Below are 57,091 nucleotides of genomic sequence, written 5' to 3' on the forward strand. Positions count from 1 at the left end.
TGGTGAAGTCCAACAAGGGGATCGACATCGATCTCCTCAGCCTCCCGCTGGACGACCCCACGACCTTCGAACTGCTCCAGCGCGGCGACACCCTGGGCGTCTTCCAGTTCGACGGCGGCCCCATGCGCTCGCTGCTGCGGCTGATGAAGCCCGACAACTTCGAGGACATCTCCGCCGTCTCCGCGCTCTACCGTCCGGGCCCCATGGGCATGGACTCGCACACCAACTACGCGCTGCGCAAGAACAAGCTCCAGGAGATCACCCCGATCCACAAGGAGCTGGAGGAGCCCCTCGAAGAGGTCCTGGCGGTCACCTACGGCCTGATCGTCTACCAGGAGCAGGTGCAGAAGGCCGCCCAGATCATCGCCGGGTACTCGCTCGGCGAGGCCGACATCCTCCGCCGCGTCATGGGCAAGAAGAAGCCCGAGGAACTGGCGAAGAACTTCGTCCTCTTCCAGGAGGGAGCCCGCAAGAAGGGCTACAGCGACGAGGCCATCCAGGCCCTGTGGGACGTGCTGGTCCCCTTCGCCGGCTACGCCTTCAACAAGGCCCACTCCGCCGCGTACGGCCTGGTGTCGTACTGGACCGCCTACCTGAAGGCGAACCACCCGGCCGAGTACATGGCCGCGCTGCTGACCTCGGTGAAGGACGACAAGGACAAGTCGGCGGTCTACCTCAACGAGTGCCGCCGCATGGGCATCCGGGTCCTCCCGCCGAACGTGAACGAGTCGCAGTCGAACTTCGCCGCCCAGGGCGACGACGTGATCCTCTTCGGCCTCTCCGCCGTGCGCAACGTCGGCACCAACGTCGTCGAGTCGATCATCAAGTGCCGCAAGGCCAAGGGGAAGTACACCTCCTTCCCGGACTACCTCGACAAGGTCGAGGCGGTCGTCTGCAACAAGCGCACCACGGAGTCGCTGATCAAGGCGGGCGCCTTCGACACCATGGGCCACACCCGCAAGGGCCTGACGGCGCAGTACGAGCCGATGATCGACAACGTGGTCGCGGTCAAGCGCAAGGAGGCGGAGGGCCAGTTCGACCTCTTCGGCGGCATGGGCGAGGAGCAGAGCAGCGAGCCCGGCTTCGGCCTCGACGTCGTCTTCGGCGAGGAGGAGTGGGACAAGACCTACCTGCTCGCCCAGGAGCGGGAGATGCTCGGCCTCTACGTCTCCGACCACCCGCTCTTCGGCCTGGAGCACGTCCTGTCCGACAAGGCGGACGCGGGCATCGCCCAGCTCACCGGCGGCGAGCACGCGGACGGCGCGGTCGTCACCATCGGCGGCATCATCTCCGGCCTGCAGCGCAAGATGACCAAGCAGGGCAACGCCTGGGCCATCGCCACCGTCGAGGACCTCGCCGGCTCCATCGAGTGCATGTTCTTCCCGGCCACCTACCAGCTGGTGTCCACGCAACTCGTCGAGGACGCCGTGGTGTTCGTCAAGGGCCGCCTGGACAAGCGTGAGGACGTGCCCCGCCTGGTCGCGATGGAGCTGATGGTCCCCGACCTCTCCAACGCGGGCACCAACGCGCCGGTGATCCTCACCATCCCGGCCACCCGGGTCACCCCGCCCATGGTCAGCCGCCTCGGCGAGATCCTCAGCCACCACAAGGGCGACAGCGAGGTCCGCATCAAGCTCCAGGGCCCGCGCAAGACGACGGTGCTCCGCCTGGACCGGCACCGGGTGAAGCCGGACCCCGCGCTCTTCGGCGACCTCAAGGTCCTGCTCGGCCCGTCCTGCCTGGCCGGCTGACCCCGGCCGGCGGGGCGGCCGCCGTGCACAAGGGGCGTGCCTGCGCGCGGGCACGCCCCTCGTGGATGCTCAACGGACAGAGCGCCGGGCTCAGTTGTGGCCGAAGCGCTTCTGCCTGCCCTTGCGGGCCATATCAGTGGGAGTCAGCTGTGGGGCGTGGTGCTCGGGCTGGGACTCCATCACGGACCGCTCGGTCTCCTGGGGGCCGTTCGCGGCCACCGAGGCCTTCTGCCGGCTGCGGTCCTGCTTCCTGTTCTTGGCCATGGTGATCAGCCTCCTGTGGGGGATCTAGGGGCCAGGGCCGGGACCAGATTCACATAGGCCGACAATGAACGCATGTCGGATAATTACCGTATGTGACAGGGGTGGTCGGGACACCGGGCCCGGAAACGCCACGCCGAAGATCGAGTTCGGGCCGTTAACCCCGGCGCCGTCGGGCAGACTCGAAGCAAGCCCGAAGCAAACCTCCCGGAAAGAGGGTGGATCGCGTGGACCGCTGCATCGTCCTGGTGGACGCCGGGTATCTGCTGGGGGCCGCCGCCAGTCTCCTCGCCGGGGAGCCGTCGCGGTCCCGCATCAGCGTCGACCACACCGCCCTCGTCCAGGGACTGCGCGAGCAGGCCGAATCCGACACCGAGCGGCCCCTGCTGCGCATCTACTGGTTCGACGGCGCCCCCGACCGCGTGCCGCAGCCCGAGCACCGCAGGCTCCGGGTGATGCCCCGCGTCACCGTTCGGCTGGGCGCGCTGACCCGCAGCGACGGCCGCTGGGCGCAGAAGGGCGTGGACGCCGCCATGCACGCCGAACTGACCGAGCTGGCCCGCAACCGGGCCTGCTCCGACGTCGTCCTCGTCACCGGCGACGGGGATCTGCTGCCCGGCATGATGGCCGCCAAGGAGCACGGCGTCGCCGTCCACCTGTGGGCCGTCCAGGCCGCCGACGGCGACTACAACCAGTCCGAGGACCTGGTCGCCGAGGCCGACGAGCGGCGCGTGCTGGACCGCACCTGGATCACCAAGGCCGTACGGGCCAAGGAACTGACCGGCGTCTGCGCCCCGCCGCCCGCGCCCCGCCCCGAGATCGCCGCGATCCTCTCCGCGCCGCTGCCCGAGTCCGCGCTCGCCGCGGCGGAGCGCCCCGGCGAGCAGCGCCCGCACCCGGCCGCGGCCGCCGGGCGCAACGGCACCGAGGAACGGATGCCGAGCCCCAAGGGCGTCCCCACCCCCAAGGACCTCGCCGCCCTGCGCGCCCCCGGGAACCAGCCCGTCAACCACCCCACCACGGCGACCCTGCGCTGGTCGTCCGACCGGGGCTGGGTGGACCGCCCCGGGGTGGCCGCCGAGCCCGCCGAGGCCGCCTCCATGCCGACGCTGGCGCAGCTGACGACGGCCGAGCAGCGCTGGGCGGACCGCGAGGAGGACATCACGACCGTCGGCGGCGACCCCTTCGAGGTCGGGCAGGTCTTCGCGCGGCGGTGGGTGGAGCGGCTGGGCGACGGGACCCACCTGCAGAAGCTGTCGTCGATGTACCCGCGGGTCCCGCACCGCATCGACGGGGAGCTGCTGCGGTACGCCGCCCGGTTCGGGCTGCTGGCCCACAAGGACGACCAGATCGACGAGCACGACCGTTACGCCATCCGGGCCGGGTTCTGGCGGGAGATCGACGTGCGCACCGGGACGGAGCACGCCCCCGCGGGGGACGGCGTCCCGGCGGGTCGCCCCAAGGACGAGTAAAGGCCCCGGACCCCGTACCCTCGTCCTTTGTGAGTACGCGCGCGACACAGGCACTTCGGCACCGGGACGGCGTGGTGTGCGCGGTGCGCGGACTGACCAAGACCTATCCCGCGGTGCGCGGCCGGCGCGGCGTCCCCGCCGCGCCCGAGGTGCTGGCCTGCGACGGGATCGACCTCGACGTCCGGCGCGGGGAGATCTTCGGGCTGCTCGGGCCGAACGGCGCCGGCAAGTCCACCCTCGTACGGCAGCTCACCGGGCTGCTGCGGCCGGACCGCGGCGGCGTCGAGATCCTCGGCCACGACATCGTGGCGCACCCCGAACGGGCCGCCCGGATCCTCGCCTACCTCGGGCAGGAGTCCACCGCCCTGGACGAGCTGACCGTCTCGCTCGCCGCCGAGACCACCGGGCGGCTGCGCGGCCTGGACGCCCGGCGGGCGCGCGCCGAGCGGGACGCCGTCCTCGACGAGCTGGGCCTCGGCCCGATCGCCGGACGGCCCTTGAAGAAGCTCTCCGGCGGTCAGCGCCGGCTCGCCTGCTTCGCCGCCGCACTCGTCGGCGAGCGGCCGCTGCTCGTGCTCGACGAGCCCACCACCGGCATGGACCCGGTGGCCCGGCGCGCGGTGTGGTCCGCCGTGGACAGCAGGCGCGCCGAACACGGCACGACGGTCCTGCTGGTCACCCACAACGTCATCGAGGCCGAGACCGTCCTCGACCGGGTCGCCGTGCTCGACCGGGGCCGGGTCATCGCCTGCGACACCCCGGCCGGGCTGAAGGCGCGGGTCTCCGGCGAGGTCCGGGTCGAACTGGTCTGGCGGGACCGGGCACCTGTGGAGGTGGCCGAGGTGGCCGCGCTGCGCGAGCGGGCCGTGGAGGCGGGCCGGCGCTGGACGCTGCGGCTCGCGCCCGAGGAGGCCCGCGCGGCCGTCGCCACGGTCACCGGCGGCGCCGCCTTCGCCGCCCTGGACGACTTCACGCTCGCCACGCCCAGCCTGGAGGACGTCTACCTGGCGCTCGGCGGCGCGGCCCGGCAGGGACTGGTGAAGGCATGAGCGCGCGGGCCGGCACATCCGTAGGGGACTGCGCGGGCGCCGCGGACCACCCGGTCCGTCCGAACCGCGCGGACCGCATGGACATGGACTACACGGGCGCCGCGGGGAACCCGTCCGGAGCACGGAACGCGACCGGGGCCCGGACCGCGTTCGCCGCAGGGAAGAGGAGCAGTTCGACGTGAGTGTCGTACCCGCCGGTGTGCTGCCCGGCGCCACGGCCGTGCAGGACGGCGGCGCCGGTGAGGCGGCCGCCCTCGCTCCGCGCGCGCGGCTGTGGCCGTCCCTGGCGGCCGTGTACCGGGCGCAGCTGTCCCGGGCGCGGGTGGCGCGGATCCCGCTGCTGTTCGTGGCGACCTTCCAGTCCGTCGGCATCATGGTCATGATGCGCGGTGTGGTCGGCGGGGGCGGCGAGGCGCGGTCCGTCGTGGCCGGGGCGTCGATCGTGGTCGTCGCCTATGTCGCCCTGAACCTGCTGGCGCAGTACTTCGGGCATCTGCGGGCCAGCGGCGGCCTCGACCACTACGCCACGCTGCCGGTGCCGCCCGCCGCGGTGGTGCTGGGCGCGGCCGGGGCGTACGCGTCCTTCACGGTGCCCGGGACGGTGGTGACCGCCGTCTTCGGATGCGTGCTGTTCGGGCTGCCGCTCGGGAACCTGTGGGTGCTGCTCGCCGTGATCCCGCTCGCCGGCGCCGCGCTCTCCGGGCTCGGCGCGGCCTGCGGACTGCTCGCCCCGCGACCGGAACTGGCGACGCTGCTGGGCCAGTTGGGCATGTCGGCGGCGCTGCTGCTGGGGGTGCTGCCGCCCGACCGGATGCCGGAGGCGATCCGCCTCGCCCGCGACCTGCTGCCGTCGACGTACGGCGTCGAGGCCTACGCCCGTACCTTCTCGGCCCATCCCGACTGGGCGTTCGTGGCCGGTGACATGGCCGTGTGCGCCGCGGTCGGGGTGCTCTCCCTGGCCGTCGCCACCTGGGCGTACCGGCGGGCGGCCGTCCGGTGACGCGGCCGTCGGACCCAACTGGCACGATGACAGGGTGACCGCTCCGTTGACTCCTCCTCCGCCGCCGCATCAGCGGCCCTCCCAGTCCGCCGAGGCCGCACAGGCCCCGCAGGCCCCGCAGGCCCCGCACGGGCAGGCCTGGCAGGTGCCGCCTGCCGGGGCCGGGGCGACCGCGTACGAACAGGACGGACCCGGTATGAAGACCGAAGTCCGGGAGGCCGCCGTGGTCACCGTGGGCGTGGCGCTCGGCGGGTTGCTGCTGGGGCTGCTGTGGTGGTGGCTGGCGCCGCAGGTGCCGCTGGTGGGCGACGTCGTGGACAACAGCTGGGTGGTCTACTTCAAGGACACCGAGGGGGAGCAGGCGATCGGCGTGGACGGCACGTTCACGCTGCTGGCGCTCGCCTTCGGCCTGGTGAGCGCGCTGGCCGTCTTCCTGGTGCGCCGGCGCGGGGGCGTGCCGCTGGTGGTCGCGCTGTGCGTCGGCGGTCTGCTCGGATCACTGCTGGCCTGGCGGTTCGGGATCTGGCTCGGGCCCGGCAAGGACGTCATCGCCCACGCGAAGGCGGCCGGCAAGGGGGTCACCTTCCCGGCGCCGCTGAAACTGAACGCCAAGGGCGCGCTCCTCGCCTGGCCGCTGGCCGCGCTGGTCGTGCACCTGGGCCTGACTGCCCTGTTCGGCCCCCGCGACCCCGACCCCTACGGCGACGGCGGTCCCTACGGCCACGGAGCCCACGGTGACGGCCCCTACGGACACGGTGCCCACGGGGCCGGTGCCCACGGGGACTCGCCGACGGCGTAGCCGCCCCGCCCGCCCCCCGGCCGGGCCCGCGCGGGAAACCCGCTCAGGCCCGCTCAGGCGCGCAAAGGGAACCCGCTCGGGCCCGCGCAGGAGTCGGCTCGGGCTCGTGCGGGAAACCCGCTCAGGCCCGCCCGACCGGTGCCAGCACCGCGCCGGTCAGCCGCGCCAGGTCGGCGGGGGACAGTTCGACCTCCAGACCCCGGCGGCCCGCGGACACGCAGATCGTGCCGTGGGCCGTCGCCGAGTCGTCCAGGACCGTGGTCAGCCGCTTGCGCTGGCCGAGCGGGGAGATGCCGCCGCGGACGTAGCCGGTGGTGCGCTCGGCCAGGGCCGGGTCCGCCATCGCCGCGCGCTTGCCGCCCACCGCGGCGGCCAGCGCCTTCAGGTCCAGGGACCCCGCGACCGGGACCACGGCCACCGTCAGGGCGCCGTCGACGTCCGCCACCAGTGTCTTGAAGACGCGGTCCGGGGAGACGCCCATCGCCTCGGCCGCCTCCTCGCCGTAGGAGGGATGGGCGGGGTCGTGGTCGTAGGAGTGGACCGTGAAGTCCACGCCCGCCGCGGTGAGGGCCACCGTCGCGGGCGTGCCCCCGGACTGCTGCTTCTTCGCCTTCTTCGCCATCCCGGCCTGTCTTCCCTCAGTTGAGACTCGTCGGGCCGCGGGTCAGGTCCACGGCCGGCAACGACGGCAGACTACGGATGATCGCCGTCTCCGAGCGCAGCAGTCTCAGCTCCTCGCGCAGGCGGGAGGAGGTGTCCGGGGCCTGCAGCAGGCGCTGTTTGGTCGGCGTGTCCAGCGCCATCGCCGCCGCCACCAGGTACGACACCACGCTCGGCTCGTCCGGCAGTTCCGCGCCGGTGGTGAGCGACCGCTCCCGCGCGCCCGCCAGCCGCTTCTGGTACTGGCGGAAGGACCGCAGCACCCCCTCGGCGAGCGCGCCCGCCTCGTCGCCGGGCTCCTCGGACAGCTCCTCCAGCTCGGCCGTCAGGAACGGACCGCTCGCGTCGACGGACCGCAGCCGCACCCGGGTCGTGCCCGTCGCCAGCACCTCGAAGGTGCCGTCGGCCCGCTCCCGGACCGTCGCCGCGTCCGCCACGCAGCCCACGCTGTGGAACGCGGTGGCCGGGTCGGGCCCGAAGCCGGCCGCGGGGCCGCGTTCGGGCTCGGCGGTCGGGTCGGGCATGCCGGGGGCGCTCAGGGCCACCTCGTGGCCGTCACGGATCGCCACGACGGCGAACCGGCGCGGTTCCTCCTCGGGCGTCTTCAGGAGCGTGCGCATCATGGCGCGGTAGCGCTCCTCGAACACGTTCAGAGGAAGCACCAACCCCGGGAACAGCACCGAGTTCAGGGGGAAGAGCGGGAGCCGGAGGGTGGTCACGACGCAGAAGCCTAATGGTCGCCGGAGCGGACGCGTCCGCCGTGCTCGTCGCGCGGGTGCCGGGACGGCCGCGCGAGGGGCGCCGCCCCGACGTCGTCGCGCACCTTCAGGAACAGGCCCAGCGGGTCGTCCGACACCCGGTCCCAGGGGAAGGACGTGGCGTACGGGCCGATGAGGCGCAGCTGGATGCGTGCGTCCTCCTGGCGTCCCAGCCGGGCCAGGACGTACCCGAGCAGGTTGCGGATCTCCGTCGGCCAGGGGTCGGCGGCGGGGAACCGGGCGGAGAGCGCGATCGCCCGGTCGGCCGCCGCGTCCAGCCGGGCGCGCGGCACCTCGGGGCCGCAGCCGTCGGTCAGATAGGCGAAGGCCGCCCGCACGGGGAGGGCCTGGACGAGCGAGCCGGCCGGGGCGTCCTGCGCGGCGAGGTCGGCGAAGTCGAAGCACTCGCGGTGGGAGCCGTGCCAGGAGGCCGCCAGGTACCGCAGGGCGGCGACATGGCAACCGTAGTGGTGCGGGGCGCGGCGCACCGCCGCCTCCCACAGCTCCTCGAAGTAGCGGTGCCCGGCGCGCGCGCCGCGCGCGTGGTCCAGCGCGACCCGCCACGGGACCGGGTCCCGGGCGTCGCCGCGCGCGGCGGCCGTGATCAGCGGGCTCACCTCGCGCAGCAGCTCCGCGCGGGCCGGGGACAGCCAGGCGCGGTCCACCGCGAGCTGGGCCGCGACCAGCAGCGCGTCCGGGTCGTCCGGGGCGGCGGCGCGCCAGGCGTCCAGCCATTCGGCGCGAGAGCGGGCGAAGGCGGCGAGCCGCAGGGCGTACCGGTCGCGGTCCTCCCACTCGGCCCGCGCCCGGGTGGTGGCGAGCAGGCCGGCGGCGGGCCCGAAGTCGCCCTGCGCTGCCGCGACCAGCGCGGGAGCCAGACGGTCGTCGGGGGCGTCGAGCAGCACCTCGTCGTCGGCCACGGGGACGGCGGGGGCGGCGGGCGGGGTCATCCGGGCCGCGCGGATGAAGGGGGGCAGGAGAGCCATGGTGTCGACCATTGAAAGTCCGCAGGTCGCGGACACGCCAGAGGGGAAAGCGGAACTGGGGAAAGTTGTACGGGGGCGGGTCAAGGGATGGTAAAGGGTGACGGTCCGTCGGCCACGCCGACACCGTCCCGGCGACCGGTACCCGAGGCCGTCCCGCGTCCAACAGCCCACGCCGTGCCCGGCGACCGGCACCCGCGGGCGGTGCGGGGCGGGGGCGCGGGTCTTCAGTTCCGCCGCAGCAGCCGTGTCGCCCCCGCGGCCACCGTCGTCGCCAGGATCCAGCCCAGCAGGATCAGCGCCGCGGCCAGCCACTGCCAGGCGCCCCGCAGCTGCCACTGGCCCACCTGGCCGAGGTCGATCACCGGCAGCAGCAGGTCCAGGGCGAACAGGGCCGGGTTCCACTGCGGATGCTCGTCGGGGCTGACCGGCGGGTGGCCCGCCCGGGCGAAGGCCAGCGACCCGGCCGCCCACAGCACCGCCATCCACACCGCGGCCCGGCCCGGCCGGTACCCGTAGGCGACCGCCCAGTCCTGCACGTGGCCCCAGAACTTGGCGGCCAGCGGCAGGGTCTCGCGGCGGCGGCGCTGCTTGGCGAGCAGCACCTCGCGCGCGTCCTCGTCCTCGCCGGCCCCCCGCAGCACGGTCGCGAGCCGCTCGTACGGCTCCGGGTTGTACTCGGCGGTCGCCGCGGCCACCCAGTCCAGGCGCTCGGCCAGCGGGAACGGACCCCGCGGCACGAGGTTCTCGTAGACGAAGCCGCCCATGTGCAGCCGTCCCGGCCCCGGCCAGCCCGCCGCCCGGTCGACGAGGGTGACGATCCGCGCCCCGGACAGCACCACGGCGCCGCGCTCCGGCCGCTCCCCGAGGAAGCGCAGCTCGGGCGCCTGCACCCGGCGCAGCGACAGCTCCTGGTCGTCGGTGAGGGCGAACCGGGCCCCCTCCAGGTCCACCGCGTCCCCGAACCGGCCGTCGTCGAGGCGCACCCCGCCCTCGCAGGTGAACGGCTGGATCCGGGTCCCGCGCTCCGGGGTCATGCCGCTGAGCAGCGGATTGCCGACGCCGGCCGGGGTCAGGTAGAGCGTGCGCTCGACGGTGAGCTGGGGCGCGTTCAGGGCGAGCCGCGCGCGCGGGTTGGCCAGCCGCGCCCCGCGCAGGCTCAGCGACACGCCGACCTTGGCGCTGCGCAGGCTGAACTCGCCGTACGACTCCAGCAGCTCCGCCTGGAGGTCCTGGCCGACCGTCATGCCGTCGGCGGCTATCGACCGGCCGCTGCGGTCGTGGTGCACGACCGCCTGGCTGAGCAGCAGGTCCGTGCCGATGTGCGCGTCGGTCAGCCGCACCCCCGCGTGGAAGCGGCAGCGCGGCAGGTGCAGGTCGCCCTCCGTGCGCACCCGGGCCGCCTCCAGCCGCGGCACCGAGCAGCCCACCAGCCGCAGCGTCGTGAAGTGGGCCTCCGGCAGCCGGACCTCCTGCGCGAACCGGCAGCCCTTCAGCTCCACGTACGGCACCACCGTGCCGCCCGCGAGGTCCAGCACGCCGTCGATCCCCACCCCGACGAGCTTCAGCGACGACACGCGGCCGGCCAGCGCGGGCGGGCCGTCGAGCAGCAGCCAGCAGACGATGCGCGCCCGCACGGTCCGCTCGCGCCCCCAGGGGTGCCCGCCGTGCGGATCGTCGACCACCCTGTCCCCGCTGCGCAGGTCGTACGCGCTGCCGTTGCGGAAGGCCTGCCACATGCCGGCCTCGGTGGCGGTCAGGTCGTCGGGCAGGTCCCCGGCGCGTGAGGCGGCCCCCTCGGTCACGTCGCCCCCTCCCTCCCCAGTTACTCGTCGGTTTCGTACAACCGTTCATGCCCGTTGCGTGACGGTCTGAACACAAGACGTGACGGGGATCTTCCGGGTTGCGGCGGCCGTACGGGTCACAGGGGGCGGACACTCTGTATCAGCCATTGATACAGGCGAACGATGCCGTGCGCCGGTCTGAGAGAATTGGTCGCGTGATCTCCCGAATCGATCTGCGCGGCGACGCCCTTCCCGAGGGCCCCGCCCTGCGCGACCTGCTGCCCCGAGCCGACTTCGACGTCGCGGCCGCCCTGGAGAGGGTGCGTCCGATCTGCGAAGCCGTGCATCATCGCGGCGACGCGGCGCTGATCGACTTCGCCGAGAAGTTCGACGGCGTACGGCTGGAATCCGTCCGGGTCCCGGACCGGGCGCTCAAGGACGCCCTGGAGCGGCTCGACCCGGCCGTCCGCGCGGCCCTGGAGGAGTCCATCCGGCGCGCCCGGCTCGTCCACCGCGAGCAGCGCCGCGCCTCGCACACCACCCAGGTGGTGCCCGGCGGCTCGGTGACCGAGAAGTGGGTGCCCGTCGACCGGGTCGGGCTGTACGCGCCCGGCGGCCGGTCGGTCTACCCGTCGTCCGTGGTCATGAACGCGGTGCCCGCCCAGGAGGCCGGCGTCGAGTCGATCGCGCTCGCCTCCCCGCCGCAGGCGGAGTTCGGCGGCCTGCCGCACCCGACGATCCTCGCCGCCTGCGCCCTGCTCGGCGTCGACGAGGTGTACGCGGTGGGCGGCGCCCAGGCCGTCGCCATGTTCGCCCACGGCACCGAGTCCTGCCCGCCCGCCACCATGGTCACCGGCCCGGGCAACATCTGGGTCGCCGCCGCCAAGCGCTACTTCACCGGAAAGATCGGCATCGACGCCGAGGCCGGCCCGACCGAGATCGCGATCCTCGCGGACTCCACCGCCGACCCGGTGCACGTCGCCTCCGACCTGATCAGCCAGGCCGAGCACGACCCGCTCGCCGCCGCCGTCCTCGTCACCGACTCCACCGAGCTCGCGGACGCGGTGGACAAGGAGCTGGAGCCGCAGGTCGCGGCGACCCGGCACGTCGAGGACCGGATCCGCCCGGCGCTCGCGGGCAGGCAGTCCGCGATCGTGCTGGTCGACGGGATCGACGAGGGCCTGCGCGTGGTCGACGCCTACGGCGCCGAGCACCTGGAGATCCAGACCGCCGACGCGGCCGCGGTCGCCGACCGGGTGAGGAACGCCGGCGCGATCTTCGTCGGGCCCTGGGCCCCCGTCTCCCTCGGCGACTACGCGGCCGGGTCCAACCACGTGCTCCCGACCGGCGGCTGCGCCTGCCACTCCTCGGGCCTGTCCGTCCAGTCCTTCCTGCGCGGCATCCACATCGTCGACTACACGCGGGACGCGCTCGCCGAGGTCGCCCACCACGTGGTGACGCTGGCGGAGGCGGAGGACCTGCCGGCGCACGGCGCGGCGATCAAGGCCAGGTTCGGCTGGAAGGTACCGACGAGCAAGTGAACCCCGGAATCGACGATCTCCCCGTACGGGACGAGCTGCGCGGCAAGTCCCCCTACGGAGCGCCCCAGCTGGACGTCCCCGTACGGCTGAACACCAACGAGAACCCCTACCCGCTGCCCGAACCGCTGGTCGAGCGGATCGCCGAGCGGGTGCGCGAGGCGGCCCGCCACCTCAACCGCTACCCGGACCGGGACGCGGTCGAGCTGCGCACCCGGCTCGCCGAGTACCTGACGGACACCGGCGAGTACGTCGTCGGCTCGGAGAACGTCTGGGCGGCCAACGGATCCAACGAGGTCATCCAGCAGCTGCTGCAGACCTTCGGCGGACCGGGCCGCACGGCCATCGGCTTCGAGCCGTCGTACTCGATGCACGCGCTCATCGCGCGCGGCACGGGGACGGGCTGGATCTCCGGCCCGCGCGCCGAGGACTTCACCATCGACCTCGCCGCCGCCGAGAAGGCGATTGCCGAGCACCGCCCGGACGTCGTCTTCGTCACCAGCCCCAACAACCCCACGGGCACCGCGGTCCCGCCCGAGACCGTCCTCGCGCTGTACGACGCCGCGCAGGCGGCCCGGCCGTCGATGGTGATCGTCGACGAGGCGTACGTCGAGTTCAGCCACGGCGACTCGCTGCTGCCGCTGCTCGCGGGCCGGCCCCACCTGGTGATCTCCCGCACCATGTCCAAGGCGTTCGGCGCCGCCGGCCTCCGCCTCGGCTACCTCGCCGCGCACCCGGCCGTCGTGGACGCCGTCCAGCTCGTCCGGCTGCCGTACCACCTCTCGGCGGTCACGCAGGCGACCGCGCTGGCCGCCCTGGAGCACACCGACACGCTGCTGAAGTACGTCGAGCAGCTGAAGACCGAGCGGGACCGGCTGGTCACCGAGCTGCGCGCGCTCGGCTACGACGTCACCGCGTCGGACGCGAACTTCGTCCAGTTCGGACGGTTCGCCGACTCCCCCACGGCCTGGCGGCGGATCCTCGACCGGGGCGTCCTGGTCCGGGACAACGGAGTCCCGGGATGGCTGCGGGTCACCGCCGGGACCCCGGAGGAGAACGACGCGTTCCTCGACGCCGTCCGTGAACTGAAGTGTCTCGTGGGGGACGACACCCCCGCACCCCCGAAGGAGCAGAGCGCATGAGCCGCGTCGGGCGCGTGGAGCGCACCACCAAGGAGACCTCGGTCGTCGTCGAGATCGACCTCGACGGCACCGGAAGGACCGACATCGCCACCGGCGTCGGCTTCTGGGACCACATGCTCGACCAGCTCGGCCGGCACGGTCTGTTCGACCTGACCGTGAAGACCGAGGGCGACCTGCACATCGACTCCCACCACACCATCGAGGACACCGCCCTCGCGCTGGGCGCCGCCTTCCGGCAGGCGCTCGGCGACAAGGTGGGCATCTACCGCTTCGGCAACTGCACGGTCCCGCTGGACGAGTCCCTCGCCCAGGTCACCGTCGACCTCTCCGGCCGCCCCTACCTCGTGCACACCGAGCCCGAGAAGATGGCGCCGATGATCGGCGAGTACGACACCACGATGACCCGGCACGTCCTGGAGTCCTTCGTCGCCCAGGCGCAGATCGCGCTGCACGTCCACGTGCCCTACGGGCGCAACGCGCACCACATCGTGGAGTGTCAGTTCAAGGCGCTGGCCCGGGCCCTGCGGTACGCCAGCGAGCGCGACCCGCGCGCGGCCGGCATCATCCCGTCCACGAAGGGCGCGCTGTAGAGCCATGAACGGACTGTCGACCGTCCTGATCGTCGTCGGACTCTTCCTCGTCGGCGGGATCATCTCCTTCGCCAGGCAGAAGATGCCCACGAGCCTGATCGTGCTGCTGTCCATCGGCGCGGCCATGTGCCTGGTGGCCGGCGTCATGCGGCTGGAGGTGTGGAATTGAGCGCGCCCAAGAGCGTCGTGGTCTTCGACTACGGCTTCGGCAACGTCCGCTCCGCCGAGCGCGCCCTCGCCCGCGCCGGCGCCGACGTCGAGATCACCCGTGACTTCGACCGGGCGATGAACGCCGACGGCCTGCTGGTGCCGGGCGTCGGCGCCTTCGCCGCCTGCATGAAGGGCCTCAAGGAGGCCCGCGGCGACTGGGTCGTCGACCGGCGGCTGGCCGGCGGGCGCCCGGTGCTCGGCATCTGCGTCGGGATGCAGATCCTGTTCGCGCGCGGCATCGAGCACGGAGTCGAGGCCGAGGGCCTGGACGAGTGGCCCGGCACGGTCGAGCCGCTCCAGGCCGACGTGGTGCCCCACATGGGCTGGAACACCGTCGAGGCACCGGCGGGCTCCGAGCTGTTCGCCGGTCTGGACGCGGGCGAGCGCTACTACTTCGTGCACTCCTACGCCGTCCACGACTGGCGGCTGGAGACCGGGAACGCGGCGATGCGGGCCCCCAAGGTCACCTGGGCGACCCACGGCAAGCCGTTCGTGGCCGCCGTGGAGAACGGCGTCCTGTGGGCCACGCAGTTCCACCCCGAGAAGTCCGGCGACGCCGGCGCGCAGCTGCTCACCAACTGGATCGGAACCCTGTAGAGACATGGCCAAGCTCGAACTCCTCCCCGCCGTCGACGTCCGCGACGGCCAGGCCGTGCGCCTGGTGCACGGCGAGTCCGGCACGGAGACCTCCTACGGCTCCCCGCTGGAGGCCGCCCTGGCCTGGCAGCGCTCCGGCGCCGAGTGGCTGCACCTGGTCGACCTGGACGCCGCGTTCGGCACCGGCGACAACCGCGAGCTGATCGCGGAGGTCGCGCAGGCGATGGACATCAAGGTGGAGCTGTCCGGCGGCATCCGCGACGACGCCTCGCTCGCCGCCGCCCTGGCCACCGGCTGCACCCGCGTCAACCTGGGCACCGCCGCCCTGGAGAGCCCCGAGTGGGTCGCCAAGGTCATCGCCGAGCACGGCGACAAGATCGCGGTCGGTCTGGACGTACGCGGCACGACCCTGCGCGGCCGCGGCTGGACCCGCGACGGCGGCGACCTGTACGAGACGCTGGAGCGGCTGAACAAGGAGGGCTGCGCGCGCTACGTCGTCACCGACATCGCCAAGGACGGCACGCTGCAGGGCCCGAACCTGGAGCTGCTGAGGAACGTGTGCGCGGCGACGGACCGCCCGGTGGTCGCCTCCGGCGGCGTGTCCTCGCTGGACGACCTGCGCGCCGTCGCCGGCCTGGTGCCGCTCGGTGTCGAGGGCGCGATCGTCGGGAAGGCCCTGTACGCGAAGGCATTCACCCTGGAAGAGGCGCTGGAGGCTGTGTCGTCATGACGTCGGAAGCCGTGCGGCGGGTGCAGAGCGGGAGTCCCTGGGAAGAGAACTTCGGTTTCGCGCGCGCCGTCGCGGCGGGAGACCGCGTGCTGGTGGCCGGCACGACGGCCTTCCGGGGGCGCGTGCTGTACGGCGAGGGCGACCCGTACGAGCAGGCCAAGGTCGCCTTCGCCGGCGCGCTGGAGGCGATCGCCGAGTTCGGGCTGGGGCCCGAGTCGGTGCTGCGGACCCGGATGTACCTGACCCATCTGCGGGACGTCGACGAAGTCGGCCGGGCGCACAAGGAGTTCTTCGACTCCGTGCGCCCCGCATCGACCCTGCTGGTCGTGGAGGGCTTCGTGGACCCGCGCATCCTGGTCGAAGTGGAACTAGAGGCATTCAGAGGAGCCGTGGATTCATGACCCTGGCGGTCCGAGTCATCCCCTGCCTGGACGTGGACAACGGCCGGGTCGTCAAGGGCGTCAACTTCCAGAACCTGCGCGACGCGGGCGACCCCGTCGAGATGGCCAAGGTGTACGACGCCGAGGGCGCCGACGAGTTGACCTTCCTGGACATCACCGCCTCCTCGGGCGACCGGGAGACGACGTACGACGTCGTGCGCCGCACGGCCGAGCAGGTGTTCATCCCGCTCACGGTCGGCGGGGGGGTCCGCACGGCCGAGGACGTGGACCGGCTGCTGCGGGCCGGCGCCGACAAGGTGGGCGTGAACACGGCCGCGATCGCCCGCCCGGACCTGATCCGCGAGATCGCCGAGCGCTTCGGCCGCCAGGTGCTGGTCCTGTCGGTCGACGCCCGGCGCACCGAGGGCGGCACCTTCGAGGTGACCACCCACGGCGGCCGGCGCGGGACCGGCATCGACGCGGTGGAGTGGGCACACCGGGCGGCGGAGCTGGGCGCGGGCGAGATCCTGCTCAACTCCATGGACGCCGACGGCACGAAGGACGGCTACGACCTGGAGATGATCACGGCGGTCCGCAAGCACGTCAGCGTCCCGCTGATCGCCTCGGGCGGCGCCGGGCGGCTCGCCGACTTCCCGCCGGCCGTCGCGGCCGGCGCGGACGCGGTGCTGGCGGCCTCGGTCTTCCACTTCGGCGACCTGCGCATCGGCGAGGTGAAGCAGACGCTGCGGGAGGCGGGGTATCCCGTGCGGTGACGCCCCGCCGGTCCTGCCGGGCCTGAGCCCCGGTTGCCCGATGGGCGGCCGGGGCTTTTTCGCGGGCAGATATGAGAGGAAAGTTACGCAAGGAATATTGTGCAATTTTTCCTTCGCATCTAGCCTGGAGTCATGAGCAGCAAGGACAGGGACCGTCGCATCACCGACCTGGGCACGCTCAAGGCGCTGGCCCACCCCCTGCGGATGAAGCTGTACCGGGGGCTGATCGTCGCGCGGGCCGCGACCGCCTCGCAGCTCGCCGAACAGGTCGACGAGGCCGTCTCCCTGGTCAGCTACCACCTGCGCAAGCTGGCCGAGTTCGGGCTCATCGACGAGGCCGAACCGCGCAGCACGGACAGCCGGGAGCGGTGGTGGGAGCCCGCCTCGGACGGGGTGAGCATCCGTGACGAGGACTTCCGCGACGCCCCCGAGAAGGCGGCCGCGCACACCGCGGCCAGCCGCCTGTTCTTCGATCAGCGCGCCGAGATGTACCGGCGCTACCTGGACGAGCGGGCGTACTGGGGGCCGGAGTGGAACCGCGCCGCCGAGTCCGCCGAGTCCGCGCTCAGGCTGACGCCCGACGAACTGCTCGAACTGGTCCGGGAGACGCAGGCCCTGCTGCGGAGGTACGAGGAGCGCGGCCGCGCCGCCGACGCGGCGGGGGACACCGCGGGCCGCGAGAACGTCGCCGTGCACCTGAACGCCTTCCCGTTCCGCGTCTGATCCCTTCCGCGCCCGGGCCGTGCCGCGGTCGATCCGTGCCGCGCCCGTGCCGTGCTGCGGCTGCTTCCTCGCGTGTCCGATCGCCCAGCCCCGGCCGATCACCCCGCCCCGCCTCGCCCGATCGTTTGCGTCTCACCCCGCCCCGCCCCGTCCCGTGCTCGCGTGCCCGAGAGGACCGTCCGCATGACCGCCACCGCCGTATCCCCGGTCTCCGTCCCGGAGCGGGCCGCACACCGCGATCCGAACGTGCTGCGCTGGCTGGGCGCCTACACCTCGTCGGCGATCGGCGACAGCGTCTACTTCATCGCGCTGTCCTGGGCCGCCGTCCAGGCCGGGACGCCCACGCAGGCGGGGATCGTGACGGCGGCCGGTGCCGTGCCGCGGGCCTTGTTGATGCTCGGCGGGGGAGTGGTCGCCGACCGCTACGGCCCGCGCCGGGTGGTCGTCGGCAGCGGCACGGCGCGCTGCGCCCTGGTGCTCGCCGCGGCCGGGCTGCTCCTCGCGACCGGGCCCGGGCTGTGGACGCTGGGCGTGGTGGCGGTCCTCTTCGGGGTCGTCGACGCGGTCTTCCTGCCCGCCGCGGGCGCCCTGCCCGTCCGGATCGCCGCCCCGGCGCAGCTCGCCCGGGTCCAGGGCATGCGGGGCTTCGCCGTCCGGCTGGCCACCGTCCTCGGCGGACCGCTCGGCGGACTCGGTGTCGCGCTCGGCGGCACCGCCGGCGCCTTCGGACTCGCCGCGCTGCTCATCGGAGTGTCCCTGCCGGTGCTGCTGACCCTCCGGGTCCGGGAGCTTCCCCCGGAGGACCGCACGGAGCGGGACGCCGTCCTGGCCGAGCTGCGCGACGGTTTCCGCCGGATCGGCCGGGACTCCGTCCTCCGCGTCCTGGTCGTCGTCATCGCCCTCGGCGACCTGGGCTTCGTGGGCCCGCTGAACCTCGGGCTGACCCTGCTGGCGGAGCAGCGCGGCTGGGGCTCGTCCGGCATGGGCTGGGTGCTGGGCGGGTTCGGACTCGGCGCCGGGGCCGCGTCGCTGCTGCTCACCGTGCGCGGACGGGTGCCCCGCGCCGGGCTGGTCCTGGCCGTGGCGGAGAGCGCGGGGGCCCTCGCCGTCGGGGGGCTCGCCCAGGTGCCCGCGGTGGCCGGCGCGGCGGCCGTCGCCCTGCTGATCGGCCTGCTGGCCGGGCTGGGCGGGGCCCTGTCCGGGGCGCTGGTGCAGGCCGCGGCGGGCCCCGCCTACGCCGGGCGGGTCACCTCGGCCTCCACCCTGGTCAGCTTCGGTGTCGCGCCGCTCACCTTCCCGCTCGTCGGCGCGGCCGTCGAACGGTGGGGCACCGGCCCGGTGTTCACCGTCTGCGCCGCGCTCTGCGCCCTGAGCGGCCTGCTGGCCCTGTGCTCCGGCGCCCTGCGCCACGCCGAACTCCCGCGCTGAGCCGGGCGGGCCCGGCGGGCGTCCCGCGCTGAACCGGGCGGGCCCGGCAGGTGTCCCGCGCTGAACCGGGCGGGCCCGGCGGGTGTCCCGCGCTGAACCGGGCGGGCCCGCGGGCGTCCGTGCCGACCCGCACGGGTCCGGCCGGTGTCCCGCGCCGGCCCGCGCGGCCCGTGTCAGAAGCCGAGCTGCTTGGCCTCGTGCAGCTTCGTGACGGCGTCCTGGTCGCCGTCCACTTCCACGTGCGCCGCGCTCTGCCGCCCGAACGCGAACAGCAGCAGCTCCGAGGGCTCGCCGGTCACCGTCACGACCGGCGCGCCGCGGTGGGCGACGACGGTCTGCGCGTCGGGGCGGCGCAGCACCAGACCGGTCGGGATGCCGCGCCCCAGCAGCCGGGCCACCCGCTCCAGCCGGGACCACAGGGCGTCCTGGAAGACGGGGTCGAGTTCGCGCGCGGTCCAGTCGGGCTGGGCGCGGCGGACGTCCTCGGCGTGGACGTAGAACTCGACGGTGTTGGCCGCCTCGTCGAGCTGCTTGATCTGGAAGGGGGAGAAGCGCGGCGGCCCGGTGCGGATCAGCCGGATCAGCTCCTCGTAAGGCTTCGCGGCGTACTCCTGCAGCACCTTCTCCCGGCGGGGGGCGAGCTGCTTGATCAGCACACCCGTCACCGCGTCGGGGCGGCGCTCGCGCACCACCACGTGGGCGGCGAGGTCACGGGTGCGCCAGCCCTCGCAGAGGGTGTCGGCGTCGGGGCCCGCGGTCTCCAGGAGGTCGGCGAGCAGGAGCCGTTCACGCTGGGCAAAGGTCGACATACGGTCAGCCTACGGCTACGCAGGAGATACGCCCACCCGGCGGGGCCGCGCGCCGCGCCCGCTCAGTCAGTGGACCGCGGCCGGTTCCACCGGTCCCGCGCGGCACAATGGCATCCATGACCAGCACGCCGCCGCCCAGCAGCCTCGACCCCGAGATCGCCGCGCGCCTCAAGCGCAGTGCCGACGGGCTCCTCCCCGCGATCGCCCAGCAGTACGACACCGGAGAGGTGCTGATGCTCGGCTGGATGGACGACGAGGCGCTGCACCGCACGCTGACCACCGGCCGTTGCACGTACTGGTCGCGCAGCCGCCGCGAGTACTGGGTCAAGGGCGACACCTCCGGCCACGTCCAGCACGTCCGGTCCGTCGCCCTGGACTGCGACGCCGACACCCTGCTGGTCAAGGTCGACCAGGTCGGCGCCGCCTGCCACACCGGCGACCGCACCTGCTTCGACGCCGACGTACTGCTCAAGGACGCCGGTTCCGGCGTCCTGGGCTCGGATCAGTGAGGCCGGCCGCCATGGACCTCGAGACCTTCCGCAAGCTGGCCACCGACCGCCGGGTCATCCCCGTCACCCGCAAGCTCCTGGCCGACGGCGACACGCCGGTCGCGCTCTACCGCAAGCTCGCCGCCGAGCGCACCGGCACCTTCCTGCTGGAGTCCGCGGAGAACGGCCGCTCGTGGTCCCGCTACTCCTTCGTCGGCGTGCGCAGCGCCGCCACCCTCACCGAGCGGGACGGCCGGACCCACTGGCTCGGCGCCCCGCCGGTCGGCGTGCCCGTCGAGGGCGACCCGCTGGCCGCCCTGCGCGCCACCGTCGACGCCCTGCACACGCCCCGCGACCTCGCGCACGACCTGGGCCTGCCGCCCTTCACCGGCGGCATGGTCGGCTACCTGGGGTACGACATCGTGCGCCGCCTGGAGAAGGTCGGCCCCGGTGAGCGGGACGACCTGGGGCTGCCCGAGCTGACCATGCTGCTCACCTCCGACCTCGCCGTCCTCGACCACTGGGACGGCACGGTGCTGCTGATCGCCAACGCGATCAACCACAACGACCTCGACACCGGCGTCGACGAGGCCTACGCCGACGCGGTGGCACGCCTGGACGCGATGGAGGCGGACCTGGCCCGCCCGGTCGCCCAGCCCCCGGCCGTGCTGCCGCCCTCGGAGCTGCCCGAGTACACCGCCCGCTGGGGCGGCCCGGACTTCCAGGTGGCCGTCGAGGACATCAAGGAGCGCATCCGCGCGGGCGAGGCCTTCCAGGTCGTCCCCTCGCAGCGCTTCGAGACCCCGTGCACCGCGAGCGCGCTGGACGTCTACCGGGTGCTGAGGGCCACCAACCCCTCGCCGTACATGTACCTCTTCCGTTTCGACGGCTTCGACGTGGTCGGCTCGTCCCCCGAGGCGCTGGTGAAGGTCGAGGACGGGCGGGCGATGGTGCACCCCATCGCCGGCACCCGCCCGCGGGGCGCCACCCCGCAGGAGGACCAGGCCCTCGCCGAGGAGCTGATGGCCGACCCCAAGGAGCGGGCCGAGCACCTGATGCTCGTCGACCTCGGGCGCAACGACCTGGGGCGGGTCTGCGAGCCCGGCTCGGTCGAGGTCGTCGACTTCATGTCCGTCGAGCGGTACTCGCACGTCATGCACATCGTCTCGACCGTGACCGGCCGGGTCGCGGCGGGCCGCACCGCCTTCGACGTGCTGACGGCCTGCTTCCCGGCGGGCACCCTGTCCGGCGCGCCGAAGCCGCGCGCCATGCAGATCATCGACGAACTGGAGCCGTCCCGGCGGGGGTTGTACGGCGGCTGCGTGGGCTACCTCGACTTCGCGGGCGACTCCGACACCGCCATCGCCATCCGCACCGCCCTGCTGCGCGACGGCACGGCGTACGTGCAGGCCGGAGCCGGCATCGTCGCCGACTCCGACCCGCTCGCGGAGGACACCGAGTGCCGCAACAAGGCGGCGGCCGTCCTCCGCGCGGTGCACACGGCCGACCGGCTCGGCTCACAGGGCCGTTGAGCGACGGGCCGGCGGCCGTTCAGCGGTGGTTCAGCCGGTGAAGGCCGCCGTTCCGTTCGGGACGCCCAGCCCGGTCGGCCCGTCGTACCCGGTGGTGCCGGTACACAGGTACGAGCCGCCGCAGCTTCCGTTGGAGCCGCTGGTCACGTCGAACAGGGACGACGTGTGGGCGTACGGGAAGGACGCCGGGTAGGAGCCGGAGGACGGGGCGCCCGCCAGCGCGTAGGTGGCCGCGATCAGCGGAGCCGACGCGCTGGTGCCGCCGAAGACCATCCAGCCGGTGGCCGAGCGGTAGCTGTCGTAGACCGCGACGCCGGTGTTCGGGTCGGCGACCGCGGAGACGTCGGCGACGGTGCGCTTGGCGCAGCCGCCGTCGGTCTGCCAGGACGGCTTGGCGTCGTAGGCCGAGCAGCCGGAGCCGGCCCCGCTCCACACGGTGTCCGTCCAACCACGGGAGTTGGAGGCGGTGTTCAGGGACGTGCCGCCGACGGCCGTCACGTACCGCGAGGCGGACGGGTACTCCACGCCGTAGCCGTTGTCACCGGAGGAGACGGTGATGGCGACGCCCGGGTGGTTGAAGTACGAGGAGTCGTACGTGGGGTCGTTGGAGGACTCGGAGCCGCCGTAGCTGTTGGAGACGAACTTGGCGCCCAGGTTCACCGCCGTGTTCACGGCCGTGCCGAGGTTGGTCATGCTCGACGAAGTGGCCTCCACCAGCAGGATCTTGCAGTTGGGGCAGGCCGCGCTGACCATGTCGAGGTCGAGGGAGATCTCCTCCGCCCAGCCCGAGTCGCCGCGCGGGTAGCTGGTGCCGCCGCTCTGGTCGACCTTCTTGAAGCAGCCGTTGGCCGTGGTGCAGGCGGGCAGGCCGTACTGCGAGCGGTAGACCCCGAGGTCGGCCTCGGCGTTCGGGTCGTCGTAGGCGTCGACGATCGCCACCGTCTGGCCGGAACCCCCGGTCGACGAGGGCAGCTTGTAGGCCGCCTGGAGCGAGGCGGGGCCGTAGCCGGCGGGTGCGGCGGCGGCCGTGAGGTCGCTCTCCGCGTGTGCGGACCTGGGGGTGCCCGCGGTCACCTTGAGGGCGTTGCAGGCCATGACGTCCTTCTGCGTCGGTGCCGCGCAGGAGTGCGCGACGGAGACGCCGTGCGTCGTGGACGTCGAGGACGCCGCCTGGCCGAGCGGTGCGGCCAGGGCGAGGGCGGCCGTGGCAAGGGTGGCCACGGAGAATGCGGATACGGTTCTGCGCAACGTACGTTCCTCCAGGAAGGGGTGAACCGGGAAGATGTGGGGGGTGCGCGGTGCAGCCGGTGCGTGGGATGCGCGCCTCGGCCGGGCAGAACGTATGCGTGTCCCGCACACGTCAACAAGATGGCCGTTGAACCGAGAACGATCCTTTGCCGTTTCCGGGGCAACCATGTCCTGACCCTGACAAGATCATGGGAAAAGGGTTGCGCGGCCCGGGGTTTACCAACCCCGGATGACGGTTCACCCGGGGTTCGGGTGATAGTGGAGGGCGTGACTGCCGTACCTCACTCCCGTACCGAAGCCGCCGCCCCCGCCCGGCCCGGCCGCCGGAGCCTCGCCGTCGCCCTGCTGTGCGGAGCGCTCGGCGCGGCCGTGGTGCTGCTGGCCTCCCGGCAGCCGTGGGCGCAGGGCACCGCGACGGTGGCCGGCGGCGCCTTCCCCCTGACCGCCAAGGGCAGCGAGGTCACGGGCGTGCCCGCGGCCCTCGCCGTGGTGGGCCTCGCCGCGCTCGTCGCCGTCTTCGCCGTCCGCCGGGCCGGCCGCTTCCTGGTCGCCGCCCTGCTCGCGCTCTCCGGCGCGGGCGTCGTCGCCGCGGGCGTGCTCGGCGCCAACGACGGCTCCGCCCTCGACGACAAGGCCGCACAGGCCTCCGGCAACACCGCCGCCACCGCCGCCGCGCTCAGCCACACCGGCTGGCCCTACGTCGCGGCCGCCGGCGGCGCCCTGCTCCTGCTCGCCGGGCTGCTCGCCCTGCGCCACGGCCACCGCTGGCCGACCATGTCCGGCCGCTACGAGCGCTCCGGCGCACCCCGCGCCCGGGCGGCCCGCCCGGTCGACCCGGACCGTCCGGAGGACCTCTGGAAGGCCCTCGACCGCGGCGAGGACCCCACCGGCACGGAACCGGCCTGACCGTTTCCCGCGAGCACCCTCCCGGGACGGGCGGTCAGCGCCCTCTCCCGGATCGGGCCGGCTCCGGGGGACGGTGTCCTCGGGGATCGGCCCGGCTCCGCGGGACGGTGTCCTCGGGGTGCCGGACCCCGTGACTCCGGTGGGCCCGGGAAGAGAGGCCCTTCGGCGCGCGCCGAGGGACCACCCCCGGTCACACGCCTTCGGCGGGTACGGGACAATGGGCTTCGAGCGTCCGGCTCAGACACGTACACAGCAACGAGGAGCAAGTCATGGCGGGCAGCAGCCACGGTCACACCCCGGCCGCCTGGACCGGTGTCATCATCGCCTTCATCGGTTTCTGCGTCGCGGGCGCCTTCATGGTGATGGCCCAGCCCGTCGGCTTCTGGATCGGCGTCGTCATCACGCTGCTGGGCGGTGTGGTCGGCGGCGTCATGCGCATGATGGGCCTCGGCCAGCCGAAGGACGTGCACCCGGTCCACCAGGTCGCGGGCGAGCGCGAGCCGGCCGGCGTCGAGGGCTGACACCGTCGCGGCGGACGGGAGCCGGCGTCCGCGCGGCGGAGCCCGGTGACCGGGCGAGGGGCGGCCCGGGGCCCGAGGAGGCCCGGCCGCCCCTCGCGCGCGTTCGCCCCGCGGAGGGCAGAATGCGAAGCGTGAACGCCGACAGTCAGCGGGTGACCCACGGCCGGACGCCCGTCCCCCGCCCGAGGGGCACGTACGACGGCCGCGCCGTGCCGACGCGGGTCCCGGCCGTGCTGCGGCGGGTGGCCGCCCCCGCCGGGCTCATGGCCGCCGTCGCCGGGGCCTTCGCCTACGTCGGGGCCGTGGACCCCAACGAGCCCGGCCACTACCCGGTCTGCCCCCTGCTGCGCCTGACCGGTCTCTACTGCCCCGCCTGCGGCGGCCTGCGCAGTGCCCACGCCTTCGTCCACGGAGACCTCCTCGCCGCCCTGCGCGACAACGCCCCGGCGGTCGTGGGATACCTGGTCTTCGCCGTGCTGTGGACCGTCTGGACGGTCGGCGCGGCCCGCGGCCGGCCGCCGCGGAGCGCGCCCGGGCCGGTGGTGCTGTGGAGCCTCGGCGCCCTGCTGCTGGTCTTCACCGTGGTCCGCAACCTGCCCTTCGGCTTCTGGCTCCATCCCTGATCAGCGGACCGATGTCCAGTTGGTGGGACCGCTGTCAACCGGATGTGAGGGCTTCGCCGTCCTCCGGATACCATCGCAGTGACCACCGGTTTCGTCCGCGTGAGGCGGCCGCCGGAGGTAGCCAGACCCGCTTGAACAGTCAACCGTCTGAAAGGGGGCCGCTCGCGTGAGTGTGCTCGACGAGATCATCGACGGAGTCCGTGCCGACCTCGCGGAGCGGCAGGCGCGCGTCAGCCTCGACGAGCTCAAGGAGCGCGCGGCGAAGGCCCCCGCGGCCAGGGACGGGGTCGCGGCCCTGCGCGGCGACGGCGTCAAGGTCATCTGCGAGGTCAAGCGCTCCAGCCCGTCCAAGGGCGCGCTGGCCGCGATCGCCGACCCGGCCGGACTCGCCGCGGACTACGAGGCGGGCGGCGCGGCCGTCATCTCCGTGCTCACCGAGCAGCGCCGCTTCGGCGGCTCGCTGGCCGACCTGGAGGCCGTGCGCGCCCGGGTCGACATCCCGGTGCTGCGCAAGGACTTCATCGTCACGTCGTACCAGCTCTGGGAGGCGCGTGCGTACGGCGCCGACCTCGCCCTGCTGATCGTCGCCGCCCTCGACCAGCCGGCCCTGGAGTCGCTGATCGAGCGCGCGGAGTCCATCGGCCTCACCCCGCTCGTCGAGGTGCACGACGAGGACGAGGTGACGCGCGCGGTGGACGCGGGCGCCAAGATCATCGGCGTCAACGCACGCAACCTGAAGACCCTGAAGGTCGACCGCGACACCTTCGAGCAGGTGGCCCCGGAGATCCCCGACCACATCGTCAAGGTCGCCGAGTCCGGCGTCCGCGGCCCGCACGACCTCATCGCCTACGCCAACGCGGGCGCCGACGCGGTCCTGGTCGGCGAGTCCCTCGTCACCGGCCGCGATCCCAAGGCGGCGGTGGCCGACCTGGTGGCGGCCGGGGCGCACCCGGCGCTGCGACACGGACGGGACTGACGCGTGCCGGACCAGCCGGGAACCGTACGCCGGTAAAATGACCGCGATGACCCTTCCGCCCTCCGAGTCCGCCCGGGACCCGTACGCCCGCCTCGCGCGCGGCTGCCGGCCCCGCGGCTGCCGTGCGCCCGCACGGCGTGTGCACGGGCGCCGGGTGCGGTACGTCATCGGCGACGAGCCGGGCCAGGTGAACGGCATGCGATGGCGCCCCGGCAGGGGCGCGGGTCGGCGCCCGCCGCGCGGCCGAGCCGCGTGAGCGCGACACGCAACCGGCGGCCGGACGGCCGCTGACCCCCGCCCCCACGGCGACTGGTATCCAGCACACTCACCGTGAGGTTTCCGCATGCCCAGCGAGTTCTTCTTCCCCGACCCCGAGGGCCGGGTCCCCGACGCCGGAGGCTACTTCGGCGCGTTCGGCGGCAAGTTCATCCCCGAGGCGCTCGTCGCCGCCGTGGACGAGGTCGCCGTCGAGTACGACAAGGCGAAGGCCGACCCCGAGTTCGCCCGCGAACTCGACGACCTGCTCGTCAACTACACCGGGCGCCCGAGCGCGCTCACCGAGGTCCCCCGCTTCGCCGAGCACGCCGGCGGCGCCCGCGTCTTCCTCAAGCGCGAGGACCTGAACCACACCGGCTCCCACAAGATCAACAACGTGCTCGGTCAGGCGCTGCTCACCAAGCGCATGGGCAAGACCCGCGTGATCGCCGAGACCGGCGCCGGACAGCACGGCGTCGCCACCGCGACCGCCTGCGCCTTGTTCGGCCTCGACTGCACCATCTACATGGGCGAGGTCGACACCAGGCGGCAGGCGCTCAATGTGGCCCGGATGCGGATGCTCGGCGCCGAGGTCGTCGCGGTGAGGTCCGGCAGCCGCACCCTGAAGGACGCCATCAACGAGGCGTTCCGCGACTGGGTCGCCAACGTCGACCACACCCACTACCTCTTCGGCACCGTCGCCGGCCCGCACCCCTTCCCGGCCATGGTCCGCGACTTCCACCGCGTCATCGGCGTGGAGGCCCGCCGTCAGCTCCTGGAGCGCGTCGGCCGCCTCCCCGACGCCGCCGTGGCCTGCGTCGGCGGCGGCTCCAACGCCATCGGCCTGTTCCACGCCTTCATCCCCGACGAGGGCGTCCGGCTCATCGGCTGCGAGCCCGCCGGGCACGGCGTCGACAGCGGCGAGCACGCGGCCACCCTGACCGCGGGCGAGCCCGGCATCCTGCACGGCTCCCGCTCCTACGTGCTGCAGGACGAGGAGGGCCAGATCACCGAGCCGTACTCGATCTCGGCCGGTCTGGACTACCCGGGCATCGGGCCCGAGCACTCCTACCTCAAGGACTCCGGCCGCGGCGAGTACCGCGCCATCACGGACGACGCCGCCATGCAGGCCCTGCGTCTGCTGTCGCGCACCGAGGGCATCATCCCGGCCATCGAGAGCGCCCACGCGCTGGCCGGCGCCCTGGAGGTCGGACGGGAGCTCGGCCCGGACGGGCTGATCGTGGTCAACCTCTCCGGCCGTGGCGACAAGGACATGGACACCGCCGCCCGCTACTTCGGCCTGTACGACACGGACGCCGAGGTGGCCGCCGACCAGGCCGACACCGCCGAGATCGAGGGGGACGCCAAGTGAGCGGCACCATCCAGTTGTTGACCGACACCCTCGCCGCCGCGAAGGCGGAGGGGCGGTCCGCCCTGATCGCCTACCTCCCGGCGGGCTTCCCGACCGTGGACGGCGGCATCGAGGCGATCAAGGCCGCCTTCGACGGCGGCGCCGACGTCGTCGAGGTCGGGCTGCCGCACAGCGACCCCGTCCTCGACGGGCCCGTCATCCAGACCGCCGACGACATCGCCCTGCGCGGCGGCGTCAAGATCGCCGACGTGATGCGCACGGTGCGCGAGGCCCACGAGGCCACCGGCAAGCCGGTGCTCGTCATGACGTACTGGAACCCGATCGACCGCTACGGCGTCGAGCGTTTCACCGCCGAGCTCGCGGAGGCGGGCGGCGCCGGGTGCATCCTGCCGGACCTGCCCGTCCAGGAGTCCGCGCTGTGGCGGGAGCACGCCGAGAAGCACGGCCTCGCGACGGTCTTCGTCGTGGCGCCCAGCAGCAAGGACGAGCGGCTCGCCGAGATCACCGCGGCGGGCTCCGGATTCGTCTACGCCGCCTCGCTGATGGGCGTGACCGGCACCCGCGAGTCGGTGGGCGCGCAGGCGCAGGACCTGGTCCGGCGCACCCGGGCCACCGGCACCGGGCTGCCCGTCTGCGTCGGCCTCGGCGTGTCCAACCCGGCCCAGGCCGCCGAGGTCGCCGGCTTCGCCGACGGCGTGATCGTCGGCTCGGCCTTCGTCAAGCGGATGCTCGACGCGCCGGACCCGGCGGCCGGTGTCGAGGCCGTCCGCTCCCTGGCGGGCGAGCTGGCCCGGGGCGTGCGCGGACAGGCGTAGCCGGCGGGCCCGAGCCGGCCCGTGGCCTGCGGGGCCGAACCGGTCCCGACCAGGTCCGAACCGGCACAACGGAAATATCGGTCACCCGAACGAGTGGACCTGGGACCGGGGAGGCGCAATGCGCCTCCCCGGTTCGTTCTGGGGGTGTGAGCGAGAAGAACCGTGACGGAAAGCGCGCCGCCCGCGAGCGGCTGGCGGTCGAGCGCGAGAAGCAGAAGACGGCGGAGAAGCGACGGCGCACGCTCTTGGTGGTCGCCGCGGTCGTCGCCGTCCTGGGGCTGGCGACGGTGATCGGCGTGATCGCCGCGAACTCCGGAAAGAAGAAGGGCCCGAGCGCGGGCCCGGTGGTGGCGCCCTCGGGAGCGCAGGGCAAGGACAGTCTCGCCGTCCCGGTCGGCAAGGACGGCGCCGGATCGACGCTCACCGTCTGGGAGGACTTCCGCTGCCCGGCCTGCCAGGCCTACGAGGCGGCGTTCCGCCCGACGATCCACGAGCTGACCGGCTCCGGCAAGCTGAGAGTGGAGTACCACCTGGTCCGGCTGATCGACGGCAACCTCGGCGGCACCGGCTCGCTGCGCGCGGCCAACGCCGCGGCCTGCGCCCAGGACGCCGGCAAGTTCGCCGCCTTCCACGACGTGCTCTACGAGAACCAGCCCAAGGAGACCGACGACGCCTACGCGGACAACGGCAAGCTCCTCGCCCTGGCGGGCAAGGTCGGCGGCCTGGACACCCCGGCCTTCCGCACCTGCGTGACCAAGGGCACGCACGACGCCTGGGTCGACAAGTCCCACCAGGCGTTCCAGGCCGGCGGCTTCTCGGGCACGCCGACCGTCCTGCTGAACGGCAAGAACATCAGCCAGGACCGCACGATGTCCCCGGCCAAGCTGAAGCAGTTGGTCGAGGCGGCCGGCCGGGGATGAGCGCGGGCCGGCGGGCGGTGCCGCCGTGCGGCGCCTCCTGTTACGGAGCCGTAGCCGGGCCGCCCGACCGCGGCCGGGTCCGGCTGCGGTAGCGTCGACCTTGCCATGGAACTTGCCTACATTCCCAGCCCGTCACGCGGTGTGCTGTACCTCGGCCCCATCCCGCTGCGCGGCTACGCGTTCTGCATCATCATCGGCGTCTTCGTCGCCGTCTGGCTCGGCAACAAGCGCTGGATCGCCCGCGGCGGACGGGCCGGCACGGTGGCCGACATCGCGGTCTGGGCCGTGCCGTTCGGCCTCGTCGGCGGCCGGCTCTACCACGTGATCACGGACTACGAGCTGTACTTCAGCGAGGGCCGTAACTGGGTGGACGCCTTCAAGGTGTGGGAGGGCGGCCTCGGCATCTGGGGCGCGGTCGCGCTCGGCGCGCTCGGCGCCTGGATCGGCTGCCGCCGCCGCGGCATCCCGCTGCCCGCGTACGCCGACGCCGTCGCCCCCGGCATCGCCTTCGCACAGGCGTGCGGCCGCTGGGGCAACTGGTTCAACCAGGAGCTGTACGGCCGGGAGACGCACGTTCCGTGGGCGCTGCACATCACGTCGTCGGCGGACGGCCGGGTGCCCGGGTACTACCACCCGACGTTCCTGTACGAGTCCCTGTGGTGCGTCGGTGTCGGCCTGCTGGTCATCTGGGCCGACCGCCGCTTCCGGATGGGCCACGGCCGCGCCTTCGCGCTGTACGTCGCCGCGTACTGCGTCGGCCGCGGCTGGATCGAGTACATGCGCGTGGACGACGCCCACCACATCCTCGGCCTGCGACTGAACGACTGGACCGCGCTGATCGTCTTCCTGCTCGCCGTGGTGTACATCGTGGTGTCCGCCCGGAAGCGGCCCGGCCGGGAGGCCGAGGTGGAGCCCGGGGCGTCCGAGGCCGAGACGGCGCCCGAGGCCGTCGAGGAGCCCGCACCGGCCGCCGGGAAGACCGGGACCGACGACACCGCGCCCGCGGACGGCGCCGCCGGCACCACCGGGGACGGTCCGTCGGGCGTGGAGGCGGACGTGAAGGACGGCGCGGAGTCCGCGAAGAAGAGCTGACCGCATCGCTCAGCCCCCTGCCGACGAGGGCGCCCGGAACCTTCCGGGCGCCCTCGCCCGTGCGCGGCGTCGACCGGCGAGCGACGGGTGGCGACCAGCGACCGGCGAGCGGTGGACGCCGGCCGCGCAGCCCGGGCGGCCGGCCGGCCGGCCCGGTCAGCGGCGGCGGGCCAGGGTCAGGGTGCGCTGGGCCGCCGCCACCACCGCCGCGTCGATGAAGCGGCCGTCCGGGAGGGCCTGTGCGCCCTGCTGGGTGGTGGCCGCCTTGACGATTGTCTCGGCCTCTTCGAGCTCGCGGTCGGTCGGCAGATAGGCCCGCTCGATGATGGGGAGCTGCCGGGGGTGGATGGCCGCCCGGCCCAGGAACCCCAGGGTGCGGCCGTGGGCGCAGGAGGCCGCCAGCCCCTCCAGGTCCCGGATGTCGGGATGCACGGACTGCGTCGGCGGGGCGAGGCCCGCCGCCCGTGCCGCCACGACCACGCGGGCGCGGGACCAGTCCAGGCCTCCGTCGTTCCGAACGCCCAGGTCTGCCCGTAGATCCGCCTCGCCGATCGACACGCCCCGCAGGGACGGGTGCGCGGAGGCGATGGCGTAGGCGTGCTCGACGGCCAGGGCCGTTTCGAGGAGCGCGTACAGCGGGGGTCCCGCACCGCGGGCCGACGGCGGGTGCGCCCCGCCCTCCGGCGACCCCCCGGCCCCCGCACGCTCCGCGACGCGCACCACCTGTCCGGCGGAGCTGACCTTCGGCAGCCGCAGCCCGGCGAGGCCCGGCAGCGGCGCGACCGCGTCGAGGTCCTGGCCCGCCAGCGGTCCGTCGACGGCGTTGACGCGGACGTGCACCGGGACCGGCGGGGGCTCGGTCAGCAGCTCGGCCGTGGCGGCACGGGCGTACTCCTTGCGCTCGGGGGCGACCGCGTCCTCCAGGTCGACGACCACCACGTCGGCACCGGAGCCGAGGGCCTTGGCGACGACGTGCGGCCGGTCGCCGGGCGCGTACAGCCAGGTGAGCGGGAAGGGTGCGGTGCCCGTCACAGCGCGCCCTCCGCGCGCAGTGCTGCCAGCTCCCGAGCGGTGAGGCCCAGTTCGGTCAGGACCGCCTCGGTGTCCGCGCCGTGCGGGCGGCCCGCCCAGCGGACGGCGCCGGGGGTCGCGGAGAGCCGGAAGAGGACGTTCTGCATCCGCAGGCGGCCCAGTTCCGGGTCCTCCACCGTGGTGAGGGTGCCCAGCGCCCGGTACTGCGGATCGGCCATCACGTCCCGGACGTCCTGGACCGGCGCGACCGCCGCCTCCGCCTTCTCGAAGGCGGCCAGCACCTCGGTGCGGGTGTGCCGGGCGATCCAGCCGCCGACCGCCTCGTCGAGGACCTCGCAGTGGGCGGCCCGCCCGGAGCCCGTCGTGAACCACGGCTCCTCGATCAGCTCCGGCCGGCCCACCAGCCGCATCACCCGTTCCGCCACCGACTGCGCCGACGTCGAGACGGCTACCCAGGTGCCGTCGCTGGTGCGGTAGGTGTTGCGGGGGGCGTTGTTCTCCGTGCGGTTGCCGGTCCGGGGCTGGATGTAGCCGAGCTGGTCGTACCAGGTGGGCTGGGGTCCGAGGACGGTGAGGATCGGCTCGATGATCGCCATGTCGACGACCTGGCCCGCGCCGGTGCGCTCCCGGGCCGCGAGCGCGGTCATCACCGCGTACGCCGTCGCCAGGCCCGCGATCGAGTCGGCCAGGCCGAACGGCGGGAGCGTCGGCGGCGCGTCCGGTTCACCGGTGATCGCGGCGAACCCGCTCATGGCCTCGGCGAGGGTGCCGAACCCGGGCCGGTGCGCGTAGGGGCCGTACTGGCCGAACCCGGTGACCCGGGCGAGCACCAGGCGCGGGTTGACCGCCGACAGCTCCGGCCAGCCGAGGTCCCACTTCTCCAGGGTGCCGGGGCGGAAGTTCTCGACGACGACGTCGGCGGTGGCGGCGAGCCGCAGCAGGGTGGCGCGGCCGCCCGGCCGGGACAGGTCCAGGGTGATGGTGCGCTTGTTGCGGCCGAGCAGCTTCCACCACAGGCCGACGCCGTTCTTCGCCGGTCCGTGGCCGCGGGAGGGGTCGGGCTTGGCCGGGTGCTCGACCTTGACCACCTCGGCGCCGAAGTCGCCGAGCATGGTGGCGGCGATCGGCCCGGCGAAGAGGGTCGCGAGATCGAGGACGCGCAGGCCGGCCAGCGGCCCGGGGGGCCCGGGCACGCCGGGATCGGGCGGGGTGGGACCGGGTGCGGAGGGTGCGGGTGGTGCGATGGGGCCGGGTGCGGTGGGTTCGGGCGGTCCGGAGCGGGGCGTGCTCATGAGGCGCGCCGCGGGGTGCCGGGCACGACGAGGGCGGTCATGGGCGGGACGCCTCCAGATGGGTGAGCCGGGCCAGGTGGTCGAAGCCGGTGCCGTCGAGGTCGCCGACGGACGTGGCGAGCCGGTTCTTGAGCGGCGCCGTCCAGCGGTCGGGGAGGGCGGCGGGGGAGCCGGCGAGGAGGGCGGCGACGCTCCCCGCGGTCGCGCCGTTGGAGTCGGTGTCCCAGCCACCGGACACGGCACGGCAGACCGAGCCCGTGAAGTCGCCGTTCGCATGCGTGAGCGCGGCGGCGACCAGCGCGGTGTTGGGCACGGCGTGCACCCAGTGGTGGGTGGGGGAGTACAGGGCGTGCAGCTCGTCCACGACCGTGTCGAAGTCCTCGTGCCGCTCGGCCAGTCGCACGGCGTGCCGGACCGCGCGGGCCAGCCGCGAGCCGGGCGGGACGACCCGCAGGCCGGTGGCCAGGCAGGCGTGCACGTCGTGGCCGCCGGTCATCGCGGTCGCGATGACGGCGGCGGTGAACATGGCCGCGTAGACGCCGTTCGCGGTGTGGGTGAGGGTGGCGTCGCGGTGGGCCTGCTCGGCCGCGGCCGCCGGGTCGCCGGGGTTGGTCCAGCCGTGGACGTCGGCGCGGATCAGCGCGCCGATCCACTCGCGGAACGGGTTGCGGTGGCGGGCGGTGTGCGGGGGTTCGATGCCGCTGAGGAGGTTGCGGTAGGCGACGCGCTCGGCGGTGAAGGTGCGGCCGGCGGGGAGTTCGTCCAGCCAGAGGCGGGCCACGTCGGCGGTGGTGAAGGCACGGCCGTGCCGGGCCAGCAGCAGCAGGTTGAGGACCGGGTAGTCGAGGTCGTCGTCCTCCGGCATCCCGTCGATGTTCTCGGCCAGCGAGGTGGCGGCCGAGCGGCGGTTCCAGGGGTGCCGCGCCATGAGGTCCTCGGGCACTCCCCGGGCGGTGAACCAGGTGTTCAGGGGCCAGTTGCCGGTGGCCCGGGCGAGAGCGCGGATGCCGTCCAGGGGGAGCTTCTCCACGGGCTTGCCGAGCAGGCAGCCGGCGGCCCGGCCGAGCCAGGCGGCCTCGAGGGCCGGGCGCCGCGCGGCCGGGGTCCTGCCCGGCCTCTCCGGCCAGTCGGGGCACCGCGCCCTGATCCGGTCCAGGGCGGTCGGTTCGGCCTCCGCCAGCCTGCTGGGCAGCTCGGCGAGTTCGTCCAGCAGGTCCTCCGCCAGCAGGCGCAGGTAGCGCGAGGCCCGCTGCGGGGACGCGCCCGCCCGCGCCGGGGCCTCGGGACCGCCGGCCGCCGCCCACCGGGCCGCGATCGCCTTCGGCTCGCGGCCGTCCTGCCGCGCCTGGCACAGTTCGTGGCCGAGGAGGTCCTCGGGCTGGACCCAGGTCACTCGGAGCATTCCGGGCCCCCGATCGCGGCGAACGCCGCCTCGTGGGCGCGGCGCCGCCGGACGTCCCGCTCGAAGACCTCCCGGGTCACCGCGGCCAGCGTCCGGGCCGGCTCCCACAGGTCCAGGCGGCTCGCCTCCGCCACCGCCTTCGCCCAGTCGTCCGGGACCGGCGAGCCGAGCGCGCCGGTCAGCGCGCCCGCCATCGTGGCGATGGAGTCGCAGTCCCGGCCGTAGTTGACCGCGCCGAGCACCGCGTGCCGGCAGTCGCCGCGCGCCACCACCACCATGCCGAGCGCGACCGGGAGTTCCTCGATCGCGTGCAGCCGCGACGGGCGGCGGGCGCCCAGCGAGGGGGTGCGGTAGTCCGGCCCGACCGTGTCGAACGGCGCGACCGCCTCCCGCAGCGGGCGCAGCGCCGACTCGAAGTCCGTGTGCCGCGCGGCCACTTCGCAGACCTGCTCGATCGCCGCCCGGGTGCCGTCCTTCGCCAGCGACAGACAGGCCGCGACCACCGACTCCCAGGTCGCGCCGGGCGCGCACGCCGCCGCTACCCCGGCCGCGAGGACGCCCGCCGCCTCCCTGCCGTACGACGACTGATGGGCGCCCGCGACCTCCAGGGCCTCGGTGTACGCGCCCGCCGGGTTCGCCGCGTTGACCAGGCCGACCGGGGCCATGTACATCGCGGCCCCGCAGTTGACGATGTTGCCGACGCCGGCCTCGCGCGGGTCCACATGCCCGTAGTGCAGCCGCGCCACCAGCCACTTCTCCGCCAGGAACACCCGGTGCAGCGGCAGCGCCTCCGCCTCCAGTTCCGGGATCCACCGCGGGTTCGTCATCAGGTCGGGGACCAGGTGGTCGGCGATCGCGTAGGCGTCCAGGTGGTCGCGGACCCGCGCGTACACCCTCACCAGCGCGTGCGTCATCAACGTGTCGTCGGTGACGTGCCCGTCCCCCTTGTGGTACGGGGCGATGGGGCGGGCGGTCCGCCAGGCGTCGCCGTGCCAGGGGCCGACGATGCCGTGGACCCGGCCGCCGTGGCGTTCGAGGATCCGGTCGGGGGAGTTGCCCTCGACCGGGCCGCCGAGGGCGTCGCCGACGGCGGCACCGACCAGGGCACCGGCGATCCGCTCGTCGAGGCTCGCGCCACGACTTGGTTCTCCTTTGGGCGTCATGCCCCGAATCATCCTCCTGGTGGGGCCGGTTGTGCGGCTTCCAGGAGTCCGGCGAGTTCCACCAGGTCGGTGCCGGTGAGACGGGGCAGCGCACAGCCGGAGAGGGTGCGGCAGGCCTCCCGCCAGGCGGCCGGGATCGCCGCGCCGCCGCCCAGCGCCCCGGTCAGCGCGCCCGCCAGGGCCGGGGCCGAGTCGGCGACCCGGGACAGGCAGGCAGCGGCCGGCACCGCCTCCGCGATCCGGCCGGCGGACGCCGTGGCGAGGGCGAGGGCGACCGGCACGGTCTCCGCGGCGGCGACGCCGTAGCTGTAGACGTGGTCGACGATCTCGTGCTCCAGCGGCGGGACCAGCGCGAACGCGCCCCCGGCGTCCCGGGCGAGGGCCAGCGCGTGCCGGGCGTTGCGGCCGATCTCGGTCTCCTCGGGCAGTTCGGCGAGCGCGGCGGTGACACAGTGCTCGACCTCCGTGCCGGTGAGGGCGAGGGCGAGCGCCGCGGCCATCGCCCGGGCGCCGTGCACGCCGTCGCCGTCCTGGGTGTACCGGGCGTCGAACTCGGCCAGGTCGGCGGCGCGCCCGGGGTCGCCGGGGTGGGCCACGGCCAGGACGCAGGCCCGTACGCAGGCCGCGTCGTCGAAGTAGTGGGGGTTGTCGTGGCCGGTGGCGGGCGGGCGCAGACCGGTGGCGAGGTTGCCGAGACCGGCCCGCACCGAGATGCGGGCGCGCAGCGGCAGCACCGCGGACTCGACCTCGGGCGCGCGCTCGGCGGCCGCCGCGACCTCACTGGCCACGGCGTTCCAGGTCAGGTCGATCGCGGCCCGGGTACGGCGCTCCCGGCCGAGGTCGCCGAGGGCGTCGTCCCCGGCGCGCAGCAGGGCCTCCGCGGCGAACGCCGCCCACTCGGCGTCGTCGGAGGGGCCGAGGCGCAGCGGCTCCGGGGGCTGGTTGAGGGCGATCGGGACGGGCAGCGTGGTCGTCGCGTTCTGCTCGGCGAAGGTGTCCAGCTCGCGGGTGAGGCGGCGGGTCCACTCGGGCATCCGGGCGGCCCGGTGCCGGGCGGCGGGCCAGCCGGCGGCGTCCCCGGCGGCCAGCCCGAGCAGCAGCCCCTCCACCCGGCGCGTCACGGCCGCGCCTCGCCCTCGTCGGCACCGAGCAGGCAGACGGCGTCGGCGCGACGGCCGTCGGCCACCGCCGGGCCGTCGGACCGGACGAGCTCTCCGCCCCCTACGCATTCCTCCCGCCGTACCGCGTCCTCGCGCCGATCGATCTCGCCCCGGACGAGGGCCGCGACCCGCGAGAGGTCCCCGGGGAGCACGCGGTCCGTGGGGGCCCCGGCGTGTACGGCGTCCGAGAGGGCTCCGGCGTGTACGGCATCCCCGGGAGCGCCCGGGCGTACGGCGTCCAGGTCGCGGTCTCGGTCGCCTTTCCGTCCGGCCGGGGGCGGATCGGCGCGTGCCACCAGGAGGTCCGCCACGTCCAGGACGTGGTGTCCCGCCATGTACGGCAGGCAGCTTCCGCGCGCCGGGCCGATGGCCGCGGCCCACTCCGCCGGGATGGCGGACACCCCCTGGGTCGCCCCCGCCAGGGCCCCGGCCACCGCCGCCGTGGTGTCGGCGTCGCGGCCCATGTTCACGGCCGTGAGCACGGCGTCCCGGAAGTCGCCGTCGGCGGCCGCGTACGCCCCGAAGGCGAGGGCGACGGCCTCGGGGGCCAGATCGGTCCACGGGTAGCCGCCGATGACCACCGCGGAGCGGACCGCGCGCTCGCCGCGGTGGGCGACGGCCGCGGCGCGGCGCAGGGACCGGGCCGTCCAGGAGTCGTCAGGGACGACGGCGAGCGCCGCGGCCACCACCGCCACCGCCGGCGCGCCCGCCATGGCCGCGGCGACCCCGGCGGCCACCGCCTGGCCGCCGTAGATCCCCTCGCCCTCGTGGCTGACCGAGCCGTCGATCGCCACCAGGCGGGCCGCCTCGGCGGGCCTCCCCGCGGCGAACACCCCGAAGGGCGCCGCCCGCATGGCGAGTCCGTCGCTCCAGGCGTGCCGGTGCTGGGCGGAGACGGGCGCGGCCAGGCCACGGCGGAGGTTCTCCAGGGTGCCCCGCTCGCTGAAGCCGGCGCCGCGGAAGGGCCCCTCGGCGCGGTCGGCGATCCACTCGTGCCAGGCGGCCTCGGCATGGGCCGGGGTGAGCGCGGAGCCGTGCCGGGCGAGCAGGAGGCCGGAGAAGACGGCGTACTCGGTGTCGTCCGTGCCGGCCGGACGCTCGGCCACGTAGCCGGTGATACGGCCCCAGCGGGCGCGGATCTCGGACGGCCTCAGGTTCTCCGCGGGCGCCCCGAGAGCGTCTCCGACGGCGAGGCCGAGCAGTGCGCCGCGCGCCCGCTCGCGGAGCGCTGCCGGGGGGACGCAGGCGGTCGTTCCCATCGCGGGCTCTCCTCTCGGGGCGCCGTGGCGGGCACGGAACCCTTTGCGGAACTGTCCCCCGGCGCGGTCCTCCGCGCAGCCTGGCGAGCCCCAGCGTCACCCGGACGACATATGTGCGGCTGCTATCTCGGATGAGCAAGTGAGGGCAAAGGTGCAGGTTAGCCCAGCCTTTCCTTGCTGGCGGGGGAGAAATTTCCGACGTAGATTCAGGGTTGTCGAAAAGTAGAACTCGTCCAAAAGGCAGCCTTACCTAAGTTCCCAGGGGGACCTCCATGGCCATCATCGACACCGAGGCGACGCTTCACGAGGCGCACCGCGACAATCACACGCACCGCGATGTGAACGGCGGCTGGCTGCGTCCCGCGGTCTTCGGCGCGATGGACGGCCTGGTCTCCAACCTGGCCCTGATGACCGGTGTCGCGGGCGGCGCGGTCAGCCAGCAGACCATCGTCCTGACCGGTCTCGCGGGTCTCGCCGCCGGCGCCTTCTCCATGGCGGCCGGCGAGTACACCTCCGTCGCCTCCCAGCGCGAACTGGTCGAGGCGGAGCTGGCCGTGGAGCGCCGGGAGCTGCGCAAGCACCCGCAGGACGAGGAGGACGAGCTCGCCGCCCTCTACGTGGCGCGGGGTGTCCAGCCGGAGCTGGCCCGCGAAGTGGCCCGGCAGCTGTCGAAGGACCCCGAGCAGGCCCTGGAGATACACGCCCGCGAGGAGCTGGGCATCGACCCCGGCGACCTCCCGTCCCCGCTGGTCGCCGCGGTGTCGTCCTTCGGCTCGTTCGCGCTGGGCGCGCTGCTGCCCGTCCTGCCCTACCTGCTCGGCGCCACCGCCCTGTGGCCGGCCCTGCTGCTCGCGCTCCTCGGCCTGTTCGCCTGCGGCGCGGTGGTGGCCAAGGTGACGGCCCGGTCCTGGTGGTACAGCGGGCTGCGGCAGCTCGCCCTGGGTGGTGCCGCGGCCGGTGTGACGTACGCCCTGGGCACCCTGTTCGGGACGGCCGTAGGATAAGGCCGGCTTGAACTTATGCGCGAGATCGCATAAGTAGCCGTTACTCGCTGGTTTCGACCGTATGACCACCGGGCATGAGCCGTAAACACTGTGGGCAATGAGGCCTGCCGTGCACCGACGGGGCGTGCGACGCCGCTCTCCCCGTTCCCCCGGACCGTAGGACACCGATCTGTCCGCATCGGTCCCCGTAGCTTTCGCCGCCGGGCGCGGTACCCCCGCCGCGACGTCGTGGTGTCCGCATGTTGGAACGGGCTATCCGGTTCCCGAGAACCCCTCCATCATGTAACCTGCACGAAATTTTGCACCCACGCAGAGGGCCAACGTCGTCCCTCGGCACCAGCACATGCCACATGACGACGACGGGAGAGCCGATGCGTACGCCGCGCCAGCCGTCCCAGCACTCCGCGAATGGCCAGAACTGGTCGTTCATGGATGCTCGCCCTGCTGCGCAGGGTATGTACGACCCCCGCAACGAGCACGACGCCTGCGGCGTCGGCTTCGTGGCCACCCTCACCGGTGAGGCGAGCCATGCGCTGGTCGAGCAGGCGCTCACGGTTCTGCGCAACCTGGAGCACCGCGGCGCCACCGGCTCCGAGCCCGACTCCGGCGACGGTGCGGGCCTGCTGTCCCAGGTGCCCGACGCCTTCCTGCGCGAGGTGGCCGGATTCGAGCTGCCCGAGGCCGGCGCCTACGCGGTCGGCATCGCCTTCCTGCCGGAGGACGGCACCGCGGACGCCGTCTCACGGATCGAGACGATCGCCGCCGACGAGGGCCTGACCGTCCTCGGCTGGCGCGAGGTCCCGGTCGCCCCGGAACTGCTGGGTGCCACCGCCCGCTCCACCATGCCGGTCTTCCGCCAGCTGTTCGTCGGCGACGGCGACAGCACCGGCATCGCCCTGGACCGCAAGGCGTTCGTGCTGCGCAAGCGCGCCGAGCGCGAGGCGGGCGTCTACTTCCCGTCGCTGTCGGCCCGCACCCTCGTCTACAAGGGCATGCTGACCACCGGCCAGCTGGAGCCCTTCTTCCCGGACCTGTCCGACCGCCGCTTCGCCTCGGCCATCGCGCTCGTCCACTCCCGCTTCTCGACGAACACCTTCCCGAGCTGGCCGCTCGCCCACCCGTACCGCTTCGTCGCGCACAACGGCGAGATCAACACGGTCAAGGGCAACCGCAACTGGATGGTCGCCCGCGAGTCCCAGCTGGCCTCGGAGCTGTTCGGCGGCCGGGACGACCTGGAGCGGATCTTCCCGATCTGCACCCCGGACGCCTCCGACTCCGCGTCCTTCGACGAGGTGCTCGAACTGCTGCACCTCGGTGGCCGCTCCCTGCCGCACTCCGTGCTGATGATGATCCCGGAGGCGTGGGAGAACCACGACTCCATGGACCCGGCCCGGCGCGCCTTCTACCAGTACCACTCCACGATGATGGAGCCCTGGGACGGCCCGGCCTGCGTCACCTTCACCGACGGCACCCAGGTCGGCGCCGTGCTCGACCGCAACGGCCTGCGCCCCGGCCGCTACTGGGTCACCGACGACGGCCTCGTCGTCCTCGGCTCCGAGGTCGGCGTCCTCGACATCGACCCGGCCAAGGTCGTCCGCAAGGGCCGCCTGCAGCCCGGCCGGATGTTCCTCGTCGACACCGCCGAGCACCGCATCATCGAGGACGACGAGATCAAGGCGACCCTCGCCGCCGAGCAGCCCTACGCCGAGTGGCTGGAGGCCGGCGAGATCGAATTGGGCGACCTGCCCGAGCGCGAGCACATCGTCCACACCCACGCCTCGGTCACCCGCCGCCAGCAGACCTTCGGCTACACGGAGGAGGAGCTGCGCGTCATCCTCGCGCCGATGGCCAAGTCCGGCGCCGAGCCGATCGGCTCCATGGGCACCGACTCGCCGATCGCCGCGCTCTCCGAGCGCCCGCGGCTGCTCTTCGACTACTTCACCCAGCTGTTCGCGCAGGTCACCAACCCGCCGCTGGACGCGATCCGCGAGGAGCTGGTCACCTCCCTGCGCTCCTCGCTGGGCCCCGAGGGCAACCTGCTCGAGCCGGTCGCGGCCTCCTGCCGCAGCGTCCTGCTGCCCTTCCCGGTCATCGACAACGACGAGCTGGCCAAGCTCATCCACATCAACGCCGACGGCGACATGCCCGGCTTCAAGGCCGCGACCCTCTCCGGCCTGTTCCGGGTCTCCGGCGGCGGTGACGCCCTGGCCTCGCGCATCGACGAGATCTGCGCCGAGGCCGACGCCGCCATCGACAACGGCGCCCGCCTGATCGTCCTGTCCGACCGCCACTCCGACGCCGAGCACGCGCCGATCCCGTCGCTGCTGCTCACCGCGGCCGTCCACCACCACCTCATCCGCACCAAGCAGCGCACCCAGGTGGGCCTGCTGGTCGAGGCCGGCGACGTCCGCGAGGTGCACCACGTCGCCCTGCTCATCGGCTACGGCGCCGCCGCGGTCAACCCGTACCTGGCGATGGAGTCCGTCGAGGACCTGGTCCGCGCCGGTACGTTCCTGCCGGGCATCGAGCCCGAGAAGGCCATCCGCAACCTGATCTACGCCCTCGGCAAGGGCGTCCTGAAGGTCATGTCCAAGATGGGCATCTCGACCGTCGCCTCCTACCGCGGCGCCCAGGTCTTCGAGGCCGTCGGCCTCGACGAGGCCTTCGTCGCGAAGTACTTCAACGGCACCGCCACCAAGATCGGCGGCGTCGGCATCGACGTCGTCGCCAAGGAGGTCGCCGCCCGCCACGCCAAGGCCTACCCGGCCTCCGGCATCGCTCCCGCGCACCGCGCGCTGGAGATCGGCGGCGAGTACCAGTGGCGCCGCGAGGGCGAGCCGCACCTGTTCGACCCGGAGACGGTCTTCCGCCTCCAGCACTCCACGCGCACCGGACGCTACGACGTCTTCAAGAAGTACACCTCCCGCGTCAACGAGCAGTCCGAGCGCCTGATGACGCTGCGCGGCCTGTTCGGCTTCCAGTCCGGCCGGCAGCCGATTCCGCTGGACGAGGTCGAGCCGGCCTCCGAGATCGTCAAGCGGTTCTCGACGGGCGCCATGTCGTACGGCTCCATCTCCCAGGAGGCGCACGAGACCCTCGCCATCGCCATGAACCAGCTGGGCGGCAAGTCCAACACCGGTGAGGGCGGCGAGGACCCGGAGCGCCTGTACGACCCGGCGCGCCGCTCCTCCATCAAGCAGGTCGCCTCCGGCCGCTTCGGCGTCACCAGCGAGTACCTGGTCAACGCGGACGACATCCAGATCAAGATGGCCCAGGGCGCCAAGCCCGGCGAGGGCGGCCAGCTGCCCGGCCACAAGGTGTACCCGTGGGTGGCCAAGACCCGGCACTCGACGCCGGGCGTGGGGCTGATCTCCCCGCCGCCGCACCACGACATCTACTCCATCGAGGATCTGGCCCAGCTGATCCACGACCTGAAGAACGCCAACCCGCAGGCCCGGATCCACGTCAAGCTGGTCTCCGAGGTCGGCGTCGGCACGGTCGCCGCGGGCGTGTCCAAGGCCCACGCGGACGTCGTGCTGATCTCCGGCCACGACGGCGGCACCGGCGCCTCCCCGCTGACCTCGCTGAAGCACGCGGGCGGCCCCTGGGAGCTCGGCCTCGCCGAGACGCAGCAGACCCTGCTGCTCAACGGCCTGCGCGACCGCATCGTCGTCCAGACCGACGGCCAGCTGAAGACCGGCCGCGACGTGGTCATCGCCGCGCTGCTCGGCGCCGAGGAGTTCGGTTTCGCGACCGCTCCGCTCGTCGTCTCCGGCTGCGTGATGATGCGCGTGTGCCACCTGGACACCTGCCCGGTCGGCATCGCCACCCAGAACCCGGTGCTGCGCGAGAGGTTCGCCGGCAAGGCCGAGTTCGTCGTGAACTTCTTCCAGTTCATCGCCGAGGAGGTCCGCGAGATCCTCGCCGAGCTGGGCTTCCGCTCCATCGAGGAGGCCGTCGGCCACGCCGAGGCCCTCGACGTCACCCGCGCGGTGAACCACTGGAAGGCGCAGGGCCTGGACCTGGAGCCCCTGTTCCACGTGCCCGAGCTGCCCGAGGGCGCGGTGCGCCACCAGGTCGTCCCCCAGGACCACGGCCTGGAGAAGGCGCTCGACAACGAGCTGATCAAGCTCGCCGCCGACGCCCTCTCCGCGCCCGGCGCCGCCGACGCCCAGCCGGTGCGCGCCCAGGTCGCGATCCGCAACATCAACCGCACGGTCGGCACCATGCTCGGCCACGAGGTGACGAAGAAGTTCGGCGGCGCGGGCCTGCCCGACGGCACCGTCGACATCACCTTCACCGGCTCCGCGGGCCAGTCCTTCGGCGCCTTCCTGCCACGCGGTGTCACGCTGCGCCTGGAGGGCGACGCCAACGACTACGTCGGCAAGGGCCTGTCCGGCGGCCGGATCGTGGTCCGCCCGGACCGCGCCGCCGACCACCTCGCCGAGTACAGCGTCATCGCGGGCAACACCCTCGCCTACGGCGCGACCGGCGGCGAGATGTTCCTGCGCGGCAAGACCGGCGAGCGGTTCTGCGTCCGCAACTCCGGCGCGCTGGTCGTCTCCGAGGGCGTGGGCGACCACGGCTGCGAGTACATGACCGGCGGCCACGCGGTCGTGCTCGGCGAGACCGGCCGCAACTTCGCGGCCGGCATGTCCGGCGGCGTCGCCTACGTCGTCGACCTCGACCGCGACAACGTCAACGCCGGCAACGTGGACTCGATCGAGGCGCTGGACGACACGGACAAGCAGTGGCTGCACGAGGTCGTGCGCCGTCACCGGGAGGAGACGGGTTCCACCGTCGCCGAGAAGCTGCTGGCCGAGTGGGACACCGCCGTGGAGCGCTTCAGCAAGATCATCCCCAGCACGTACAAGGCAGTGCTCGCCGCCAAGGACGCCGCCGAGCGAGCCGGTCTGACCGAGACCGAGGTCACCGAGAAGATGATGGAGGCGGCGATCAATGGCTGACCCGAAGGGCTTTCTGAACCACGGCCGCGAGGTCGCCACCTCCCGCCCGGTCGAGGAACGCACGAAGGACTGGAACGAGGTCTACGTCCCCGGCTCCCTGCTGCCCATCATCAGCAAGCAGGCCAGCCGCTGCATGGACTGCGGCATCCCGTTCTGCCACAACGGCTGCCCGCTCGGGAACCTGATCCCGGAGTGGAACGACTACGCCTACCGCGAGGACTGGGCGGCCGCCTCCGAGCGGCTGCACGCCACGAACAACTTCCCCGAATTCACCGGCCGGCTGTGCCCCGCCCCGTGCGAGTCGGCCTGCGTGCTCGGCATCAACCAGCCGCCGGTCACCATCAAGAACGTCGAGGTCTCGATCATCGACAAGGCGTGGGAGACCGGTGACGTCGCCCCCCAGGCGCCCGAACGCCTGTCCGGCAAGACGGTCGCGGTCATCGGCTCGGGCCCCGCGGGCCTGGCCGCCGCCCAGCAGCTGACCCGGGCCGGCCACACCGTCGCCGTCTACGAGCGCGCGGACCGCGTCGGAGGCCTCCTCCGGTACGGCATCCCCGAGTTCAAGATGGAGAAGCGGCACATCAACCGCCGTATCGAGCAGATGCGCGCGGAGGGCACCCGCTTCCGCACCGGCGTCGAGATCGGCCGCGACCTGAAGGCGACGGACCTGAAGAAGCGGTACGACGCCGTCGTGATCGCCGCCGGCGCCACCATGGCGCGCGACCTTCCGGTGCCGGGCCGCGAACTCAAGGGCATCCACCAGGCCATGGAGTACCTGCCCCTGTCCAACAAGGTGCAGGAGGGCGACTACGTGGCCCCGCCGATCACGGCCGAGGGCAAGCACGTCGTCGTCATCGGCGGCGGCGACACCGGCGCGGACTGCGTGGGCACCGCCCACCGCCAGGGCGCGGCCTCCGTCACCCAGCTGGAGATCATGCCCCGCCCGAACGACGAGCGGAACCCGGTCAGCCAGCCCTGGCCGACCTTCCCGATCCTCTACAAGGTCACCTCGGCCCACGAGGAGGGCGGCGAGCGCATCTACTCGGCGTCCACCACCCACTTCGAGGGCGACGAGGACGGCAACGTGCAGTGGCTGCACCTCGCCGAGGTCGAGTTCGTCGACGGCAAGCTCACCCAGAAGCCGGGCACCGAGCGCAAGATCCCCGCCCAGCTGGTCACCCTCGCCATGGGCTTCACCGGCACCGACCGGGAGAACGGCCTGGTCGACCAGTTCGGCCTGGAACTCGACGAGCGCGGCAACGTCGCCCGCGACGCCGACTTCCAGACCAACGTGCCGGGCGTCTTCGTCGCCGGTGACGCCGGCCGTGGCCAGTCCCTCATCGTCTGGGCGATCGCGGAGGGCCGCTCGGCCGCCCGCGGTGTCGACCGCTTCCTGACGGGCGTCAGCGACCTGCCGGCCCCGATCCGCCCGACGGACCGCGCGCTGATGGTCTGACGCGCGCTCACCAAGCGTCCCGTACAAAGGCGTACGGAACACCGACAGCGTCTGCCCCACTGTCCCCGACCGGACGACCGGGCAGGCGCTGTCGCACGTCCGCGGCCGTTCCCGTCTCAGCTGCCCGACTCTCGGCTGCCGGCGTCCTGGCCGTGCGCGTCTCGGCCCTCGGCGTCCGGCCACACCTGGATGTGGTCCTCCTCCAGCTCCAGCAGCACCCGGTCCGCCATGCCCAGGGCCGCCGTGTACTCGGCCGGAAGCTGGAGGCGGCCCGCCCGGTCGAGCATCGCGTACTCCCGCGCCACCAGGGACTCCTGGCCCGACCCGTCGACCTCCGTGCGGCGCAGCACCTCCGTCGAGGTGCGGCCGTCGCGGATGGCGACCGTGCGGCGGACCTCGCCCGCGACCGCCTGGTCGTGCGTGACGATGACGATCGTGGTGCCCAGCTCCTCGTTGGCCCGGCGGAACGCCGCGAAGACCTGCTGCCCCGTCGCCGAGTCCAGCTCGCCCGTCGGCTCGTCGGCCAGCAGCACGGCGGGGGAGTTGGCGAGGGCGACGGCGATCGCGACGCGCTGCTGCTGCCCGCCGGACATCTGCCGCGGACGCCGGTCCCGGCAGTCGGCGACGCCCAGCAGGGCCAGCAACTCCTCCGCCCGCCCCGCGCGCTCGCGCCGCGAGCGGCCCGCCAGCTGCAGGGGCAGGACCACGTTCTGCGCGGCCGTCAGATACGGCAGCAGATTGCGTGCCGTCTGCTGCCAGACGAAGCCGACCACCTCACGCCGGTACCGCAGCCGCGCCTTCGCGTCCATCGCCAGCAGATCGCGGCCGGCGACCCGCGCCGCGCCCGCGGTCGGGACGTCCAGACCCGCGAGGATGTTCATCAACGTCGACTTGCCGCTGCCGGACGCCCCCACCAGGGCCATCAACTCGCCCTCGCGCACCAGCAGATCGAGCCCCTGGAGCGCCTGCACCTCCACCGCGTCACCGCCGCCGCGCCCCGCGAAGATCCGCACCAGCCGGTCGCAGGCGATCAGGGCGTCGTGCCCGTACGCGGGCCGGTCGAGGTGCCGTGCCGCCAGCCGCTCCAGCTCCGCGAGCGAATCCGTCGTAGCGCTCATCGCATGTCTCCTGCCCTGAGGTGAGTGGTCGGTGTCCGGCGGCCTGCCCACCAGGCCTGCGCGACCGCCACCGCCCCCGCCGTCAGCACCGCGCACCCGGCGGGCAGGGCCAGCGACCACACGTCGGCCCGCAGCACGGCACCCCCCGGCGCCGCGACGCCCGACGCACCGGCCAGGGCGAGGCGGTCCAGGTCGACGCCGGGCGCGAGCAGCCCGACCGTGGCCCAGCCCACGGCCACGCCCCCGCCGGCCGCGAGCAGCGCCAGAGGCAGCGCCTCCAGACCGAGCAGGCGACGCCCCTGGCGGGCCGTCAGGCCCAGCGTGCGCAGCCGGGCCAGCAGTGCGGCCCGTTCCGGAGCGGACCGCAGCATGCCGAGCACCAGAGCGAGCACGGCGTAGCCGGCGCTCGCGGCGACGGCCCCGGCGTAGATCCGCCCGGCGCCCGCCTGCAGGGGGGAGTCGGACAGCGCCGCGCGCTCCTCGGCGCGCAGGGCGACCGAGAGACCGGACCCGGCACCGCGCACGGCCGCCCGCAGTGCCGTCGCGTCGAGTCCCGCGCCGGCCGCCAGCAGGGTCGTGGGACCGCCGAAGCCCTTCAGACCGGCCGCGTCGACCAGCAGGAACTCGCCCCCGTGGACGGCCGGGGTGCGGGACCGCACGGCGGTGACGCGCACCGTGACGGGCCCGGAGTCCGTACCGATCCGGTGCGGCGCCCGCCCGAGCCGCTCGGCGACCCCGGGTGAGGCGACGGCGTCCAGCACCCCGCCCCGGGTCGCCAGCCGGCCGGCCGCGAACCCGCCGAGGCCCGTCCGCCGGGCCAGACCCGCGTACGACTCCGGCTCGACCCCGACCACCATCAGCGACCGCGTCTCGCCGGCCACGCGCTCCGAGGCGAACCCGAAGCCCACGGCCGTCACCTGCCGTACGCCCCGCACGCCCCGTACCGCCCGCGCCAGCCCCTCCGGGAGCGGGGTGCCGTCGGTCGTGTCGATCCGGGCGTCCGCGCCCGTCGCGAGCAGCGCGGCCCGGTCCCGGGCGTCCGCCACGCCCGCCAGCACGGACCCGCCGAACGCGGCCGTCGTCAGGGCCGTCAGCAGGGCGAGCAGCGGGAGCGTGGCGACCGCCGCCGGTGAGCGGCCCGCACGGGCCAGCGACAGGAACCCGACCACGCCGCGCAGCCGCCCGGCCGACCGGGCGGCCCACCGCAGGGGCAGCGGGTACAGCCGTACCAGGACCAGCGCGGCGGCCAGCCCGACGAGTACCGGCGCGGCGCTCACCAGCGGATCGCCAACCTCGCCCGTGCCGCGCCGGCGCAGCGCGGCCACCGAGCCGACGGCCAGCACCAGCAGGGTCAGTTCCGCGACCGTGCGACGCCCGCCGGGCCTGGCGAGGGCGAGGTCGTCGCGCTCCCGGTGCGCCCGCGGACGGCGATGCGCCACGGCCGCGCGCACCGGCAGCGCGGCACAGGCGAACAGGGTGACGGCGCCCGCCCCGAGCAGGGAGGGCAGCGGCCGCGCCCCGTCCACGGCGAGCACGGCGAGCAGCAGACCCCCGGCCCCCGCGGGCAGCGCGGGCACCGCGCTCTCGGCCAGCAGCCGCCCGGCGACGCCGCCCAGGGAGCCGCCCCGCGCCCGCAGCAGGGCGAGTTCGGCGTCGCGGCGGGCGGCGGCCAGACCACTGCTCATGACCAGGACGACGAGGGCCACCGCGGCGATCCCGAAGGCCGCGACGGCGACCACCGGCGCGATCGCGTCACGGGTCTGTCGGTGGGCGCCGACGACCTCCTCCAGACCGGTGGACAGCTGCGCCGTCGGACCGGCGGCCCCGCGCAGCCGCACCAGCCCCGGCCCGTCCTCGAGGGACGCGACCGCCTCGACGAGCGCCGCGGTGTCCGCCCCGGTGAGCCGCCCGGTCGCGGGGGCCATCCACCAGTACTTCTCCGGCTCGGTCTGCCCGCCGAGCAGCGCCGGGGCGGCCCCGGGCGCCAGCAGGACGGCCCCCTCCCAGTAGAACTGCGGCGGGCGGCCGCCGTCGCTGCTCAGGGCCGGTGCGCGCAGGACCGGTTCCGCGGACCAGTAACTGCCCCGCGGATGCCGGGGTTCGAGCACGCCGGTGATCCGCACGGTCAGCGGCCGGTCCGGGAAGCCGGCCAGGGTGAGCGTGGAGCCGGCCCGCAACCGCAGGGTCCGGGCGGTCTCGGCGGTCACGGCGCCCTCGACCGTCCTGGTGTCCTCGGTGACCGTTCCGGCGGTGGGCAGCCGGCCCTGCCGCACGGTGGCGTGGCCGGCCGTCCCCGACTGCGCGAGCAGGGTGAACCGGGGCGGCAGCCCGTCCGGCCGGGGCAGCGAGGCGTCCAGCGCCGTCAGGCTCCTGCCCGTCCGCACCCCGTACGCCGACTCGGCCGGGTTCGCCTCCAGCGGCTCGGGCAGCAGCGCCCGTGCCCGGCCGTCGACCGCCGCGAGTGCCGGCGGGCGCACCTCGTCCGCGCGGGCCTCGCCCGGCTGTCCGAAAACGGGCTGCGGCGTCTTCAGCTCCAGCACGGTGGACTCGGGGGCGGCGGTGGCGACGGCGTCGCGCAGCCCTGCCGTCTCGTACGCCTCGACCGCCCGGGGGAGGACGGCCGCGAGGAACGCCGTGACCAGCACCAGCACCCCGAAGGCGACGGTGGACCAGGGCGCGGTCCGCAACCGGGTCCGCACCCAGGGGGCGCCATGTGCGCGCGGCGGCATCTCAGTCCTCTCCCTGATGACGGAGCGCGACCGCCGGCTCCGTGCGGCGCAGGGCCGACGCGGCGGTGATCAGCAGGAGCGGGGCGGCCACCGCCGCGACGAGCAGGGCCACGTCGGACAGCGGCAGTTCGACGAGCACGGGCGGGACCGGCCGGGCGGCGCCGGAGGTCAACACGATCAGCGGCACGACGGCCCGCGTGAGCAGGACCCCCAGACCGAGCCCGGCGAGCAGACCGACACCGACGAGCAGGGTCTGCTCCGTCGCGACCAGCCGGGCCAGATCGCGGCGGGGCGTGCCCAGGGCGCGCAGCACCGCGAACTCCGCGGACCGCTCCCGCCGCGCACCGGCGGCGCTCACCGCGAAACCCCCGGCGGCGAGGGCCACGGCGGCCACCGCCACCGCCGTCAGCGCCGAGCGCGGCCCCGCGCCCAGCGGATCCCGCAGCAGCCCGGCCGCGGTCTCGTCGCGCACCAGCACCTGCTGCGACGGGAGGTCGGGGCGCGCCCGCAGCTCCGCGGCGACCTCGTCGGCCCGGCCGGGCACCGGGCTCACCCACCACTCGGTGGGGGCGAGCGGCGCGCCGGCCCGCTGGGCCAGCACCGCGTCGACGGCCCGCAGATCGAGCAGCAGCGCCCCGCCGGTCGCGGCCTCTCCGGCCGGATCGGTGGCGGTGGTCGGCAGCGCCCGGACCGACCGTACGATCCGCACCCGCAACCGCTCCCCGGACAGCGGTACGTCGACGGTGTCACCGACCCCGGCCCCCGACGCCCTCAGGAAGTCCCGGGTGGCGACGGCGTCGAGGCGGCGCGGCGCCCCGGCCCCGGCGGTGTCGAGGCGCACGGTGTAGACCGGCGCCGCGTCGTACCCCTCGTCGCTGCCGACGCCGGTGCCGTACGACACGGCCAGCGGCGCGTCCCCCGACGCGGCGGGTTCCGCGGCCGTACGACTGACGACCTCGCCGTTCCTCGTCACGGTCCGGCCGCCCTGCCACCGGGTCCCGGAGGGCACCGGGACGGTCCGTGCGGAGTCGTCGCGGCCGGTGGCGAGCAGCCGTTCGACGGTGAACCGGTGGCGTTCGGGACGGCTGACGGGAGAGGTGCCGTCGAGCTGCAGCCCGGTCAGCCGCAACGGCCCGGCCGGGGCGGCCCGGCGCCCCGTCGCCGTCACGTCCAGGTCGAGCGTGGCGCGATGGACCCGCCCGTCCACCGGGACGTTCCCGGCGCCGAGCCGGTAGGCGATGCCGTACCGGTCCTCGACGACCACCGTCAGCAGAGGCGCACCGTCCGACGGTGAGCGGCCCGTCCGCGCCCGCAGGTCGGTGATCCGCACGTCGAGGGCGAGCCTGCGGGTGCCGTCGGGAAGCCGTACCGCCCGGTCCCCGTCCGGCGCGGGCGGCGCCAGGGACCGCAGCAGTGTCGCCGGGGACTCGTCGGCGAGGTCGCCGCGCATCAGCATCCCGTCCCCGGCACGGGCCGTGTCCAGGGTGAGGACCGTCGCCTGCCGGCCCCCCGAGAGACCCAGGGCGGCGCGGTGCGCGGGAGCGGCGTCCCGGACGCCGGGCAGCGCGGCGTAGAGACCCGTCTGCCCGGGGGCGCCCGGCCGGGGGTCGAGGATCCGCAGCGGGGCACCCGTCGCGAAGTCGGCCTGGTCGCCCTGCGAGCGGTCCCAGGACGCGCCGTGCCCGATCGCGAGCATCCCGGTGGCCACGGCGACGACCAGCAGCAGCACCGGACCCGCCCCGCGCAACGGCCGCCGGCTGAACTGCCATCCCGCCAGCGCCGCCGGCAGTCCGCGCCCCCGCGCGGACCGCCGCTCCGCGATCCGGGCCGCGAACGGCAGCAGCCGCAGCGTCAGCACCGTGCCCGCCAGCAGCGCCAGCGCGGGCGCCGCGACCAGCAGCGGATCGACGCCCAGCTCCCCGCCCCGGTCCCGGCTCAGCACCCCGCCGCCGGTCCCACCGGTTTGCCGCCGAAGCTGCCAGTACGCCACACCCGCGACCAGCAGCAGCCCGACATCGGCGCCCGCCCGCACGGGCGCGGCCGACGTCACGCCCCGCACCCGCCGCAGCCGTACGGGCGTGCCCGCCGACGCCGCCAGCGAAGGCGCCACGACCGCCGCCGCGCACGCCAGCGCCACCCCGCCCGAGACCAGCCACACCATGCCCGCCGGGGCGCTGCCCAGCCGCAGCCCGATCCCGTCGAGCGAGGACCAGCGGGCGAGCAGCCGGGCCAGCGGGCCGGACAGCAGCGCGGCACAGACCGCGGCCGGTACCGCAGGCGACAACACCTCCAGGGCGGCGAGCGCGGCGATCCGGCCGCGCGATCCGCCCCGGGCCCGCAGCAACTCGGTCTCGCCCGCCCGCTCACCGTCCAGCAGCCGGGCCACCAGCAGCAGCGCGTATCCCGCGAGCAGCACCAGCTGCACGGAGACGATCATCAGGGTGGACCGGGACACCAGCAGGGCCCGCTCGGTCCGGTCGAGCACGTCGGGCAGCCCGGTGCGCACATCCGCCTCGCCCCCGAGCGCCGGCTCCTCGCGCAGCGCCCCGGCCGCGCGCACCACCGCCGCACGCAGCGCGCCGATGCCCTCGGTGGTCAGGGTCCGGTGATCGGCCGTCGCCACCCAGCCGGTGCCGCCCGCGGAGGCGCGGCCGGCGGCGAGCACCGACGCGTCGGCCATCAGCGGCCCGTACGTGGTGAAGGCCACGGTGCGGACACCGCGGCCGCCGAGAGAGTCGGCCTGCCAGTAGGGATCCGCGGTGTCGGCCGCCCCGTACAAGCCGGTCACCCGTACCCGCAGTGGTTCGCCGCCCAGCCGGTCGGTGAGCACCAGGCGCGCCCCGGGCCGCAGCCGCAGCCGCTGGGCGGCCGCCTCGGGAAGGGCGACGGGCACGGCGGCGGTACGGGACGCCGGGGCCGGGCCCGGCAGCGTGCCCGAGACGAGCCTGATCCGCGACCGGTCGAGGGCGGCGAGATGGGTGAGGTCGGGCTCACCGGAGCGGGCGTCGGCGCTCCGGAGGGAACGGGGCAGCGCGTACGGCCCGGACTGCTCCAGCCTGCGCACGGTCACCGGCAGCCCGCCGAACGCCTTCCGTGCCTCGCGCACCACGGCCCCCTGCGCCGCGTCCCGCCGCTCCCGGGGCACGTCCGCCTCCACGACGAGGGAGGCGGAGGCCGCCGCAGGGCCGCCCAGGGCGCCGCGCAGCGCGGCGTCCCCCACGGAGCCCGAGAAGGCGGTGAGGGCGGCGAGTACGGAGGTGGTCAGCAGGACGGCGAGCAGGGCGGCCGTGAGGAGCAGCCGATGGGCGCGCAGGCGCAGCAGCAGTAAGCCGGTCACTCTTCCCCCACCCCGTCGGCCGAGCCACGCCGTCTCCAACGCGCCATGGATATCACGGAGTCGGCGACCAGGGACACGTGTACGAACGTGGTGGGTCCAGCCCTTGACCGTCCGGATCGGTTCCGTATGGGATGCGGTGATGACCGAGAACACCAGCCCGGGATCCGGTGCCGCCCTCGCCGTCGACGCCACCGAGGAGCCGATGCTGCGCGTGGAGGACCTGCACCACTCCTACGGCACCGGCACCGCCACCGTGCACGCCCTGCGCGGGGCGTCCTTCACCGTCCGGCGCGGTGAACTGGTCGCCCTCAAGGGCCGCTCGGGCTCCGGCAAGACGACGCTGCTGCACATGATCGGGGGCCTCGACGTGCCGTGCGGCGGCCGGGTCGTCCTGGGCGGCGCCGACCTGTCGGCGCTGAGCGAGAGCGAGCTGCTGGAACTGCGCCGCGACCGGATCGGGTTCGTCTTCCAGTCCTTCGGGCTCATCCCCATCCTCACCGCCGCCGAGAACGTCGGCGTGCCGCTGCGGCTGCGCCGGGCCGAGCCCCGCGAACGCGACGAGCGGGTGGCGCTGCTGCTGGCCCTGGTGGGCCTCACCGGACACGAGGCGCAGCGGCCCGCCGAGCTGTCCGGCGGGCAGCAGCAGCGGGTCGCCATCGCACGGGCCCTCGCCAACCGCCCCGCACTGCTGCTCGCCGACGAGCCGACCGGGCAGCTCGACGCCGCCACCGGCCTGGCGGTGATGGAGCTGCTGCGGGCCGTCGTCCGCGGCGAGGGCGTCACGGCCCTCGTCGCCACCCACGACCCCCAACTCCTCGGCCTGGCCGACCGGGTGCTGGAATTGAGCGACGGAGTGGTCGTCGAGAGGTGAGAGGGTGACGCCATGACCGCGATCAGTCTGAGCAAGGTCCAAGAGACCGCCCCCGCCCTGGTGAACCTCTACAAGACCGCCGGCGTCTCCCTCGCGAAGCACGGCCTCGACGGACTCCGGGCCGCGGTCTACCTCGTGGTCGACTACTCGGGCTCGATGCGGCCGTACTACCAGGACGGCAGCGTGCAGGCGCTCGCCGACCGGGTGCTGGGACTGTCCGCGCATCTCGACGACGACGGCCGGGTGCCGGTGGTGTTCTTCTCCACGGACATCGACGCGGTCACAGACATCGCGCTGGACGGCCACGAGGGCCGCGTCGAGCGGATCGTGGCCGGGCTCGGGCACATGGGAAAGACCAGCTACCACCTGGCCATGGACGCCGTCATCGACCACTACCTCGACAGCGGCGCCACGGACCCCGCCCTCGTCGTCTTCCAGACCGACGGCGGCCCGATCAACAAGCGCGCCGCGGAGCGCTACCTGTGCAAGGCGGCGAAACTTCCGCTGTTCTGGCAGTTCGTCGGCTTCGGCGACCCGGGCAGCCGCCAGTTCGACTTCCTGCGCAAGCTGGACGAACTGGCTGTGCCCGGCAAGCGGATCGTGGACAACGCCGGCTTCTTCCACGCGGGCACGGACCCCGGCCGGGTGCCCGACGCGGAGCTGTACGACCGGCTCGTGGGGGAGTTCCCCACCTGGCTGGCGGCCGCGCGGGCGCAGGGCATCGTGCGCCCGGCCTGACCCCCCGCACCTCCCCGACCAGGCCGTGTCCGGGGCCCGCATCGCCGACGCGGTCACCGCGCGGACCGAGGAGCGCGCACGGCCCTACGTGTCGCACTCCAGCACCGTCCGGCACAGCGCGCACCGCGCCCGCATCCGGCCCCGCACCGGCACCCTGATCCGCTGATGGCAGGTCGGGCAGGGGAACGACACCCGCAGCGGACCGTCGTCGTCCGGGGTGAAGGAGTACGCGGCCCCCGGCTCGACGAACGGCACCGGCCGGTGGTCCTGGGCGTGCCGCCGGTCCCGGGCGTACCGGCGGCGCCCCGCCCAGCCCGCCGCCGTCAGCGGCGGCTGCCGCTCGTCCTGGCGGGCCCGGGCCATCCCCTCGACGTACGCCGTGTACGCCTGCGCACTGGTGAACCACGTCGAGGGGTCCTCACCGAAGACCAGCGCCCGCTTGGCCAGCGCATACCCGAACTCCTCCGGCGTGAGATAGCCGAGCTTCTGCGACGACGCCGCGTCCTCCCGGAAGGCGTCCAGCAGGAGCCAGCCCCCGCCCAGATACGTCGCGGCCGTGTCGGTGAGGACCTCGTTGTCGCGGGTGCCGGGGAAGGACAGGCCCAGGCGGTGCAGATAGACGTGCGTCACCTCGTGGGCCAGGGCCGCGCCGATGTCCCGGCGGTGGGTGCGGAAGCGGTCGTTCAGCTCGACGAAGTACTCTGGCCCCGCCGCCAGTTCGACATTCGCCGCGTGCGTCATCTCGCGGAAGCCGACGATCAGGCGGGCGTCCGGCAGCCGGTAGTGGCGCAGCAGTTCACGGGCCACGCGCTGCGCGCCCAGATGCAGGTCGTCGGTGTCGCAGAAGGCGACGTCGGCCGGGGCCACGCTGGTGTCGAACGTCTGGATCGTGTCGTACGACAGCCGCCTGTACAGCGCGGTGATCGCTGCCCGCACCGTCTCCAGATGCGGGTAGCCGTGCTCGACCGGTCCGTCGTTCGCCACGCCCGACCCCCAAAGACGCTCTGAACTCCACTCCACTCTATGCGGATCCGCTCTCCGCGGACGCGCGCGATTCCCGCCGGCCGCCGGCCGAGCCGGGGCACCGGCGGTCCGCCCGCGAGCGGCCGCCCGCCCCCTGGGGCGGACGCACACCCCGTAGGGTGGCTGCCCATGACCACCAGCAGCACCGGCACCGATGACGTCGACCCCGCCGTCCGCGAGGAACTCGCACGGCTGCGCGACAGCATCGACAACATCGACGCGGCCGTCGTCCACATGCTCGCCGAGCGGTTCAAGGCGACCCAGCAGGTCGGCCACCTGAAGGCCGCCCACCGGCTGCCGCCCGCCGACCCGGACCGCGAGGGCCGCCAGATCGCCCGGCTGCGCTCCCTCGCCGAGGACGCCAAGCTGGACCCCGGATTCGCCGAGAAGTTCCTGAACTTCATCATCGCCGAGGTCATCCGCCACCACGAGCGCATCGCCGAGGACGCCGGCGACGGCGGCCCGTGGGCACCCCGCTGACCTCGGACGATCCGCACGGGTCGTGACAGCGGGGCCCCAGGGGGTGCATGCTGCGCTGTGCACCGCCCGTCAGTCCGCGGGCACCGTCCGTCAGTGCCCCGGACGTGAGCTGGTGGTCCCCCACGCGGGAGGGACGTCGGGCCATGCCGTCGGATGCCAAGATCCTCATCGTCGACGACCACGAACACACCCTGTTCGCGCTCGAGAGCGCCCTGGCCCCGCTCGGCCACCGGACGGACCGCGCCACCAACGGCGACGAAGCGCTCAAGCAGGTGCTGCGCGGCCAGGTCGGCCTGCTGCTGCTGGACGTGCGCATGCCCGGCATCAGCGGCCTGGACGTGGTGCGCCACCTGCGCCGCCTGAAGCAGACCCGGCACATCCCCGTGATCCTCCTCACCGGCTTCGGCTACGACCACGACCTGACCGCGACCGCCTTCCGGCTCGGCGTCGCCGACCTGCTGACCAAACCCGTCGACCCCTGGGTGCTGCGCACCAAGGTCCACTACCTCTACGACGCCCACCAGCGCCGGCAGGCACTCGAGGAGGAGGTACGCGTCCTGCGCGCCCGGGTGGCCGCGCAGACCCGGGCCCCCGACGCAGCGACGCCCGCCTAGGGCTCCTCACCCGGTCCGGCCCGACGGGCCCACCCACCCCGCCCCGACGGCCCCACCCGCCCTGTCCCGGCGACCCGCCGCCGACCCGGCCCGGACAACCCCAGCGCCTCCGGCGCACGCCACCGACACCCCCTCGTGCCCTCTCGGTGCCATCGGGCAGCATGGCGTCCATGTCCGTACTCACGCGCGACGAAGCGCAGACCCGTGCCCAGTTCCTCGACGTCCACCGCTACACGATCGACCTCGATCTGACCGCCGGGGACGAGACCTTCGACTCCCTGACCGTCATCCGGTTCACCGTGCGCGCCGGCCAGGACGCCACGGACACCTTCGTCGAGCTCAAGCCCGCCGAACTGCGCACCGCCACCCTCGACGGACAGCCCCTCGACCCGGACAGCCTGGTCGACAACCGCCTGCCCCTGAAGAACCTCGCCCCCGGCGCGCACGAACTGCGCGTCGAGGCCGCCATGCGCTACTCCCGCACCGGCGAGGGCATGCACCGCTTCACCGATCCCACCGACGGCGAGACCTACCTCTACACCCAGCTGTTCATGGACGACGTCCAGCGCGTCTTCGCCGCCTTCGACCAGCCCGACCTCAAGGCCGTCTTCGACCTGACCGTCACCGCCCCCGAAGCCTGGACCGTCCTCGCCAACGGCGTCACCGAGCACCTCGGCGACGGCCGCTGGAAGGCCGCCCCCACCCCGCTGATCTCCACCTACCTCGTCGCCGTCGCCGCCGGCCCCTGGCACTCCGTACGCACCGAGCACCGCGGCCTGCCCTTCGGCATCCACTGCCGACGCTCCCTCGCACCCCACCTCGACGCGGACGCCGACGAGATCCTCGACATCACCCGCGCCTGCTTCGACCGCTACCACGAGAAGTTCGAGGAGCCCTACCCCTTCGACTCCTACGACCAGGCCTTCGTCCCCGAGTTCAACGCGGGCGCCATGGAGAACCCCGGCCTGGTCACCTTCCGCGACGAGTTCGTCTACCGCTCCGCCGTCACCGACACCGAACGGCAGACCCGCGCCATGGTCGTCGCCCACGAGATGGCCCACATGTGGTTCGGCGATCTCGTCACCCTCAAGTGGTGGGACGACATCTGGCTCAACGAGTCCTTCGCCGAGTACATGGGCTACCAGACCCTCACCGAGGCGACCCGCTTCACCGACACCTGGACCGACTTCGGCGTCGCCCGCAAGGCCTGGGGCTACGACGCCGACCAGCGCCCCTCCACCCACCCCGTCGCCCCCGAAGC

At 74.1% G+C, this 57,091-nt stretch carries 50 protein-coding genes and 1 pseudogene (2 of these 51 running past the window's edge); 34 read left to right on the plus strand and 17 right to left on the minus strand.

Going from position 1 to position 57,091, the window contains the following annotated elements; genetic code table 11:
- Positions 1-1,751, plus strand: partial view of a DNA polymerase III subunit alpha gene (dnaE, locus tag ACIPM1_RS02525; protein ID WP_402427830.1) — the 3' end only. 1,789 nt of this gene lie to the left of the window's left edge; only the last 1,751 of its 3,540 coding nucleotides appear in the window; its start codon lies beyond the left edge, outside the window; its stop codon occupies positions 1,749-1,751.
- 90 nt (positions 1,752-1,841) lie between these two features.
- On the opposite strand, the gene ACIPM1_RS02530 is transcribed toward dnaE, so the two are convergent.
- Entirely contained in the window at positions 1,842-2,015 is a 174-nt protein-coding gene (locus tag ACIPM1_RS02530) for a hypothetical protein (protein ID WP_392194603.1), read from the minus strand.
- A gap of 224 nt (positions 2,016-2,239) precedes the next feature.
- Between ACIPM1_RS02530 and ACIPM1_RS02535 the strand changes: the two genes are divergently transcribed.
- The 4 genes from ACIPM1_RS02535 (at position 2,240) to ACIPM1_RS02550 (ending at position 6,332) form a co-directional block, all read left to right on the plus strand.
- Positions 2,240-3,484, plus strand: coding sequence for an NYN domain-containing protein (locus ACIPM1_RS02535; protein WP_402427833.1), 1,245 nt, complete (start codon positions 2,240-2,242; stop codon positions 3,482-3,484).
- A gap of 74 nt (positions 3,485-3,558) precedes the next feature.
- A complete protein-coding gene (locus ACIPM1_RS02540) occupies positions 3,559-4,533 on the plus strand; it encodes an ABC transporter ATP-binding protein (protein WP_402428171.1) in 975 nt (324 codons plus the stop codon).
- A gap of 178 nt (positions 4,534-4,711) precedes the next feature.
- Positions 4,712-5,533 (plus strand): ABC transporter permease, encoded by an 822-nt coding sequence (locus ACIPM1_RS02545; RefSeq protein WP_402427836.1) that lies wholly within the window; start codon positions 4,712-4,714, stop codon positions 5,531-5,533.
- A gap of 34 nt (positions 5,534-5,567) precedes the next feature.
- Positions 5,568-6,332 carry a hypothetical protein gene (locus tag ACIPM1_RS02550; RefSeq protein WP_402427839.1) on the plus strand — a complete coding sequence of 255 codons (765 nt, stop codon included), beginning with the start codon at positions 5,568-5,570 and terminating at the stop codon, positions 6,330-6,332.
- A gap of 121 nt (positions 6,333-6,453) precedes the next feature.
- Here ACIPM1_RS02550 and ybaK read toward each other — a convergent pair whose 3' ends face one another.
- The 4 genes from ybaK to ACIPM1_RS02570 form a co-directional block, all read right to left on the minus strand.
- Positions 6,454-6,954, minus strand: a complete 501-nt coding sequence (gene ybaK / locus ACIPM1_RS02555) for a Cys-tRNA(Pro) deacylase (RefSeq protein WP_356187637.1) — start codon at positions 6,952-6,954, stop codon at positions 6,454-6,456.
- A 16-nt stretch (positions 6,955-6,970) separates the two neighbouring features.
- On the minus strand, positions 6,971-7,711 hold the full coding sequence (locus tag ACIPM1_RS02560; protein ID WP_356187635.1) for an LON peptidase substrate-binding domain-containing protein: 741 nt from the start codon (positions 7,709-7,711) through the stop codon (positions 6,971-6,973).
- An 11-nt stretch (positions 7,712-7,722) separates the two neighbouring features.
- Positions 7,723-8,748 (minus strand): hypothetical protein, encoded by a 1,026-nt coding sequence (locus ACIPM1_RS02565; RefSeq protein ID WP_402427842.1) that lies wholly within the window; start codon positions 8,746-8,748, stop codon positions 7,723-7,725.
- A 212-nt stretch (positions 8,749-8,960) separates the two neighbouring features.
- Positions 8,961-10,538 carry an oxidoreductase gene (locus ACIPM1_RS02570; protein WP_402427845.1) on the minus strand — a complete coding sequence of 526 codons (1,578 nt, stop codon included), beginning with the start codon at positions 10,536-10,538 and terminating at the stop codon, positions 8,961-8,963.
- A 194-nt stretch (positions 10,539-10,732) separates the two neighbouring features.
- On the opposite strand from ACIPM1_RS02570, the gene hisD reads away from it, so the two are divergent.
- The 10 genes from hisD (at position 10,733) to ACIPM1_RS02620 (ending at position 18,628) form a co-directional block, all read left to right on the plus strand.
- Positions 10,733-12,058 carry a histidinol dehydrogenase gene (gene hisD / locus ACIPM1_RS02575; RefSeq protein ID WP_402427848.1) on the plus strand — a complete coding sequence of 442 codons (1,326 nt, stop codon included), beginning with the start codon at positions 10,733-10,735 and terminating at the stop codon, positions 12,056-12,058.
- Positions 12,055-13,197, plus strand: a complete 1,143-nt coding sequence (locus tag ACIPM1_RS02580; protein ID WP_402427851.1) for a histidinol-phosphate transaminase — start codon at positions 12,055-12,057, stop codon at positions 13,195-13,197. Before hisD ends, ACIPM1_RS02580 begins: the two co-directional genes overlap by 4 nt.
- Positions 13,194-13,787, plus strand: a complete 594-nt coding sequence (hisB, locus tag ACIPM1_RS02585; RefSeq protein WP_356187626.1) for an imidazoleglycerol-phosphate dehydratase HisB — start codon at positions 13,194-13,196, stop codon at positions 13,785-13,787. Before ACIPM1_RS02580 ends, hisB begins: the two co-directional genes overlap by 4 nt.
- Before the next feature lie 4 nt (positions 13,788-13,791).
- Positions 13,792-13,956, plus strand: coding sequence for a hypothetical protein (locus ACIPM1_RS02590; RefSeq protein ID WP_356187624.1), 165 nt, complete (start codon positions 13,792-13,794; stop codon positions 13,954-13,956).
- Positions 13,947-14,594: an imidazole glycerol phosphate synthase subunit HisH gene (gene hisH / locus ACIPM1_RS02595; protein WP_402427854.1), complete on the plus strand. Its 648-nt coding sequence runs from the start codon at positions 13,947-13,949 to the stop codon at positions 14,592-14,594. Before ACIPM1_RS02590 ends, hisH begins: the two co-directional genes overlap by 10 nt.
- A 4-nt stretch (positions 14,595-14,598) precedes the next feature.
- Entirely contained in the window at positions 14,599-15,324 is a 726-nt protein-coding gene (priA, locus tag ACIPM1_RS02600) for a bifunctional 1-(5-phosphoribosyl)-5-((5-phosphoribosylamino)methylideneamino)imidazole-4-carboxamide isomerase/phosphoribosylanthranilate isomerase PriA (protein WP_402427857.1), read from the plus strand.
- Positions 15,321-15,725, plus strand: coding sequence for a RidA family protein (locus ACIPM1_RS02605; RefSeq protein ID WP_402427860.1), 405 nt, complete (start codon positions 15,321-15,323; stop codon positions 15,723-15,725). The genes priA and ACIPM1_RS02605 overlap by 4 nt, the downstream gene beginning before the upstream one ends.
- Complete coding sequence (gene hisF, locus ACIPM1_RS02610) at positions 15,722-16,477, plus strand: imidazole glycerol phosphate synthase subunit HisF (protein ID WP_402427863.1); 756 nt, start codon at positions 15,722-15,724, stop codon at positions 16,475-16,477. Before ACIPM1_RS02605 ends, hisF begins: the two co-directional genes overlap by 4 nt.
- A gap of 132 nt (positions 16,478-16,609) precedes the next feature.
- Positions 16,610-17,200: a helix-turn-helix domain-containing protein gene (locus ACIPM1_RS02615; protein WP_402427866.1), complete on the plus strand. Its 591-nt coding sequence runs from the start codon at positions 16,610-16,612 to the stop codon at positions 17,198-17,200.
- A gap of 183 nt (positions 17,201-17,383) precedes the next feature.
- The gene (locus ACIPM1_RS02620) at positions 17,384-18,628 is read left to right on the plus strand and encodes an MFS transporter (RefSeq protein WP_402427869.1); all 1,245 of its coding nucleotides are present in this window, start codon (positions 17,384-17,386) and stop codon (positions 18,626-18,628) included.
- Positions 18,629-18,801: 173 nt separating this feature from the next.
- Here the strand turns inward: ACIPM1_RS02620 and ACIPM1_RS02625 are convergent, their stop codons facing one another.
- Positions 18,802-19,437 (minus strand): TIGR03085 family metal-binding protein, encoded by a 636-nt coding sequence (locus ACIPM1_RS02625; RefSeq protein ID WP_356187610.1) that lies wholly within the window; start codon positions 19,435-19,437, stop codon positions 18,802-18,804.
- Positions 19,438-19,553: 116 nt separating this feature from the next.
- Between ACIPM1_RS02625 and hisI the strand changes: the two genes are divergently transcribed.
- Complete coding sequence (gene hisI / locus ACIPM1_RS02630; RefSeq protein WP_402427872.1) at positions 19,554-19,946, plus strand: phosphoribosyl-AMP cyclohydrolase; 393 nt, start codon at positions 19,554-19,556, stop codon at positions 19,944-19,946.
- Between the two features lie 11 nt (positions 19,947-19,957).
- Positions 19,958-21,457: an anthranilate synthase component I gene (locus tag ACIPM1_RS02635; protein ID WP_402427875.1), complete on the plus strand. Its 1,500-nt coding sequence runs from the start codon at positions 19,958-19,960 to the stop codon at positions 21,455-21,457.
- A gap of 30 nt (positions 21,458-21,487) precedes the next feature.
- Here the strand turns inward: ACIPM1_RS02635 and ACIPM1_RS02640 are convergent, their stop codons facing one another.
- Positions 21,488-22,678 carry a peptidase S8 gene (locus ACIPM1_RS02640; protein WP_402427878.1) on the minus strand — a complete coding sequence of 397 codons (1,191 nt, stop codon included), beginning with the start codon at positions 22,676-22,678 and terminating at the stop codon, positions 21,488-21,490.
- Positions 22,679-22,963: 285 nt separating this feature from the next.
- Here ACIPM1_RS02640 and ACIPM1_RS02645 point away from each other — a divergent pair, with 285 nt between their 5' ends.
- From ACIPM1_RS02645 to lgt, 9 genes are all read left to right on the plus strand, one after another.
- Positions 22,964-23,611 (plus strand): TIGR02234 family membrane protein, encoded by a 648-nt coding sequence (locus tag ACIPM1_RS02645; protein ID WP_402427881.1) that lies wholly within the window; start codon positions 22,964-22,966, stop codon positions 23,609-23,611.
- 269 nt (positions 23,612-23,880) lie between these two features.
- Complete coding sequence (locus ACIPM1_RS02650) at positions 23,881-24,132, plus strand: HGxxPAAW family protein (protein ID WP_402427884.1); 252 nt, start codon at positions 23,881-23,883, stop codon at positions 24,130-24,132.
- Positions 24,133-24,254: 122 nt separating this feature from the next.
- On the plus strand, positions 24,255-24,755 hold the full coding sequence (locus ACIPM1_RS02655; protein WP_402427887.1) for a DUF2752 domain-containing protein: 501 nt from the start codon (positions 24,255-24,257) through the stop codon (positions 24,753-24,755).
- Positions 24,756-24,921: 166 nt separating this feature from the next.
- Entirely contained in the window at positions 24,922-25,731 is an 810-nt protein-coding gene (gene trpC / locus ACIPM1_RS02660; protein WP_356187596.1) for an indole-3-glycerol phosphate synthase TrpC, read from the plus strand.
- A gap of 46 nt (positions 25,732-25,777) precedes the next feature.
- Positions 25,778-25,987 (plus strand): tryptophan biosynthesis modulator TrpM, encoded by a 210-nt coding sequence (gene trpM / locus ACIPM1_RS02665; protein ID WP_356187594.1) that lies wholly within the window; start codon positions 25,778-25,780, stop codon positions 25,985-25,987.
- An 87-nt stretch (positions 25,988-26,074) separates the two neighbouring features.
- A complete protein-coding gene (gene trpB, locus ACIPM1_RS02670) occupies positions 26,075-27,358 on the plus strand; it encodes a tryptophan synthase subunit beta (protein ID WP_402427891.1) in 1,284 nt (427 codons plus the stop codon).
- Positions 27,355-28,173, plus strand: a complete 819-nt coding sequence (gene trpA / locus ACIPM1_RS02675; RefSeq protein ID WP_402427894.1) for a tryptophan synthase subunit alpha — start codon at positions 27,355-27,357, stop codon at positions 28,171-28,173. The genes trpB and trpA overlap by 4 nt, the downstream gene beginning before the upstream one ends.
- A gap of 146 nt (positions 28,174-28,319) precedes the next feature.
- Positions 28,320-29,093: a DsbA family protein gene (locus tag ACIPM1_RS02680; protein WP_402427897.1), complete on the plus strand. Its 774-nt coding sequence runs from the start codon at positions 28,320-28,322 to the stop codon at positions 29,091-29,093.
- Between the two features lie 105 nt (positions 29,094-29,198).
- Positions 29,199-30,185, plus strand: coding sequence for a prolipoprotein diacylglyceryl transferase (gene lgt / locus ACIPM1_RS02685; RefSeq protein WP_402427900.1), 987 nt, complete (start codon positions 29,199-29,201; stop codon positions 30,183-30,185).
- 156 nt (positions 30,186-30,341) lie between these two features.
- Here lgt and ACIPM1_RS02690 read toward each other — a convergent pair whose 3' ends face one another.
- The 6 genes from ACIPM1_RS02690 to ACIPM1_RS02715 are packed head-to-tail and all read right to left on the minus strand — an operon-like array spanning position 30,342 to position 37,493.
- Positions 30,342-31,217 carry an HpcH/HpaI aldolase/citrate lyase family protein gene (locus ACIPM1_RS02690; RefSeq protein ID WP_402427903.1) on the minus strand — a complete coding sequence of 292 codons (876 nt, stop codon included), beginning with the start codon at positions 31,215-31,217 and terminating at the stop codon, positions 30,342-30,344.
- On the minus strand, positions 31,214-32,509 hold the full coding sequence (locus ACIPM1_RS02695) for a CaiB/BaiF CoA transferase family protein (RefSeq protein ID WP_402427906.1): 1,296 nt from the start codon (positions 32,507-32,509) through the stop codon (positions 31,214-31,216). Before ACIPM1_RS02695 ends, ACIPM1_RS02690 begins: the two co-directional genes overlap by 4 nt.
- 37 nt (positions 32,510-32,546) lie before the next feature.
- Complete coding sequence (locus ACIPM1_RS02700) at positions 32,547-33,911, minus strand: ADP-ribosylglycohydrolase family protein (protein WP_402427909.1); 1,365 nt, start codon at positions 33,909-33,911, stop codon at positions 32,547-32,549.
- Positions 33,899-35,074: an ADP-ribosylglycohydrolase family protein gene (locus ACIPM1_RS02705; protein ID WP_402427912.1), complete on the minus strand. Its 1,176-nt coding sequence runs from the start codon at positions 35,072-35,074 to the stop codon at positions 33,899-33,901. The genes ACIPM1_RS02700 and ACIPM1_RS02705 overlap by 13 nt, the downstream gene beginning before the upstream one ends.
- Before the next feature lie 8 nt (positions 35,075-35,082).
- Entirely contained in the window at positions 35,083-36,303 is a 1,221-nt protein-coding gene (locus ACIPM1_RS02710) for an ADP-ribosylglycohydrolase family protein (RefSeq protein ID WP_402427915.1), read from the minus strand.
- Positions 36,192-37,493 carry an ADP-ribosylglycohydrolase family protein gene (locus tag ACIPM1_RS02715; RefSeq protein WP_402427918.1) on the minus strand — a complete coding sequence of 434 codons (1,302 nt, stop codon included), beginning with the start codon at positions 37,491-37,493 and terminating at the stop codon, positions 36,192-36,194. The genes ACIPM1_RS02710 and ACIPM1_RS02715 overlap by 112 nt, the downstream gene beginning before the upstream one ends.
- Positions 37,494-37,765: 272 nt before the next feature.
- Between ACIPM1_RS02715 and ACIPM1_RS02720 the strand changes: the two genes are divergently transcribed.
- The 3 genes from ACIPM1_RS02720 to ACIPM1_RS02730 all read left to right on the plus strand — a co-directional run bounded on the left by ACIPM1_RS02720 (position 37,766) and on the right by ACIPM1_RS02730 (position 44,920).
- Entirely contained in the window at positions 37,766-38,497 is a 732-nt protein-coding gene (locus tag ACIPM1_RS02720) for a VIT1/CCC1 transporter family protein (RefSeq protein WP_402427921.1), read from the plus strand.
- Between the two features lie 455 nt (positions 38,498-38,952).
- Entirely contained in the window at positions 38,953-43,464 is a 4,512-nt protein-coding gene (gltB, locus tag ACIPM1_RS02725; RefSeq protein ID WP_402428174.1) for a glutamate synthase large subunit, read from the plus strand.
- The gene (locus ACIPM1_RS02730) at positions 43,457-44,920 is read left to right on the plus strand and encodes a glutamate synthase subunit beta (RefSeq protein WP_402427924.1); all 1,464 of its coding nucleotides are present in this window, start codon (positions 43,457-43,459) and stop codon (positions 44,918-44,920) included. Before gltB ends, ACIPM1_RS02730 begins: the two co-directional genes overlap by 8 nt.
- Positions 44,921-45,036: 116 nt before the next feature.
- Here the strand turns inward: ACIPM1_RS02730 and ACIPM1_RS02735 are convergent, their stop codons facing one another.
- From ACIPM1_RS02735 to ACIPM1_RS02745, 3 genes are read right to left on the minus strand one after another with little or no spacing between them, the layout of a single operon-like run.
- Positions 45,037-46,038 carry an ABC transporter ATP-binding protein gene (locus tag ACIPM1_RS02735; protein ID WP_402427927.1) on the minus strand — a complete coding sequence of 334 codons (1,002 nt, stop codon included), beginning with the start codon at positions 46,036-46,038 and terminating at the stop codon, positions 45,037-45,039.
- The gene (locus ACIPM1_RS02740; RefSeq protein ID WP_402427930.1) at positions 46,035-48,767 is read right to left on the minus strand and encodes an ABC transporter permease; all 2,733 of its coding nucleotides are present in this window, start codon (positions 48,765-48,767) and stop codon (positions 46,035-46,037) included. Before ACIPM1_RS02740 ends, ACIPM1_RS02735 begins: the two co-directional genes overlap by 4 nt.
- 1 nt (position 48,768) lies before the next feature.
- Positions 48,769-52,104, minus strand: coding sequence for an FtsX-like permease family protein (locus tag ACIPM1_RS02745; RefSeq protein WP_402427933.1), 3,336 nt, complete (start codon positions 52,102-52,104; stop codon positions 48,769-48,771).
- 139 nt (positions 52,105-52,243) lie between these two features.
- Here ACIPM1_RS02745 and ACIPM1_RS02750 point away from each other — a divergent pair, with 139 nt between their 5' ends.
- Positions 52,244-52,975, plus strand: coding sequence for an ABC transporter ATP-binding protein (locus ACIPM1_RS02750; protein ID WP_402427936.1), 732 nt, complete (start codon positions 52,244-52,246; stop codon positions 52,973-52,975).
- A gap of 12 nt (positions 52,976-52,987) precedes the next feature.
- Entirely contained in the window at positions 52,988-53,713 is a 726-nt protein-coding gene (locus ACIPM1_RS02755; RefSeq protein WP_402427939.1) for a vWA domain-containing protein, read from the plus strand.
- Between the two features lie 84 nt (positions 53,714-53,797).
- Here ACIPM1_RS02755 and ACIPM1_RS02760 read toward each other — a convergent pair whose 3' ends face one another.
- On the minus strand, positions 53,798-54,697 hold the full coding sequence (locus ACIPM1_RS02760; protein ID WP_402427942.1) for a hypothetical protein: 900 nt from the start codon (positions 54,695-54,697) through the stop codon (positions 53,798-53,800).
- Between the two features lie 168 nt (positions 54,698-54,865).
- Here ACIPM1_RS02760 and ACIPM1_RS02765 point away from each other — a divergent pair, with 168 nt between their 5' ends.
- The 3 genes and pseudogenes from ACIPM1_RS02765 to pepN all read left to right on the plus strand — a co-directional run.
- Positions 54,866-55,216 (plus strand): chorismate mutase, encoded by a 351-nt coding sequence (locus ACIPM1_RS02765; RefSeq protein ID WP_356187562.1) that lies wholly within the window; start codon positions 54,866-54,868, stop codon positions 55,214-55,216.
- Positions 55,217-55,359: 143 nt separating this feature from the next.
- Positions 55,360-55,788: pseudogene (locus tag ACIPM1_RS02770) on the plus strand (two-component system response regulator); the annotation flags it as partial.
- Positions 55,789-55,991: 203 nt separating this feature from the next.
- Positions 55,992-57,091, plus strand: the beginning of a protein-coding gene (gene pepN, locus ACIPM1_RS02775) for an aminopeptidase N (RefSeq protein ID WP_402427945.1). It continues 1,405 nt past the right edge of the window; 1,100 of the gene's 2,505 nt are visible here — the first part of the coding sequence; its start codon is at positions 55,992-55,994; its stop codon lies off the right edge, out of view.

Origin of the sequence: Streptomyces sp. NPDC086766 (assembly GCF_044746005.1) — a bacterium.
Taxonomy (GTDB): Bacteria; Actinomycetota; Actinomycetes; order Streptomycetales; family Streptomycetaceae; genus Streptomyces.

Excerpts from the sequence above, each read along its gene's own strand:
- priA (WP_402427857.1), top strand. The coding sequence starts at position 14,599 with ATGGCCAAGCTCGAACTCCTCCCCGCCGTCGACGTCCGCGACGGCCAG.
- ACIPM1_RS02620 (WP_402427869.1), top strand. The coding sequence starts at position 17,384 with ATGACCGCCACCGCCGTATCCCCGGTCTCCGTCCCGGAGCGGGCCGCA.
- ACIPM1_RS02740 (WP_402427930.1), bottom strand. The coding sequence starts at position 48,767 with ATGCCGCCGCGCGCACATGGCGCCCCCTGGGTGCGGACCCGGTTGCGG.
- trpM (WP_356187594.1), top strand. The coding sequence starts at position 25,778 with ATGACCCTTCCGCCCTCCGAGTCCGCCCGGGACCCGTACGCCCGCCTC.
- ACIPM1_RS02705 (WP_402427912.1), bottom strand. The coding sequence starts at position 35,074 with ATGACGCCCAAAGGAGAACCAAGTCGTGGCGCGAGCCTCGACGAGCGG.
- ACIPM1_RS02730 (WP_402427924.1), top strand. The coding sequence starts at position 43,457 with ATGGCTGACCCGAAGGGCTTTCTGAACCACGGCCGCGAGGTCGCCACC.
- ACIPM1_RS02755 (WP_402427939.1), top strand. The coding sequence starts at position 52,988 with ATGACCGCGATCAGTCTGAGCAAGGTCCAAGAGACCGCCCCCGCCCTG.
- ybaK (WP_356187637.1), bottom strand. The coding sequence starts at position 6,954 with ATGGCGAAGAAGGCGAAGAAGCAGCAGTCCGGGGGCACGCCCGCGACG.
- ACIPM1_RS02635 (WP_402427875.1), top strand. The coding sequence starts at position 19,958 with ATGGACCTCGAGACCTTCCGCAAGCTGGCCACCGACCGCCGGGTCATC.
- ACIPM1_RS02720 (WP_402427921.1), top strand. The coding sequence starts at position 37,766 with ATGGCCATCATCGACACCGAGGCGACGCTTCACGAGGCGCACCGCGAC.
- ACIPM1_RS02715 (WP_402427918.1), bottom strand. The coding sequence starts at position 37,493 with ATGGGAACGACCGCCTGCGTCCCCCCGGCAGCGCTCCGCGAGCGGGCG.
- ACIPM1_RS02695 (WP_402427906.1), bottom strand. The coding sequence starts at position 32,509 with ATGAGCACGCCCCGCTCCGGACCGCCCGAACCCACCGCACCCGGCCCC.
- ACIPM1_RS02700 (WP_402427909.1), bottom strand. The coding sequence starts at position 33,911 with ATGCTCCGAGTGACCTGGGTCCAGCCCGAGGACCTCCTCGGCCACGAA.
- ACIPM1_RS02765 (WP_356187562.1), top strand. The coding sequence starts at position 54,866 with ATGACCACCAGCAGCACCGGCACCGATGACGTCGACCCCGCCGTCCGC.
- hisB (WP_356187626.1), top strand. The coding sequence starts at position 13,194 with ATGAGCCGCGTCGGGCGCGTGGAGCGCACCACCAAGGAGACCTCGGTC.
- ACIPM1_RS02750 (WP_402427936.1), top strand. The coding sequence starts at position 52,244 with ATGACCGAGAACACCAGCCCGGGATCCGGTGCCGCCCTCGCCGTCGAC.
- ACIPM1_RS02530 (WP_392194603.1), bottom strand. The coding sequence starts at position 2,015 with ATGGCCAAGAACAGGAAGCAGGACCGCAGCCGGCAGAAGGCCTCGGTG.
- trpB (WP_402427891.1), top strand. The coding sequence starts at position 26,075 with ATGCCCAGCGAGTTCTTCTTCCCCGACCCCGAGGGCCGGGTCCCCGAC.
- ACIPM1_RS02735 (WP_402427927.1), bottom strand. The coding sequence starts at position 46,038 with ATGAGCGCTACGACGGATTCGCTCGCGGAGCTGGAGCGGCTGGCGGCA.
- hisI (WP_402427872.1), top strand. The coding sequence starts at position 19,554 with ATGACCAGCACGCCGCCGCCCAGCAGCCTCGACCCCGAGATCGCCGCG.
- ACIPM1_RS02615 (WP_402427866.1), top strand. The coding sequence starts at position 16,610 with ATGAGCAGCAAGGACAGGGACCGTCGCATCACCGACCTGGGCACGCTC.
- hisF (WP_402427863.1), top strand. The coding sequence starts at position 15,722 with ATGACCCTGGCGGTCCGAGTCATCCCCTGCCTGGACGTGGACAACGGC.
- ACIPM1_RS02655 (WP_402427887.1), top strand. The coding sequence starts at position 24,255 with ATGCGAAGCGTGAACGCCGACAGTCAGCGGGTGACCCACGGCCGGACG.
- ACIPM1_RS02710 (WP_402427915.1), bottom strand. The coding sequence starts at position 36,303 with ATGCGTAGGGGGCGGAGAGCTCGTCCGGTCCGACGGCCCGGCGGTGGC.
- ACIPM1_RS02590 (WP_356187624.1), top strand. The coding sequence starts at position 13,792 with ATGAACGGACTGTCGACCGTCCTGATCGTCGTCGGACTCTTCCTCGTC.
- ACIPM1_RS02625 (WP_356187610.1), bottom strand. The coding sequence starts at position 19,437 with ATGTCGACCTTTGCCCAGCGTGAACGGCTCCTGCTCGCCGACCTCCTG.
- lgt (WP_402427900.1), top strand. The coding sequence starts at position 29,199 with ATGGAACTTGCCTACATTCCCAGCCCGTCACGCGGTGTGCTGTACCTC.
- gltB (WP_402428174.1), top strand. The coding sequence starts at position 38,953 with ATGTACGACCCCCGCAACGAGCACGACGCCTGCGGCGTCGGCTTCGTG.
- ACIPM1_RS02605 (WP_402427860.1), top strand. The coding sequence starts at position 15,321 with ATGACGTCGGAAGCCGTGCGGCGGGTGCAGAGCGGGAGTCCCTGGGAA.
- ACIPM1_RS02650 (WP_402427884.1), top strand. The coding sequence starts at position 23,881 with ATGGCGGGCAGCAGCCACGGTCACACCCCGGCCGCCTGGACCGGTGTC.
- ACIPM1_RS02565 (WP_402427842.1), bottom strand. The coding sequence starts at position 8,748 with ATGGTCGACACCATGGCTCTCCTGCCCCCCTTCATCCGCGCGGCCCGG.